Genomic DNA, 54,922 nt, shown 5'->3' on the forward strand with positions numbered 1-54,922 from the left:
CCCGGCCCGGCGGCCCCACCCCCACCCCCCCCCCCCCCCCCCCCCCCCCCCCCCCCTCCCCCCCACCCCCCCCCCCCCCCCCCCCCCCCCCCCCCCCCCCCCCCCCCCCCCCCCCCCCCCCCCCCCCCCCCCCCCCCCCCCCCCCCCCCCCGGTGCTTTTCCCGTCCGCGGGGCGGAAGCCGGTTGCGGCCGGGCGTGGGCGGCGCCGAGAGTGGGCGGATGCGCGACACGCTGACCGTCCGGCCCGCCGGCCCCGGGGACGCCTCCGACATCTGCGCCCTGCTCAACGCCGTCGACGTCATCGAGATCGGCAGACCCGAGACCGACCTGGGCACCGCCCTGGCCGATCTCAACCACCCACGGGTGGACCTGGCCACCGACTCCTGGCTGGCCCTGCGCGCCGGCCGGCCCGTCGCCTACGCCCTCGTCTGGAACGACTCCGGACCGGGCCGGATCGACGGCGACCACTACGTGCTGCCCGGCGAGCCCGGGGCCGCCCGCCGGCTGCTGGAGCTGATGGAGGCCCGCGCCCGCGCGATGGCCGCCGGGGCCGACCGCCCGCGCCTGCGCCTGCAGCTGGGCGCCGCCCCCACCCTGGACCCGGCCCTCCTCGCCGGGCGCGGCTACCGCACCGTGCGCCGCCACCAGGTGATGACCCGTCGGCTCACCCCGGCCGACGCCGCCCCGCCCGTGCCGCCCCCGGGGCTGGCCCTGCGCGACTGCGGGGCCGACGGGTCCGACCGCCGCCGGGCCCACGCCCTGGTGGAGGAGACCTTCGCCGCCCACTTCGGGCACGCCCCGCGCGCGTACGAACCCTGGCTGGACCACCTCGACGCCCGCACCCTCGACTGGTCCCTGGTGTGGATCGCGAGCCTGCCCGGGGCGGGCGACGCGGCCGTGCTGCTGACCCGGGACGACCGCACCAGCATGGGCTGGATCAGCCACATCGGCGTACGCGAGGGGCTGCGCGGCCGGGGCGTCGGCGGCTTCCTGCTCCGCCACGGCTTCGCCGCGTACGCCGCCCGGGGCCGCGACACGGTGGGCCTCGGTGTGGACACCGCCAACGAAACCGGCGCAGTCGGGCTGTACCAAGCGCACGGCATGCGACCGCACTACGCCGTGGACACCTGGGAGCTGGCTTTGCACTCGCAGGGGTGACAGCCGGGGGACGCGAGGGTGCAATCGGTCCAACCAGGGGTGTGCAGGGACCCACATGGGGTGACATTGGCCCCGAAGCGAGTCTTGGTACCCCTAGGAGGCACTCCATGCGCGGAGCCACCCACGCCAAGTGGGCCGCATGTGCGGTGGCCGTCGCCCTCGCGGCGACGGCCTGCGGCAAACAGAGCGACGGTGGCGGCGGCGGTGCCGAAGGGATCGTCAGTTCCTCCTGGGGTGACCCGCAGAACCCGCTGGAACCCGCCAACACCAACGAGGTGCAGGGCGGCAAGGTCCTCGACATGCTCTTCCGCGGCCTCAAGCGCTACGACCCGAAGACCGGCGAGGCCGTGAACATGCTCGCCGAGAAGATCGACACCACGGACAGTCAGAACTTCACGATCACACTGAAGGACGGCTGGAAGTTCAGCAACGACGAGCCGGTCACCGCCCAGTCCTTCGTGGACGCCTGGAACTACGGCGCCGACGTGCGCAACAAGCAGAACAACTCGCCGTTCTTCTCCGACATCGTCGGCTACGCGGACGTGCACCCCACGACCGGCGAGCCCAAGGCGAAGACCATGTCCGGGCTGGTCGTCAAGGACCCCAAGACCTTCACCGTCGCCCTGAAGCACAAGTTCTCCACCTGGCCCCAGACCCTCGGCTACCAGGCCTTCTCGCCACTGCCCAAGGCCTTCTTCACCGACCACGCCGGCTGGCTGGACAAGCCGATCGGCAACGGCCCGTACACGGTGGACTCGTACACCAAGGGCACCGGGATGAAGCTGCGCAAGTGGGACGGCTACACGGGTGCGGACAAGGCGCTGAACGGCGGTGTGGACCTCAAGGTCTACACCGACAACAACACCGCCTACACCGACCTGATCTCCGGCAACCTCGACCTGGTCGACGACATCCCGGCCCAGCAGCTCAAGAACGTCAAGAACGACCTCGGCGACCGGTACATCAACCAGCCGGCCCTCATCATCCAGACCCTCACCTTCCCGCTCTACGACCCCCAGTGGGGCAAGGAGGGCATGGAGAAGGTCCGCCGGGGCATCTCGATGGCGATCAACCGCGACGAGATCACGCAGCAGATCTTCCGCGAGACCCGTACACCGGGCAAGGACTGGACCTCCCCCGCCCTCGGGGCCAAGGGCGGCTTCAACGCCACCCTCTGCGGCGACGCCTGCAAGTACGACCCCGCCGCGGCCAAGAAGCTCATCCAGGAGGGCGGCGGCCTGCCCGGCGGGAAGGTCACGCTGACCTCCAACGTCGACACCGGCTCGCACCGCGAGTGGATGGACGCGGTCTGCAACAGCATCAACAACGCGATCGGCGAGGGCCCGGTCTGCACGGTCAACCCGATCGGCACCTTCGCCGACTTCAGGAACCAGCAGAGCGCCTACAAGCTGACCGGCCCCTTCCGCTCCGGCTGGCAGGCCGACTACCCGCTGATCCAGAACTTCCTCCAGCCGCTCTACTACACCGGGGCCTCCTCCAACTACGGCAAGTTCAGCAACCCGGACTTCGACAAGCTCGTCGACGAGGCCAACCAGGAGAGCGACGCCCCCAAGGCGATCGCCAAGTTCCAGGACGCGGAGAAGATCCTCGCGGAGCAGATGCCGTCCATCCCCCTCTGGTACCAGAACGGCAGCGCCGGGCACTCCGAGCGGATCTCCGACGTCGCCCTGAACCAGTTCAGCGTCCCGGTCTACAACCAGATCACGGTCAGCTGACCCACCCCTCGGATCGATCCTGGAGCAGTCCATGGGACGTTACGTGATCCGGCGACTGCTCCAGATGATCCCGGTGTTCATCGGCAGCACGTTCCTGATCTTCTTCATGGTGTACGCGCTCGGCGACCCGGTGGCGGCCCTCTTCGGCGACAAGGCCCCCGACCCCGCCACCGCCGCGCGGATCCGCAAGGACCTCTACCTCGACCAGCCCCTGTGGAAGCAGTACCTGCACTACATGGGCCAGATCTTCCAGGGGGACTTCGGCACCGCCTTCAACGGGCAGAGCGTCACCGACCTGATGGCCTCGGCCTTCCCGGTCACCCTGCGCCTGACCATCGTCGCGATCTTCTTCGAGATCGTCATCGGCATCACCCTCGGCGTGATCACCGGGCTGCGCCGGGGCAAGTCCATCGACACCTCGGTCCTGGTGCTCACCCTCGTCGTCATCTCGGTGCCCACCTTCGTCACCGGCTACCTGCTCCAGTACGTCTTCGGCGTCAAATGGGGCTGGGTACGGCCCACCGTCTCCCCTGACGCCCCCTTCAACGAGCTGATCCTGCCGGGCATCGTCCTCGCCCTCGTCTCGCTCGCCTACGTCACCCGGCTCTCGCGCACCTCCATCGCCGAGAACGCCAAGGCCGACTACGTCCGCACCGCCACCGCGAAGGGCCTGCCGCGCCACCGCGTCGTCACCCGCCACCTGCTGCGCAACTCCCTGATCCCCGTCATCACCTTCATCGGCACCGACATCGGCGCCCTGATGGGCGGCGCCATCGTCACCGAGCGGATCTTCAACATCCACGGCGTCGGCTACCAGCTCTACCAGGGCATCCTGCGCAACAACTCGCCGACCGTGGTCGGCTTCGTCACCATCCTCGTGATCGTCTTCCTGCTGGCGAACCTGCTCGTCGACCTGCTCTACGCGGTCCTGGACCCGAGGATCCGGTATGCCTGACCCCGAGCGCCCGGAAGGCCCCGCCATGTACGACCCCGTGGGCCCACGTCCGCGCGAGGCGGTCTCGCCCACCGGTCAGGGCGGGCCCATGGACCTCGCCGTGGAGGGGGGCGAGAGCCTGGAGCGGCCCCCCGGACCCGACACCGGCCCGCGGGAGAAGGCCCGCTCCCTCTGGTCCGACGCCTGGCACCAGCTGCGCCGCAACCCCGTCTTCGTCATCTCCTCCCTGATGATCCTCTTCCTGGTGGTCATCGCGATCTGGCCCCAGCTCATCGCGAGCGGCGACCCCCTGTACTGCCGGCTGTCCAAGTCCCAGCAGGGCCCCGAGCCCGGACACCCCTTCGGGTACGACACCCAGGGCTGCGACGTCTACACCCGCACCGTCTACGGCGCCCGCGCCTCCATCACCGTCGGCGTCTGCGCCACCCTCGGCGCCGCCCTGCTGGGCTCCGCGCTCGGCGGGCTCGCCGGCTTCTTCGGCAGCTGGGGCGACGCCGTGCTCTCCCGCGTCGCCGACATCTTCTTCGGGATCCCCGTCGTCCTCGGCGGCCTGGTGTTCCTCTCCGTGGTCACCAGCACCACCGTCTGGCCCGTCGTCGGCTTCATCGTGCTGCTGGGCTGGCCGCAGATCGCCCGCATCGCCCGCGGCTCGGTCATCACCGCCAAACAGAACGACTACGTCCAGGCCGCCCGCGCCCTCGGCGCCGGCAACGGCCGGATGCTGCTGCGGCACGTGGCCCCCAACGCCGTCGCCCCCGTCATCGTCGTCGCCACCATCGCGCTGGGCACCTACATCGCCCTCGAAGCCACCCTGTCGTTCCTCGGCGTCGGGCTGCGCCCGCCCACCGTCTCCTGGGGCATCGACATCTCCAACGCCGCCTCCCAGATCCGCAACGCCCCGCACATGCTGCTCTGGCCGGCGGGCGCCCTGAGCCTGACCGTGCTCGCCTTCATCATGCTCGGCGACGCGGTGCGCGACGCCCTCGACCCCAAGCTGCGCTGAGGAGTGAGTCGCCAGATGCTGCTCGAAGTCCGCGACCTGCACGTGGAGTTCAAGACCCGCGACGGCGTCGCGAAGGCGGTCAACGGAGTGAACTACTCGGTCGACGAGGGCGAGACGCTCGCCGTGCTCGGCGAGTCCGGCTCCGGCAAATCCGTCACCGCGCAGGCCGTGATGGGGATCCTCGACGTGCCGCCGGGCCGCATCGCCGGCGGCGAGATCCTCTTCAAGGGCAAGAACCTCCTCACGATGAAGGAGGAGGAGCGGCGCAGGGTGCGCGGCGCCGGAATGGCGATGATCTTCCAGGACGCCCTCTCCTCCCTCAACCCCGTGCTCAGCGTGGGCGCCCAGCTCGGCGAGATGTACGAGGTCCACCGCGGGATGTCCCGCAAGGACGCCAGGACCAAGGCCGTGGAGCTGATGGACCGGGTCAGGATCCCGGCGGCGAGGCAGCGGGTGGGGGACTACCCGCACCAGTTCTCCGGGGGCATGCGCCAGCGCATCATGATCGCCATGGCGCTGGCCCTGGACCCCTCCCTGATCATCGCCGACGAGCCGACCACGGCCCTCGACGTGACGGTCCAGGCCCAGGTCATGGACCTGCTCGCGGAGCTCCAGCGCGAGATGAACATGGGCCTGATCCTGATCACCCACGACCTCGGCGTCGTCGCCGACGTCGCGGACAGGATCGCCGTCATGTACGCGGGCCGGATCGTCGAGAACGCCCCCGTCCACGACCTCTACGCGGCCCCCGCCCACCCCTACACCCGCGGCCTGCTCGACTCGATCCCGCGCCTGGACCAGAAGGGCCAGGACCTCTACGCCATCAAGGGCCTGCCGCCCAACCTGCTCGCCATCCCGGCCGGCTGTGCCTTCAACCCCCGCTGCCCGATGGCCCGCGCCGCCTGCCGGGCGGAGGTCCCGCCGCTGGCCGACGTCGCCCCGGGCAGGGCCAGCGCCTGCTTCTTCTGGAAGGAGTGCCTCGGTGGCTGAGCCCATCCTGGAGGTCCGCGGCCTCGTCAAGCACTACCCGCTCACCCAGGGCATCCTCTTCAGGAAGCAGATCGGCGCGGTCAAGGCCGTCGACGGGGTCTCCTTCGGGCTGGCAGCAGGGGAGACCCTCGGCATCGTCGGCGAGTCCGGCTGCGGGAAGTCCACCGTCGCCAAGATGCTGGTCAACCTGGAACGCCCGACCGCGGGCGCGATCTCGTACAAGGGCCAGGACATCACCAAGCTGTCCGGCCGCGCCCTGAAGGCCGTCCGCCGCAACATCCAGATGGTCTTCCAGGATCCGTACACCTCGCTGAACCCGCGGATGACGGTCGGCGACATCATCGGCGAGCCCTTCGAGATCCACCCCGAGGTGGCACCCAGGGGCGACCGGCGCCGCAAGGTCCAGGAACTCCTGGACGTCGTGGGCCTCAACCCCGAGTACATCAACCGCTACCCGCACCAGTTCTCCGGCGGCCAGCGCCAGCGCATCGGCATCGCCCGCGGCCTGGCCCTCCGGCCCGAGGTCATCGTCGCGGACGAGCCCGTCTCCGCGCTCGACGTCTCCGTCCAGGCCCAGGTCGTCAACCTGCTGGAGCGCCTCCAGGGCGAGTTCGGGCTCTCCTACGTGTTCATCGCCCACGACCTCTCGATCGTCCGGCACATCTCCGACCGGGTCGCCGTCATGTACCTCGGCCGGATCGTCGAGACCGGCACCGACACCCAGATCTACGACCACCCCACCCACCCGTACACCCAGGCCCTGCTGTCCGCCGTGCCCGTCCCCGACCCCGGGGCCCGCGAGCGGCGCGAGCGCATCATCCTCACCGGTGACGTCCCCTCGCCGGCCAACCCGCCCTCGGGCTGCACCTTCCGCACCCGCTGCTGGAAGGCCGAGGCGCGCTGCGCCGTGGAGGTCCCGCTGCTGGCGGTCCCGCAGGCCCTCCCGTCCGGGCCGGCCGCCCACCCGTCGGCCTGTCACTTCGCGGCCGAGAAGCAGGTGGTGCCGCCCCCGTCGGCGCCCCCGCGGGACGCCGATGCGTAGCGTCCCGCGGGCCCGTCCGCCGGCCCCCGGCCGTTCGAGCGATTATTTTTCGCCACCGTGCGCACGGCGTCGCGGTCGGGTTCCGGCCATGGCAACACGCTCTGTGCGTGGGCGACTTGACCCTGTCTGCCCCGAGTTCCGGACCGTGCGGGCGGACGGGATGTGGCCGTTCGGGCTCCGGGGGGCGCCCGGGGCGACGCGACGTCCTCCCGCCCGGCCTCCGCGTGCCCCCGGGCGTGCGCGGCATGCGCCCCTCGTGCTGCCGGAATTCGATCGATGCGCTGGTACGGATAGTTATGATCCGTAGCGCACGGTGGGTATGACTTCGCCGAGCACGAGTACGCGTACCGATGTCCGCTCGACGTGGAGGTGAAACGCCGTGGCACTCTCGATCTCGGCCGTGGTGCTGCTGGCGATCGTCGTCTTCCTTCTGGTCCGGAAGTCGGGACTGAAGGCGGGGCACGCCTTCGTGTGCGTGCTGCTCGGGTTCTACCTGGCGAGCTCGACGATCGCTCCGACGCTCAGCCAGCTCACGTCCAACGTGGCGAGCATGATCAGCGGCCTCAAGCTGTAGGGACGCGGCCGCGCGGTCCTGCTCGTAGGCTGGCCCCATGAACGGTCTTCCCGCCCGTCGTCTGCTCCTCGTGCACGCGCACCCGGACGACGAGTCGATCAACAACGGCGTCACCATGGCCAAGTACGCGGCCGAGGGTGCCCACGTCGCCCTGGTGACCTGCACGCTCGGCGAGGAGGGCGAGGTCATCCCGGCCGAGCTCGCCCACCTCGCGCCGGACCGCGACGACACCCTCGGCCCCTTCCGGGTCGGGGAGCTCGCCGCCGCCATGAAGGAACTCGGGGTCACCGACCACCGCTTCCTCGGCGGCGCCGGCCGCTACCGGGACTCCGGGATGATGGGCGCCCCGCAGAACACCCGCCCCGGCGCCTTCTGGTCCGCGGACCTGGACGAGGCGGCCGGGTACCTCGTGGAGGTGATCCGGGAACTGCGGCCGCAGGTCCTCGTCACCTACGACCCCGACGGCGGCTACGGCCACCCCGACCACATCCAGGCCCACCGCGTCGCCACGCGCGGCGCGGAGCTGGCCGCCGACCCCGCCCACCGGCCGGAGCTCGGCCCCGCGCACGCGGTGGCGAAGCTCTACTGGAACCGGGTCCCGCGCTCGGTCGTCGACGAGGGCTTCGCCCGGCTGCGCGCCACCGGGACGCCCTTCCCCGGCGTCGCGGGCCCGCAGGACGTCCCCGGGGTCGTCGACGACGAGCGGATCACCGCCGAGATCGGCGGCGGCGGCGGTGACGGCGGCGGCGGGCGGGGATGGGCGGCGGCCAAGGCGGCCGCGATGCGCGCGCACGTCACCCAGATCGCCGTGGACGGCCCCTTCTTCGCCCTCTCCAACGACCTGGCCCAGCCCCTGTTCGTCCGCGAGTACTACGAACTCGCCGCGGGCGAGCCGGGAGCCCCGGCCGGCACGCGCGAGCGGGACCTCTTCGCGGGGGTGCGCGCATGACCACGCCCTGGACCCCCGGGCGGATCGCCGCCCTGCTGGGCCTGCTCGTCGCGGGCGCGCTCACCGGCGCGGCCGGCTGGCTCGTACTGGACCTGTGGTTCCCGGCCGGGCTGCTGCTGGCCCTGCTGGCCCTGCTCGGCCTGTTCCTCGGCTCGCGGATCGCGATCGGCGCGGCGGCCGGAGTGGGCGCGGCGGCGGCCGGCTGGTTCCTGTCGTACGTCCTGCTCACCCTCCCCCGACCCGAAGGGGACTTCCTGTTGGGTTCCTCCGGAATCGGTATGTACGCATACCTTTTGGGGGGAAGTGTGATCGCTGTGATCTGCGCCACGATGCGCGGCCCGGTGGAGGGGTCCGTTTCGGCCTCCCGGCCGCGCGGCTGACGGGCCGCTGAACTCCGCCGCTCGCCGATCGGGGACGGGTTGAGGGGGTTTGACGGGCCCTCGGGAGAGGGCGTGTGGAGAGCGAAGAGGAACCTGGGATTCCCGGGGGACAGTTGCGTGCGGGCGGCGGCCAGTATGGTGGACGGGCCGCCGAGCTGCCCGCGCACGGTAAAGACGGGCGGCGGAGCCAACCGGGAGAACCTGCCTTGAGTCGTGAAACTGACAGTTCGTCCCCCGGGCCCCAGGGGCACGGTGGAGCCGCCTACCCCTCGGGTACGCCGCCGTACGGAACCGGCCAGCACCCGTCCACGACTGTGCCATTCGGGCCCGGCGCGACGAGCGCCCCGGAGGAGAACCCTGTGACGTCGAACCCGTCCACGCCCGACACCGACGGGCCGAAGACCGAGACCACCCTGACGACCCGGATCCGGATCAACATCCCGGGTTCGCGGCCGATCCCGCCGGTGGTCGTACGCAAGCCGGTGAAGGGGGCCGCCGCGGGCGGCTCCGCTGCGGAACGGACCGGGGCCGATCCGGCCCAGGCCCAGGCGCCGGCCCAGGCCCCGCCGCGCGGTGCGCCGCCGGCGCCCGCCTCCGGACAGGCGTCGGCCGCCCGCGCCCTGCCGCCCGGTTCCGCGGGCCGGTCCGCGCCCGGCCAGGCCGCGCCGGGCCAGTCCGCCCCCGCTCCCGCCGCACCGCCCGCGCCCGCCGCGGAGGAGTCCAGCAACTGGTTCGCGCCGCGCAAGGGCGCCACGGCCCCGCCGTCCGCCCCGGCGCCCGCGCCGACGGGCGCCAGCTACGGCTCCACCGCGCCCCCGGCCGCCCCGTCCGCCGGTGCGGGCTTCGCGCCCCCGCCGCTCCCCACCCGCGGCCAGGGACCGGGCCCGGTCCAGCCCCCGGCCCCGCACGGCAGCGGCGCCGGGTTCGCCCCCGCCCCGGCCGTCGGCGGTCCCGGCGTCGGCGCCCCCGCGCCGGCGTACCCGGAGTTCGACACGGGTCCCAGCACGGAGGCGTTCCCGGCCTTCGACGCGCCCGACGGGCCGACCGGCGGGCCCGCGCTGGGCACCGTACCCGTGGGGGCCGAGGAGTCCCCGCGCTGGCCCGGTCCCGAGGCCGCGGACTTCGCGGCCCCGGTCCAGAAGCCCGGCCCCATCACCCCGCCGCCCGGTCCGCAGCCGCCGCGGCAGACCGTCCCGGTGCCCCCGCCGCCCGGCCCGGCCGGCAAGAAGCCCGCGAAGCCCGGCAAGACGGGCAAGGCGGGCAAGTCCGCCGCCCCGGCCGCGCCCGCCAAGAAGGGCCGCTCCAAGGTGGCCCTCCTCGGCGGTGCCGTCGTCGTCCTCGCCGGCGCGGTCTACGGCGCCGGACTGCTGCTGAACCACTCCGACGTCCCCAAGGGCACCACCGTCCTCGGCGTCGACATCAGCGGCAGCCGCGACGACGCCGTCACCAAGCTCCAGACCGCCTTCGGCACCCGCGCCGCGGCCCCGCTGCAGCTCAGCGTGGGCGGCAAGCAGGTCGAGCTGAAGCCCGAGAAGGCCGGTCTGACCCTCGACAGCCAGACCACGGTCCGCAACGCGGCGGGCAGCGACTACAACCCCGTCACGGTCGTCGGCTCGCTCTTCGGCGTCGAGCGCACCGCCGAGGCGGTCATGCCCGTCGACGAGGAGAAGCTGCGGGTCGCCCTGCAGGAGCTCGCCGGCACCGCCGGCTCGGCCACCGAGGGCACCATCAAGTTCGACACCGGCAAGGCCGTCGCGGTCCCCGGCAAGGCGGGCACCAGCCTCGACGTCGACGGCTCCGTGGACAAGGTCACCAAGGCCTTCCGCGAGCTGGTCGGCACCGGCAAGGCCGGCGCGGTCGAACTCCCCACCGCCACCAAGGAACCCACCGTCACCGAGGCCGAACTGAACCGGGCGATGAAGGAGTTCGCGGAGCCGGCGATGTCGGCTCCCGCCACCGTCAAGGCGGGCGGCAAGAGCCTGCCCTTCGGCGCCAGGTCCCTGCCCAAGATCCTCAGCATGACCGCCGTGGACGGCCACCTCGTCGAGAAGTACGACCTGGAGGCCCTGAAGGCGACCTACGGGAACACCTTCGACGGGGTCATGATCATGCGGGGGACCGGCGCGAAGACCGCGGTCACCCCGCAGGACGTCGCCGGCGCCCTCGGCAAGGCACTCGTGGGCAAGACCCCCGCCGAGCGGATCGTCACCATCGAGACCAACGCCGGCTGACGGTCCCGCACGCACGGCACGCACTGCACGCACGGCCCCTTCCCGGCCCCCGGGAAGGGGCCGCGCCGCGTCCGCACGACGGCCGCACCGCGTCCGCACCCGTCCGCGTCATGCCGACCGCATGACATCCGTCATGCCGCAGTCACGACCGCCGACACTGCCGCACGCACCCCCGTACGGGCGATCCTCGGTCCATGACGACGACGACCCCGGCGCACTCCGCGGGACCGGCCACCACGGCCGGCCCGGTGGTGAGCTTCCAGAACGTGACCAAGAGCTACGGCCAGGTCCGCGCGGTCGACGGCCTCTCCCTGGAACTCCACCCGGGTGAGACCGTCGCACTCCTCGGCCCCAACGGGGCCGGCAAGTCCTCCACCCTCGACCTCCTCCTCGGGCTGCGCCCGGCGGACTCCGGCGAGGTCCGGCTCTTCGGCGGCACCGCCCGCGAGGCCGTCGCGGCCGGCCGGGTCGGCGCGATGCTCCAGAGCGGCGGCCTCATGGAGGAGGTGTCCGTCCGCGAACTCGTCGCCCTCGGCTGCTCCCTGCACCCCCGCCCGCACCCCGTGGACGAGGTCCTGCACCGCGCGGGCATCACCGAGATCGCCTCCCGCATGGTCAACAAGCTCTCCGGCGGCCAGGAGCAGCGCGTCCGCTTCGCCCTCGCCACCGCGGGCCACAACGACCTGATCGTCCTCGACGAGCCCACCACCGGCATGGACGTCACCGCCCGCCAGGCCTTCTGGGCCACCATGCGGGAACAGGCCGCCCAGGGCCGCACGGTCCTGTTCGCCACCCACTACCTGGAAGAGGCGGACGCCATCGCCGACCGGGTGCTGGTCCTCAACAAGGGCCGGCTCCTCGCCGACGGCAGCGCCGCCGAGATCAAGGCGAAGGCCGGCGCCCGCCGGGTCGCCTTCGACCTCGACGGCACCGTCGACGAGCAGGTGCTGCGCGCCCTGCCCGCCCTGACGGGCTTCGAGCTGCACGGCACCACCGTCAAGCTCCAGTCGAGCGACGCCGACGCGACCGTGCACGCCGTGTACGCGCTCGGCCTCTACCCCAGGAACCTGGAGGTCGCGGGCCTCGGCCTGGAGCAGGCCTTCATCGCCCTCACCGAGGCCGAGGAGGCCAACCGATGAACGCCGGAACGTACCAGCTGATCAAGCTGGAGGTCATCCGCGCCCTGCGCAACAAGAAGTACCTGTTCTTCACCGTGATGTACCCGGCCGCCCTCTTCCTGATGCTCGGCGGCACCCTGAGCGGCACGACCAAGGTCATGGGCACCGAACTGACGATGCCCGCCTTCTACATGGTCGCCATGGCCTCCTTCGGCGCGCTGACCGCCGTCCTGGTGGGCAACAGTGAACGCATCGCCAAGGAGCGGGAGAAGGGCTGGGTCCGCCAGCTGCGCCTGACCGCCCTGCCCGGCCGCGGCTACGTCCTCGCCAAGACCGCCAGCGCGGGCGTGCTCTCCCTGCCCGCCATCCTGGTCGTCTTCGCGGTGGCCGCCTTCGCCAAGGACGTCCGGTTCGAGGTCTGGCAGTGGCTCGCCCTCACCGTCGCGATCTGGGCCGGCAGCCTGGTCTTCGCCGCGCTGGGCGTGGCCATCGGCTACTGCGCCAGCGGGGACAACGTCCGCCCCATCACGATGCTGCTCTACTTCGGCCTCTCGATCCTCGGCGGCCTGTGGATGCCCACCGCCGCCTTCCCGCAGTGGCTCCAGACCATCTGCGAGTGGCTGCCCACCCACGCCTACGCGGGCCTCGGCCAGGCGATCGAGCTGGGCGGCGCACCGCACGTCAAGGACGTGGCGATCCTCGCCGGGTACTTCGTACTCTTCACCGGTGCGGCCGCCTGGCTGTACCGCAAGGACTCGCTGAAGGCGTGACGCAGAGATGGCAGTGACGGTCGACGACTACGACGACGCCGACACGACGCGGGCGACGGGCGGGATCCGGATCGGGATCCCGCCCGGGAGCCGCCGCCAGCACCTCGTGAAGCTGTTCTGGACGGGGCTGTGGCTCTTCTACCTCAGCGCCCCCGTCATCGACCTGGTCCGCGGCGGACACGGCGCCGCGGCCCGCACGCTCGGTGTCCTCGGCCTCGCCGCGTTCGTGGTCGCCTACCTGATCCTCGTCCTGCGGGCCGGGCCCGTGGTCTTCCCGGGCCGGGTCATGATCACGCTCGGCGTCCTCGCCGCCCTGGCCACGGTCCTGTCGCTGGCCCTGGGCCGCGAATGGCTCGTCCTCTTCGTCTACGTGGCCATCTGCTCGGGCGCCGCCCTGCCCGGGGAGTACGCCCGCTGGACCGTTCCCGCCGCCACCGCCCTGCTCAGCGCGACGGCCCTCCTGGTGCCCGACGGCGACCACTACCTGGTGGGTCTGCTGCTCCCGGCCCTGATGGGCGGATTCGCGATGGTCGGCGTCCGGGCGATGCTGCGCACCACCATGGAACTGCGCGAGGCCCGCGCCACCGTGGCCCAGCTCGCGGCCAACGAGGAACGCCTGCGGATGGCCCGCGACCTGCACGACCTGCTGGGCCACTCCCTCTCGCTGATCACGCTGAAGAGCGAACTCGCGGGCCGGATGCTGCCGGACCACCCCGACCGGGCCGCCCGGCAGGTCGCGGACATCGAGCAGGTCTGCCGGCAGGCGCTGGTCGACGTACGGGAGGCCGTCAGCGGCTACCGGCGCCCCACGCTCCCCGGTGAACTCGCCGGGGCCCGCACGGCCCTGACGGCCGCCGGGGTGACCGCCGACCTGCCGACCGAGGCTCCGGGGAAACTCCAGGAGGAGACGGAGTCGGCCCTGGCCTGGTCGCTGCGCGAGGCCGTCACCAACGTCGTCCGGCACAGCGGGGCCAAACGGTGCACCGTCACCCTGGAGGCCTGCCAGACGCTCGCGGGCCCGGTCATGGAACTGACCGTCCGCGACGACGGCGCCGGGGGCCCCAGCGCCCACGGCAACGGCCTGACCGGTCTGACGGAACGGCTGGAGGCCGTCGGCGGCACCCTGGCGGCGGGCCCCGCGGGCAAGACCGGCTTCCGGCTGCGCGCCCGGGTCCCCCTAGGATCCTCCTCATGACCCCAGCCGCACCCATCCGCATCCTGCTGGCCGAGGACCAGTCGATGGTCCGCGAGGCCCTCGCCGCCCTGCTGGGGCTGGAGCCGGACATCGAGGTGCTGGCCCAGGTCGCGCGGGGCGACGAGGTGGTCGCCGCGGCCGGGAACCACGACGTGAACGTCGCGCTCCTGGACATCGAGATGCCCGGCATGACCGGCATCGAGGCCGCGGCGGAACTCCGCCGGTCCCACCCCTCCCTCAAGATCGTCGTCCTGACCACCTTCGGCCGGCCCGGCTACCTCCGCGGCGCGATGGAGGCGGGTGCCTCCGCCTTCCTGGTCAAGGACGCCCCGGCCGCGCAGCTCGCCGAGGCGGTGCGCAAGGTCCTGGCGGGGGAGCGCGTCATCGACCCCACCCTCGCCGCGGCGGCCCTGGCGGAGGGCGCGAACCCGCTGACGGACCGCGAGCGGGAGGTCCTGCGGGAGGCGGAGTTCGGCGCGACCAACGCGGAACTGGCGGCCCGCCTGAACCTGTCGCAGGGCACGGTCCGCAACTACCTCTCGACGGCCATCCAGAAGCTCGCGGCCCGCAACCGGGCCGAAGCGGTGCGGGTGGCCCGCGAAAAGGGCTGGCTCTAGCCAAGCCCCTCCGCGGGCTCCGCCCCCGGACCCCCGCGCCCCGAAGGCCGCCGGGAAGGGTCAGTTCAGGAGGGCGCGGGCCGAGACGGCCTCCGCCCTGATCCGGACCGCAGCGTCGACGTCCACCGCGTCCATCACCAGCGCGTACGCTTCCAACTCACCCGCCCCCTCCCGGAACGCCCCCCGTTCCACCAGCAGCCGCGCCCGCTCGTACCGCAACCTCGCCGGATGCGACGGCAGCAGCAGCGCCAGGTCCAGCGCCCACAGCGCGACCCCCGACTGCTCGGGCCGCGCGGAGGCCCACGCCCGGATGTTGTTCAGGATCCGCAGCACGATGTCCAGGGTCCGGGCCGGCGTCCGCGGCCCCTCGGCCAGCTCCGCCGGGCCCGCGCCCAGCGAGGCCCCGCCGGAGAACGGGTCCACGACGACCCCCTCCTCCGGATCCCCGAAGCCGATCACGAAGTGGCCCGGCAGCCCCAGCCCGTACACCGGCGCCCCGGCCCGCCGGGCGACCTCCAGCCACACCACCGACAGCAGGATCGGCAGTCCCCGCCGACGCCGCAGCACCTCGTGCAGCAGCGAGGACGACAGCCGGTCGTAGTCGGCCGGGGTGCCGTGGAAGCCCATCCGGCCCCCGAGCAGCTCCGTCACCGCCGAGGCCCACGCCCGCGCCCCCCGCAGCCCGTACGGAAGCATCCCCGCGAGCCGGTCCAGCTCGATCTGCGCCCAGTCCATGGCCCGTTCGTCGAGCTCCGGGTCGGCCTCCGCCGCCAGCAGCAGGCACAGCTGCGCCAGGTCCGGCCGCTCGGCGCGGGCCTCCGCCGCGAACAGCTCCCGCGTCGCCGCGCTCACCGGCCGCCCTCCCGGAAGTGGTGGTAGGCGTGGTGGGTGGCGAAGCCCATCCCGTCGTAGAGGGCGCGGGCCCCCGGGTTGTCGGTCTCCACCTGGAGCCACGCGGCCGACGCGCCCTCCTCCAGCGCCCGCCGTGCCAGGACCGCCATCACGGCCGTCGCGAGCCCCCGGCGCCGGTGTTCGGGGTCGACCGCCACGGCGCCGAAGCCCGCCCAGCGCCCGTCCACCACCATGCGCCCGACGGCCCGGCCGCCGCCGAGCGAGGCGAACCACACCGACGGCCCCTCGACCAGCATCCGCCGGACCAGCCCCGGGTCCCGGGTCTTGCCGTAGCGGTCCAGCCAGTCCTCGTCCGGAGTCCGCGTCAGCGTCACCGCGGCCGAGGCCGACTCGTCCGCGTCCGCCTCGCCGACCGGCGCGAGCGCCCCGATCCGGACCTCCGCGGAGACCTCGTTGACCCAGCCCCGCCGCTCCAGCTCCGCGCAGAGCAGCTCCTGCGTGCCGACCGCGCCCGTCGCCGCCTGCACGTACGCCGGAAGCCCGCGCTCCGCGTACCACGCCGTCACCCGCGCGAGTGCTTCGTCCAGGGGTATCCCGGGATCGCCGAGCGGGAGGACCGAGTTGGCCCGCCGGGTGAACCCCTCGGCGGCCCGCAGGGTCCACTCGCCCAGCCGCTCGCTCTCCAGCGGCAGCCAGGCCCGCGCCGTGACCCTCGCGAGCTCCTCGAAGGAGGCGGCCGGACCGCGTCGGCGGGCCGGCGCGGGGGGCACGACCTTGCCCGCTACCAGCGAGGATTCCGGGATACGGACGGACACGCCGTCCTTGCGTGTGATCGTCAGCACACTCTCGTTCCAGGATGTGAGAACGCCGACGGCGTCCGAGAAGACAGGGGGTACCCCAGCCTCGCCCTCCACCCGTCGTACAGAGACTCGTTTACCCACGTCAGCCGGGGTGATACGGATCTCCAGCAGCCCACCGGCAGTGATTTCCACAGCTCTGTCCGCCCCTCCTGTTCGGATCGTGCCCGGGAACGGAGATACTAGGTGCGGGCATCGACGACGCCGCGCTCCCGCGCGAATGGAAAGCCCTACCGAGGAGGAACGAGAGCGTGACCTACGTCATCGCGGAGCCTTGTGTCGACGTCAAGGACAAGGCATGCATCGAAGAATGCCCCGTCGACTGCATCTACGAGGGCCAGCGGTCCTTGTACATCCACCCGGACGAGTGCGTCGACTGCGGCGCGTGTGAGCCGGTCTGTCCGGTCGAGGCCATCTTCTACGAAGATGACACCCCGGAGGAGTGGAAGGACTACTACAAGGCGAACGTCGAGTTCTTCGACGAGCTCGGTTCGCCCGGTGGTGCCTCCAAGCTCGGTCTGATCGAGCGGGACCACCCCTTCGTCGCCGCACTGCCTGCCGACATCAACGGCGAGCACTGACCGTTCACGGCAGACGCGCCTCTCGGTCCCGTACGGCACTCCTGCCGCACGGGACCGAGCCGTTTTCCCGCTACCCACAGAGAGCAGAGACCACCGTGGCCGCAGTATCCGACCGTCTTCCCGCCTTCCCCTGGGACAAGCTGGAGCCGTACAAGGCCACGGCGGCGGCCCATGCGGACGGCATCGTCGACCTCTCCGTCGGCACGCCCGTGGACCCGGTCCCGGAGCTGATCCAGCGCGCCCTGATCGGCGCCGCGGACTCCCCGGGCTACCCGACGGTATGGGGGACGCCCGCCCTGCGCGACGCCATCACCGGCTGGCTCCGCGGCCGGCTCGGCGCGAGCGCCGCCGGGCACCGCAACGTCCTGCCCGTGGTGGGTTCCAAGGAACTGGTCGCCTGGCTGCCGACCCAGCTGGGCCTCGGCGCCGGCGACAAGGTGGCCTACCCGCGCCTGGCCTACCCGACGTACGAGGTCGGCGCGCGGCTGTGCGGCGCCGAGGCCGTGGTCTACGACGACCCGACCGAGCTCGACCCGGCCGGCGTGAAGCTCCTGTGGCTCAACTCCCCGTCCAACCCGACCGGAAGGGTCCTCTCCAAGGAGGAGCTGATCCGGATCGTCGCCTGGGCGCGCGAGCACGGCATCCTGCTCTTCAGCGACGAGTGCTACCTGGAACTCGGCTGGGAGGCCGAGCCCGTCTCCGTCCTGCACGACGAGGTCTGCGGCGGTTCCTACGAGGGCGTCGTGGCCGTCCACTCGCTCTCCAAGCGCTCCAACCTGGCCGGGTACCGGGCCGCGTTCATCGCCGGTGACGCCGCCGTACTCGGCGAACTGCTGGAGATCCGCAAGCACGGCGGCATGATGACCGCCGCCCCCGTCCAGGCCGCCGTCATCGCGGCGCTCGGCGACGACGCCCACGTCGAGGAGCAGCGCGGCCGCTACGCCGCCCGCCGCGAGGCGCTGCGCACGGCCCTGGAGGCGCACGGCTTCCGGGTCGAGCACAGCGAGGCCAGCCTCTACCTGTGGGTGACCCGCGACGAGCCCTGCTGGGACACCGTCGCCCACCTCGCCGGCCTCGGCATCCTGGTCGCGCCCGGCGACTTCTACGGCGAGGCGGGCGCGAACTTCGTCCGCGTGGCCTTCACCGCCACCGACGAGCGGGTCGAGGCCGCGGTCAAGCGCCTGGGCTGAGGCGCCGCCGCCCCGTGACGGCCCGAAGGGGCCGGGAGTGCTCACTCCCGGCCCCTTCGGCGTTCCGTACGGGTCAGCCCCCGAGCGGCAGCTGACCGACGGGCAGGGTGCTCACCGGCAGCTGGCCGACCGGCAGGTCCTTCACCGGCAGGTCCTTCACGGGAAGGTCCTTGACCGGCAGCTGCCCGGCCACCGGCAGCCCGCCCAGCATCCCGCCGGCACCGTCCGCCACGGCGGCGGCGGGGGCGGCGGCCGGGACGGCCTCGGTGGCGGCGGCGGGGACGGCCCCGGTCACGGCGCCCGCCGCGTCGGTGGCGGCGGAGGCGTCCGGCGCGGTGAGGGCGCCCAGCTGCGGCACGGACTCCAGGCCCGCGGCACTGGCCGCGCCGGCCGCACCGACCACGGGAGCGGTTCCGGCTGCGAGGAGAAGCGCGGCGCGGGCGATCCGACGGGTCAGGGGGAGGGACATGATGCTCCTAAGCGGTAGCGGCTGAGTACGCCGTGTACAACCGCTGCCGGGGTGGGTGGAGTTGCGGACCCGGCGGGTAAAGGATCAGTAACGCATCGTTTAATCGGCTTCCGCGACAAACGCATTGGATGCGCGCCCACCAGGCCTTCCGTCCGCTTCCGGGCCACCCGGCCCGGCCGGCCGGCCACCCCCGCACGGGTGAGGTCCCGTACGTACGGGCGGTCCCCGGGTCAGCCCCGGCGGGCCACGAAGATCCGCACCTCGTCCGGCGCCGGGTCGTACGGGTCCGTCCCGCCCGCGCTCCGCGGGCGCCAGGCGCCCCCTTCGTCGCCCGCCGTCCAACGGGAGGTGCCGTACGAGACCCGGGCGATCCCCAGCTCGTTCGAACGGGCCACCGCCCAGTGGGCCATCGCCCGGCCCCGGCGCGCCTCGCCCGGCCCGCCGTCCTTCCGCAGCCGCAGGGAGACCTCGGCCTCCGGGACCGTGCCCGGCCTCGTGCGGCCCGCCGTGGCGCCGCCGTGGGCGCCGCCCAGGGCCTCCTTGCCGAAGGCCCGGGTCAGCTCCGCGCGGACCCTCTCGGGGTCGCCCGGCTGCGGGGCCGGGCCCGAGCAGGTCAATGTGGCCGGCGTGCCGCTCTCGCCGAAGGCGGCCGTCAGGACCGTGGCGTCCGGCTCGTGCTTCGCGTAGGCCTGCGGGAAGCCGCTGAGCTGCACCTTCTGCGCGGCCACCGTCAGCGGCAGCCGCGTGTACCCCTTGATCTCGGCGAGCCGGTCGTAGAAGATCCCCGCCGAGTACACCGGGTCCATGATCTGCTGCGGGGTGCCCCAGCCCTGCGAGGGCCGCTGCTGGAACAGGCCCAGCGAGTCCCGGTCGCCGTGGTCGAGGTTGCGCAGCGCCGACTCCTGCATCGCGGTCGCCAGCGCGATGGTCACCGCCCGGTCCGGCAGTCCCTTGGAGATCCCGACGGCGGCTATGGTCGCCGCGTTGGCGGCCTGTTCGGGAGTCATCTCGTACGTCTGCACGGTGCCCGGGGAGGCTGCGCCCGCCCCGGTCGCCGTGACCGTGCAGTACGGAGCGCCACCACCGGTGGAGGACCGCTGCGCGGCGAAGTACCCGGCCACCGCGAGCAGGACGGCCAGACCCAGGGCCACGCGGAGCGGCCTGCGGCGGCGGGGACGGGAGCGATCGGTCTCGGACACGCGGCCCACCGTACTTGAGGCGTTCGACGCGTCCAGTGACCGGACGGACCCCGTTCCGGCGCATCCCGGGGCGTTAGGGTCGGGTCCATGTCCGAATCCGAGCTGGACCTCACCCTGGACGCTGCCGAGCTGACCGCCCGGCTCGTCGACATCCCATCCGTGAGCGGCGACGAGAAGGCACTCGCCGACCTCGTGGAGAACGCGCTGCGCGGCCTCGCGCACCTGACCGTCGACCGCCACGGCAACAACGTCGTCGCCCGTACGCACCTCGGCCGCGGCGAGCGCGTCGTACTCGCCGGCCACCTCGACACCGTGCCGATCGCCGACAACGTGCCGTCCCGCCTGGACGAGAACGACGTCCTGTGGGGCTGCGGCACCACGGACATGAAGTCCGGCGTCGCCGTGCAGCTGAGGATCGCGGCGACCGTCCCCGAGCCCAACCGCGACCTCACCTTCGTCTTCTACGACCAGGAAGAGGTCGCCGCCGACCTCAACGGCCTCGGCAAGGTCGCCGCGGCCCACCCCGACTGGCTGACCGGCGACTTCGCCGTCCTGCTGGAGCCCTCCAACGCCGAGGTCGAGGGCGGCTGCCAGGGCACCCTGCGCGTCCTGCTCCGCACCAAGGGCGAGCGCGCGCACTCCGCCCGCAGCTGGATGGGCGCCAACGCCATCCACGCAGCGGGCCCGATCCTGGCGAAGCTGGCCGCGTACGAGCCCCGCAGGCCGGTCATCGACGGCCTGGAGTTCCACGAGGGCCTCAACGCGGTCCGGATCGAGGGCGGCGTCGCCAACAACGTCATCCCCGACGGCTGCACGGTGACGGTGAACTTCCGCTACGCCCCCGACCGCAGCGAGGCCGACGCGCTGGCCCACGTACGGGAGGTCTTCGCAGACTGCGGGATCGACGAGTTCGTCGTCGACGACTCGTCCCCCGGCGCCCTCCCCGGCCTCTCCCACCCGGCCGCCGCGGCCTTCATGGAGGCCGTCGGAGGCCACGCCATGCCCAAGTTCGGCTGGACGGACGTGTCGCGCTTCAGCGCGCTCGGCGTCCCGGCGGTGAACTACGGTCCGGGCGACGCCCTGCTGGCCCACAAGGTCGACGAACGCGTCGAGACGAAGGCGATCCTGCACTGCGAGGAACGACTCCGCGCCTGGCTGACCTCCTGAATTCCACCTCCCTTCACCTTCGTGCGCCTAACCTGATCCAACGATCAGCAGGAGGGAGCACATCATGGGCAACCCTGAAGGTTCGTCCCGTCGCAAGCCGGAGGAGCAGCAGCTCGGGCCGGTGCTGCGCAGGCGGGGACAGGTCCAGGCGGGCAGTACGACGGACCAGCGGCTGCTGGACTCGGCCGGACCCTCCGAGTGGGTGCACACCGATCCCTGGCGGGTCCTGCGCATCCAGTCGGAGTTCATCGAGGGCTTCGGCACGCTCGCCGAGCTGCCGCCCGCGATCAGCGTGTTCGGGTCGGCCCGTACTCCGGTGGGCTCGCCGGAGTACGAGGCGGGCGTACGGATCGGGCGCGCGCTCGTGGACGCCGGCTTCGCCGTCATCACCGGCGGCGGCCCCGGTGCGATGGAGGCGGCCAACAAGGGCGCCCGCGAGGCGAACGGCATCTCCGTCGGCCTGGGCATCGAGCTCCCCTTCGAGCAGGGGCTCAACCAGCACGTCGATCTCGGTCTGAACTTCCGGTACTTCTTCGTCCGCAAGACGATGTTCGTGAAGTACAGCCAGGGGTTCGTGGTGCTGCCGGGCGGTCTCGGCACGCTGGACGAGATGTTCGAGGCCCTGACCCTGGTGCAGACCCAGAAGATCACCCGGTTCCCGATCGTGCTGTTCGGCACGGAGTACTGGAGCGGTCTGATCGACTGGCTGCGCAACACGGTCATCGCGCAGGGCAAGGCCTCGGAGAAGGACCTCTACCTCTTCCACGTCACGGACGACGTGGACGAGGCGATCGCGCTGGTGACGAAGGAAGTCGGGAAGTAGCTCCCGAACCGTCCCCGGGCGGGAGACCGCACGGGGACGGCCCGGCCGCGGCGGCCCCCGGGCCGGGCCTTCCTCAGGCCAGGCCGCGGCGGGCGACGGCCGGCGGGCGGTGGCCCTGGATCGAGGCCACCATGTCGAGGACCTGCTTGGTCTCCGCGACCTCGTGGACGCGGTAGACCCGGGCGCCGAGCCAGGCCGACACGGCCGTGGTGGCCAGCGTTCCCAGCAGGCGTTCCTTGACCGGCTTGTCGAGGGTCTCGCCGACGAAGTCCTTGTTCGACAGGGAGACCAGCACCGGCCAGCCGGTGTCGGTCATCTCCGACAGCCGGCGGGTCGCCTCCAGCGAGTGCCGGGTGTTCTTCCCGAAGTCGTGACCCGGGTCGATCATGATCGACTCCCGGGGGACGCCCAGCGCCGCCGCCCGCTCCGCGAGCCCGACCGTGACGCGCAGGATGTCCTCCATGACGTCCTCGTACGAGGTCCGGTGCGGCCGGGTCCGCGGCTCGACCCCGCCCGCGTGGGTGCAGACGATGCCCGCCCCGTGACGTGCGGCGACCTCCGCCAGCCTGGGGTCCACCCCGCCCCACGCGTCGTTCAGCACGTCCGCCCCGGCCTCGCACACGGCCTCGCCGACCTCGTGGCGCCAGGTGTCCACGCTGATCACCACGTCCGGGTGGCGGCGGCGCACCTCCGCGACGAAGCCGACCGTGCGCCGGGCCTCCTCGGCGGCGTCCACGTGTTCGCCGGGACCGGCCTTGACCCCGCCGATGTCGATGATCGCGGCGCCCTCGGCCACGGCCCGCTCGACGCGGTCCAGCGCGGGCTCGTCGCGGAAGGTCGCGCCCTGGTCGTAGAAGGAGTCCGGGGTCCGGTTCACGATGGCCATGATCACCGGCTCGTGGGGGTCGAACTCGCGCCTGCCCAGTCGCAGCATCCTGCTCTTTCCTCCTTCGGCGACCCTCGCGCCTCGTCTGCGACCTTAACCTGGTGGCCGGAGTCTCTCAGGGGAGTTGATCGTGTTCTGGTTCTTGCTGATCGCGCTGGTCGTGGTCGTGGCCGCGGTCACCCTCGCGGTGGTCGGCGGAGGCGCGGAAGCCGTACTGCCCGACGCCGAACCGGACCGGGTGGCCGACGGGCTCCCGGAGAGCCGGCCGGTGGTGCGGGCCGACATCGAAGCCCTGCGGCTGCCGGTCGGACCGCGCGGCTACCGGATGGCCGAGGTGGACGACGTACTGGACCGGCTCGGGGCCGAGCTGGCCGAGCGGGACGCCAGGATCGCCGAGCTGACGGCCGCCGCCGCGCCGCACGGGCCGGCCGGCGCCCCGGAGCCCGCCGGCCGGATCGACCTCACCAAGGACGACCGGTGAGCGGCGGCGGCCCGGTCGCCGGGCCCGACGGCGGACTGCGCTGCCCGTGGGGGCTGTCCACGGAGGACTACGTGGCCTACCACGACACCGAGTGGGGCAAGCCGGTGCACGGGGACGACGCCCTCTACGAGCGGCTGTGCCTGGAGGCCTTCCAGTCCGGGCTGTCCTGGCTGACGATCCTGCGCCGGCGCGAGGGGTTCCGTAAGGCCTTCGCGGACTTCGAGATCGCGGCGGTCGCCCGCTTCGGGCCCCGGGACGCCGAACGGCTCCTCGCCGACGAGGGCATCATCCGCAACCGGGCCAAGATCGAGGCCACCCTCGCCAACGCCAAGGTCCTGGCCGGGTGGCGGCCGGGGGAGCTGGACGCGCTGATCTGGTCCCACGCCCCGGAGAAGCCGGGCCCGGCCCCGGAGAGCACCGCCGACGTGCCGGCGGTGACCCCCGAGTCCACGGCCCTGGCCAAGGCGCTCAAGAAGGCGGGCATCCGGTTCGTCGGACCGACCACCGCCTACGCGCTGATGCAGGCGTGCGGCCTGGTCGACGACCACCTCGCGGGCTGCGTCTCCCGCGGGGCGTAGCCGGCCGCCGCCGTGGGGCCGGCGGTCAGCGGCCCAGGTACCGCGGCGGCTGCTTGGCGAGGAAGGCCTGGACGGCGATGGAGTGGTCCTCGGAGGCACCCGCGCGGGTCTGGAGCGCGTCCTCGCGCTCCAGGGCCTCGGGGAGCGAGACGGCGGCCCCGTACGCCAGGGACTCCTTCAGGGCCGCGTAGGCCACCGTGGGGCCCGCGGCGAGGGCACGGGCGACGGCCTCCGCCTCCGCGTGGAGGGACTCCGCCGGGACGAGCCGGTTCGCGATGCCCAGCTCGAGCGCCTCCTGCGCCTTCACCGAGCGGGGGAACAGGAGCAGATCGGAGGCGCGGGAGGCGCCGATCAGGCGGGGGAGGGTCCAGGAGACCCCGGAGTCGGCGGTCAGGGCCACCCCGGCGAAGGAGGTGTTGAAGGAGGCCGTGTCCGCGACGACGCGGAAGTCCGCCGCCAGCGCGAAGCCGAAGCCGGCCCCGGCCGCGACCCCGTTCACGCCCGCCACCACCGGCTTGGGCATCTCGGTGATGGCCCGCACGATCGGGTTGTAGTGCTCGGCGACGGTGCTCATCGTCAGGGAGGAGCCGTGCTCGCGGTCCGCCGCGAGGTTGCCGATGTGCTCCTTGAGGTCCTGGCCCACGCAGAAGGCCCGGGTCCCGGCGGCGGTCAGCAGGACCGCCCGTACCGCGGTGTCGGAGCCGGCCGCCCGGAGCGCGTCGCGCAGGGCGACCTTCGTCTCCGTGTTCATGGCGTTCATCGCGTCGGGCCGGTTGATCGTGACGGTCGCTAGTCCGTCGGTCACTTCGTAGAGCACGCTGTCGGCCATGGCGGGGGTCCCCCTTCGTCGCGGGCTTGGCTACCGGCCGGTACCGGCCGGTCCAAGGGTCAGCATGGCGGACGCGGCCGGGGGCGGGCATGTGATGTGCGTCAAACAAAGCGGAGCCCGTCCGCCGGGAGCAGCGGCGAAGTATCGCAGGCGGATCCCCGAAATGAGTGGTTTTGGTCGAGCGCGTTGCGCAAGCGTTCCCGACCGATGTTGGTCATCGGGTCCTGACATGCGGGATAATGGCTGGGAAGCAATGTGTTCGATGCCGGGTACTAGGCGCCTGAACGGGGCCGTCGGCTGACGATGAGCTGGTTTCAGGAAGGGGAACGAGCATGGCGGCCATGAAGCCGCGGACGGGCGACGGCCCGCTCGAGGTCACCAAGGAGGGGCGGGGCATCGTCATGCGCGTACCGCTTGAGGGCGGCGGTCGGCTCGTCGTCGAGCTGACTCCCGACGAAGCGGACGCCCTGGGTGACGCCCTGAAGAAGGTCGTCGGCTGAAGCGTCGGCACCATCTGATCTCTGCACCGCCCCGGCCGCTCCGCGCGACCGGGGCGGTGTTGCGTCCGGCCTTCTCCGACGGGCCCCTCGACGCGTCCCTCGACGAGCCCTTCGACGCGCCGGACCCCGCCGGCCCGCGGTGCGGGCGGGGCGTCCCGGAGCGGGCCCGCCGGTGGTGCCGGGGCGAAGGTCAGCGGCGGACCGCGCAGAGGAGGCCGTCGCCGACCGGAAGGAGCGCCGCCTCCAGGGCCGGGCTCTCCCGGACGCTGCGCAGCAGCTCGCGCACCCGGATGACCTCCACCGGCTGGGCGGCGGAGTCGACCGTACGGCCGTCGGAGAAGACGCCCTCGAAGCAGACCAGGCCGCCGGGGCGGAGCAGACGCAACGATTCCGCGAGGTAGTCGAGGGACTCGGAGGGGTCCCCGTCGCAGAAGACCAGGTCGTAGCCGCCGTCGGCGAGCCTGGGCAGCACGTCGAGCGCGCGGCCCGGGATGAACCGGGCGCGGTTGCCCGCGAAGCCGGCGGCGCGGAAGGCCTGGCGGGCGAAGGCCTGCCGGTCCGGCTCGGGATCCACCGTGGTCAGGACCCCGTCGGGGCGCATCCCGTGGAGCAGGTGGATGCCGGAGACACCGGTGCCGGTGCCGATCTCGGCGACCGCCTTGGCGTCCGCGGTGGCGGCCAGCAGGCGCAGCGCGGCCCCGGTCCCGGGGGAGACGGACCGCAGGCCCGCTTCCCTGGACCGGTCGCGGGCCCATCGCAGAGCGTCGTCCTCGGCGACAAACGCGTCGGCGAACGCCCAGCTCGTCTGCCGGTTGCCGCTAATGACCCTCTCCTGTCCCCATAGTTGGCGCAACGGTGACTGTATCCGCTGGCGTCGGGAACCCGCAGATGGGACCGGGCGTTGGGAGTAGCAGAGGCGGGATAGAGGGGACGGCAGCGGGCAGATCGGCGGCCCGGGACCCAGGACCCGTGCAAAGTTACTGCAAAAATGCTTATCCAGAGCTGACGGGAGGGGTGGCTATGGTAGGGGCTCCACTGGACACCACCAGAGCCGATAGGGGAGGTGCGGCTGCGCCTGTGGATCGTGGAGGCGTACTGAGACGTCTCTTCTGGTCGGCGGGTGAGCCGAAATCCGTGACCGACATTGCTGACCGCTTCCACACCGCCACCACCGCAACCTTTGCCGCCGATGCGGGCTCCCAGGCGTGGACCCCTCCCACGTGGGAGGAGATCGTCAGCACGCACAGCGCGCGGGTCTACCGCCTCGCCTACCGCCTCACCGGCAACCAGCACGACGCGGAGGACCTGACGCAGGAGGTCTTCGTCCGCGTCTTCCGCTCGCTGTCCACGTACACGCCCGGCACCTTCGAGGGCTGGCTGCACCGCATCACCACGAACCTCTTCCTGGACATGGTGCGCCGCAAGCAGCGGATCCGCTTCGACGCCCTCGGCGACGACGCCGCCGAGCGGCTCCCGAGCAGGGAGCCGTCCCCGCAGCAGGTGCTCCACGACACCCACTTCGACGCGGACGTGCAGCAGGCGCTGGACACCCTCGCCCCGGAGTTCCGGGCGGCCGTGGTCCTGTGTGACATCGAGGGCCTGTCGTACGAGGAGATCGCCGCCACCCTCGGCGTGAAGCTCGGTACCGTCCGCAGCCGCATCCACCGCGGCCGTTCGCACCTGCGCAAGGCGCTCAAGCACCGGTCTCCCGAGGCCCGTGCCGAGCAGCGGGCCCTGGCGGGCGTCGCGGTGGGCGCCCCGGGCGCCGGGGGAGAGGGCGGAGCCGAGTGAGCGGAGTCAGTCCGTCCCCCGCCGAGCAGCACCTGGGCGACCGGCTCGCCGCCCTGGTGGACGGGGAGTTGAAGCACGATGCGCGCGAGCGGGTGCTGGCGCACCTGGCGACCTGCGCCAAGTGCAAGGCCGAGGCCGACGCGCAGCGCCGGCTGAAGACCCTGTTCGTGGAGAGCGCCCCGCCGCCCCTGTCCGCCGGACTGCTGGCGCGCCTGCAGGGCCTGCCGGGCGGAGATCCCGACGGGGCCGCCGGGCCGCCGGGCGGTGGCCCGGGTGGTCCGCTGGGCGCCGGTTCGCCGGGTGCCGATCCCTTCGCCTCGTTCGGGTACGCCGCCCCGGCCGCCCCGCGCGAGGGTTTCCGCATCCACGAGGTCGGCCGTCCCCGGCGCCGCTTCGCCTTCGTCGCGGCGGGAGCCGTGTCGCTGGCCGCGATCGCGCTCGGGGGGTCGCTGCCGCTGGACTCGGTCGAGCCGAACGTGCGGGGCGACGCCCCCGCCACCCGCCCCGGCCCGTCGGTCCCGCTGACCGACGCCTTCGTGCGCGACCGGCTGCCCAGCCCCGGCGGCGTCCCCCGCCCGGGCCCGGCCGGACAGTTCCCCACGCCGACTCCCAGCGCCCCGGCGACCGCGGTCCCGGCGACCGCCGTCCCGGCCTCGCTCGCCCGCTGAGCGGTCGCGGCGGAGCCCCGGCGGGAGCCGGGGCTCCGCCGGCGCGCGGCACCTGGTTGAATCTCCGGCAGATGCGCCGCCGTGCGGTGCGCCAGGCCCGCGGGGAGCGTTCATGTCCGACAGTCGCGACAGTCAGCGGAGCGGTCCGGTTCCGTCCTGGTGGAGCCGGCCCGCCGACCCGGCGCCGTCCGCTCCGGTGGACGGCCCCGCCCCGCAGGCACCGTCATCCGAGGCGGACTTCGCGACGCTCCCCGGGCCCGGGGAGCCGGACGCCGACCCCGCACCGCGCTACGACCCCTGGGCCGACCGGCCCCTCCAGGTGGTGGACCACGGGCAGGCGCGCCGTGCCCCCGGGATCCTGCGGCTGGTGGTCTTCGGCGCGGTGATCGCCCTCCTCGCCGGGGGCGTCGGCGGCTACCTCGGCATCCTCGCCGAGCGGCGCACCGGCACCCGCCTGGAGCTCCCGCAGTCCGCCGTCGACCACAAGGACCGGGCCCCGGAGAGCGTGGCGGGCATCGCGGCCACGGCCCTGCCCGGCGTGGTCACCCTGCACGTCAGCGGCAGCGGCGGGGGCGGCACCGGGACCGGTTTCGTCCTGGACGAGCAGGGCCACATCCTGACGAACAACCACGTCGTCGCCGACGCCAAGAACATAACGGTCACCTTCAGCACCGGCGAGAGCGTCGCCGCCGAGCTGGTCGGCCGAGACGGCGGCTACGACCTGGCGGTCGTCAAGGTGACCGGCGTGCGCGGCCTGCGCCCGCTGGCCCTGGGCAACTCGGAGAACGTCCGGGTCGGGGACCCGGTCGTGGCCATCGGGGCCCCCTTCGACCTCTCCAACACCGTCACGGCGGGCATCATCAGCGCCACCGGACGCCCCATCACCGCGGGCGGCGACAAGGGCGACGGCAGCGACATCAGCTACGTCGACGCCCTCCAGACCGACGCCCCCATCAACCCCGGCAACTCCGGCGGCCCGCTCCTGGACTCCCGCGCCCGCGTCATCGGCATCAACAGCGCGATCCGCGGCGCCGACAAGGGCGAAGACGGCGACAGCACCCGCCAGAGCGGCAGCATCGGCCTCGGCTTCGCCATCCCCGTCAACCAGGGGAAGCGGGTCGCCGAGGAGCTCATCCGCACCGGCCGCGCCACCCACCCCGTCATCGGCGTCACCCTGGACATGCACTACAGGGGGGACGGAGCGCGTGTGGACTCCAAGGGCGAGGCCGGGAAGCCGTCGGTGGTCGCCGACGGCCCGGGAGCCCGCGCCGGGATCAAGGCCGCAGACGTGATCACCAAGGTCGACGGGGTCCGCGTGCACGGCGGGGACGAGCTGATCATCAAGATCAGGGCCCACCGCCCCGGGGACCGCCTCACCCTGACCGTGCTGCGCGACGGCACGGAGCGCACGCTGGAAGTGCAGCTCGGCTCGGCGAGCGGTTCCTGACACGAATACCGCATGACGCCCGGGTGAATCCGGGAAGAGGGCCGCACCGACGTAGGGACCCGCAAGGAAGGCCGGGTACCGTTGTCCGGGCCCGATGTGGAGAGAGCCGAGGAGCGGCAAGGTGTTCAACGACATAGGCGCACTCGAACTGGTCACGATCGTGGTGCTCGCCATCCTCATCTTCGGCCCGGACAAGCTGCCGAAGGTGATCCAGGACGTCTCCGGCATGATCCGCAAGCTCCGCTCGTTCTCCGACAGCGCCAAGCAGGACATCCGCTCGGAGCTGGGGCCGGAGTTCAAGGACTTCGAGTTCGAGGACCTGAACCCGAAGACCTTCATCCGCAAGCAGCTGACCGAGAACGAGGACCTCAAGGAGATCCGCAGCAGTTTCGACCTGCGCAAGGAGCTCAACGACGTCACCGACGCGGTCAACAGCAAGGAGGCGGCCGCCGCCCCGGCCGCCCCCGCCACGCCCGCCGTCGGCACCGGTCCCGACCTGCTGAAGAAGCCTTCCGCCCCGGCCCCCGAGGCACGCACCCCCTTCGACGCCGACGCCACCTGAGCCCCGGCCTGCCCGTCGATCCGGGGCCGGATGGCTATCCTCCATCTGTCCGGACCGAAGACGCCCGAGGGAGGGGGTCCCCCCAGCGCAGCGAGGGGGAGGGCCGTTCCGGACCCCACGGAACGAGAGGCCGCCCAGATGGAGACGACGCGCAGCAGCAGCCGGGTGGGCGTGCAGCCCGCAGAAGCCCCCGCCGCGCCCCCGCAGACCGAAGAAGCGACCCCGGGGCAGCCACCGGAGCCCGGCGTGCCGGTCCCGGCGGCCCGCCGGGCGGCCGCCGGCTACCTGAAGGCCGACTTCCCCTGGTACGGGCTGGACGACGCCTTCACCGGCCCCCGCTGGCTCATGCAGGTCGGCACCGGTGCGGACGGCACCGTGGAGCACGGATCGACCGGCCACGGCGACGAGCCGTCCGCCCGGGGTGAGATCGCCACCGGCGAGAAGGAGCGGTTCGCGGTGGTGGTCACCGTGGCCAGCAACCCGCTGCGCCGCAGCGGCGACGGCACCGGCGTCCTGGAGGCCACCTCGGTCTCCTCCGCGGCCTGGCTGGCCGGCTCCGGCCTGCTGGCCTACAGCTGGCCGCAGCAGATGGACCACACCCTGCGCGACGACTGGCTCGACCAGCAGACCGAGGCGGCGTGGATCCTCGCCGACGACCTCGCGGGGCCGGACTGGTCGACGCTCTCGCTGCCCGTGGACGGGCAGCCGACGCCCTTCCACTACCGCGAGTCGGAGTTCGGCTGGGTGCTGGCCGGCTCCACCGGGAGCGGGGTCCACCTGGGCGCGTACGGACGCGGGATGAGCGCGTACGGGCTCGGTTTCTCGGCGATCGGCGACCTGGCCGCGTACGAGTAGACGGCGCGGCGGACGCACCGCACGACGAAGGGCACGACGAAGGGCACCGCCGTCCGGCGGTGCCCTTCGTCGTGCGCGGCCCCTTGGCGGGCCGTCTGCGGGGTCAGAACTTGTTGCGCGGGGTGATCCCCAGCGACATGCCCGACAGGCCGCGGGCGCGGCCGCCCAGCTTGCCCGCGATCGCGCGCAGCGCGGCGCCCGCCGGGGAGTCCGGGTCGGACAGGACCACGGGCTTGCCGTCGTCGCCGCCCTCGCGCAGCCGTACGTCGATCGGGATGGTGCCGAGGACCGGCACGGACGCGCCGACCGTCTTGGTGAGCCCGTCGGCGACCTTCTGGCCGCCGCCGGAGCCGAAGACGTCGACCATCTCGTCGCAGTGCGGGCAGGGCAGGCCCGACATGTTCTCGACGACACCGACGATCTTCTGGTGGGTCTGCACGGCGATCGAGCCGGCCCGCTCCGCGACCTCGGCCGCCGCCTGCTGCGGGGTGGTCACGACGAGGATCTCGGCGTTCGGCACCAGCTGGGCGACGGAGATCGCGATGTCGCCGGTGCCCGGCGGCAGGTCGAGCAGCAGGACGTCCAGGTCGCCCCAGAAGACGTCGGCGAGGAACTGCTGGAGCGCGCGGTGCAGCATCGGCCCGCGCCACACGACCGGGGCGTTGCCCGGGGTGAACATGCCGATCGAGATGACCTTCACGCCGTTCGCGGACGGCGGCATGATCATGTTCTCGACCTGGGTGGGACGGCCCTCGACGCCGAGCATGCGCGGCACGCTGTGGCCGTAGATGTCCGCGTCGACCACGCCGACCTTCAGGCCGTCGGCGGCCATCGCCGCGGCGAGGTTGACGGTGACGGAGGACTTGCCGACACCGCCCTTGCCGGACGCGACCGCGTAGACGCGGGTCAGGGAGCCGGGCTTGGCGAAGGGGACCTCGCGCTCGGCGGTGCCGCCGCGCAGCGTGGCCGCCAGGTCCTTGCGCTGCTCGTCGCTCATCACGTCGAGGGTGACGGCGACGGAGCTGACGCCCGCGACCTTCTCGACGGCCTCGGTGACGTTCTTGGTGATCGTCTCGCGCATGGGGCAGCCCGACACCGTCAGGTAGACCGTGACGGCGACGGCGCCGCCCTCGCCGATCTCCACCGATTTCACCATGCCGAGCTCGGTGATCGGACGGTGGATCTCGGGGTCGTTCACCGTCGACAGCGCGTCCAGGATCGCGTCCTGCTCGGGCGCGGCGGCGTCGGCGGCGGAGCTTGTGTCGGTAGCCATGCCCCGATGGTACGGCTCGGTAGCACGGCTCAGGAAAGGCCGTCAGCGGTCGCCTTCGTCACTTTCGCCGGTGAACAGCCGCCGCTCGTCCATCTCCTTGATCAGGTCCTGGAACTCGGACCTGATCCAGTCGCGCGTGGCGACCTCGCCCAGGCCCATGCGCAGCGCCGCGATCTCGCGGGTCAGGTACTCGGTGTCCGCGATGGACCGCTCGTTCTGCTTGCGGTCCTGCTCCAGGTTGACCCGGTCCCGGTCGTCCTGCCGGTTCTGCGCGAGCAGGATCAGCGGGGCGGCGTAGGAGGCCTGGAGGGACAGCATCAGCGTCAGGAAGATGAACGGGTACTCGTCGAACCGCAGGTGCGCGGGCGCGAAGATGTTCCACAGCACCCACACGATGATGACCAGCGTCATATAGACGATGAACCGGCCCGTGCCGAGGAACCTCGCCACCCGCTCCGACAGCCGCCCGAAGGCCTCCGGGTCGTACTCGGGCAGCAGCCTGCGGCGCGCCGGGCGCGGCTGGTCCAGCCGTACGCGCGGACGCGCCAGAGCGCTCGCGCCCAGGGCGACGCTGGCCTTCGCCCGCTCGGAGGAACGTTCCGGCCGCTCGTTGCGCAGCCGCTCCGCCGCCTCCTCCAGCCGGTCCGAGAGCCCGTCCCGGGCATGCTCGCGCCGCTCCCGGCGCCGTTCGCGCGCCGCGTCCCCGCGGCCCCGCTCAGTGGCCACGCACGGCCTCCTCGGAGTGGAAGTCCGTCTCCCGCCAGTCGTCCGGCAGCAGGTGGTCCAGCACGTCGTCGACCGTGACGGCGCCCAGCAGCGAGCCGCTCTCGTCCACGACGGGCGCCGCGACCATGTTGTACGCGGCCAGGTAGCTCGTCACGGCGGGCAGCGAGGCGTCCGGCCGCAGCGGCGGCAGGTCGGTGTCCACGATCGAGCTGACCAGGGTGAACGGAGGGTCCCGCAGCAGCCGCTGGAAGTGCACCGTCCCCAGGTACTTGCCCGTGGGCGTCTCGTCCGGCGGACGGCAGACGTACACCTGCGCCGCCAGCGCCGGCGACAGGTCCGACTGGCGCACGCGGGCCAGCGCGTCGGCGACCGTGGCGTCCGGCCGCAGCACGATCGGCTCGGTCGTCATCAGACCGCCCGCGGTGTTCTCCTCGTACGACAGCAGGCGCCGCACGTCGGCCGCGTCGTCGGGCTGCATCAGGGTCAGCAGCCGCTCCTTCTCCTCCTCCGGCAGCTCGGAGAGCAGGTCGGCGGCGTCGTCCGGGTCCATGGCCTCCAGGACGTCGGCGGCGCGCTCCTCCTTCAGCTTGCCGAGGATCTCCACCTGGTCGTCCTCGGGGAGCTCCTCCAGGACGTCGGCGAGGCGGTCGTCGTCGAGGGCGTTGGCCACCTCGGCGCGCCGCTTCGGCGTCAGGTGGTGCAGGACGTTCGCCAGGTCGGCGGGGCGCATCTGCTCGAAGGTGGCGACCAGGCTCTCGGCGCCCTGCCCGTGCTCCTCCAGCGAGAAGCCGGTCACCGCCGACCACTCGACGGTGAGGGCCTCACCGCGGCGGCGCAGCGCGCCCCCCTTGCCCTTGCGCACGAAGATCCGGTCGATCTCCCAGTCGCGGCGGGCCGGGAGCTGCTGGATGGCCACGTCCAGGACGGTGGCCTCCTCGCCGGTGGCCACGAGCGTCACCCGGCGGTCCAGCAGTTCGCCGAGGACCAGCCGCTCGGTCGGGCGCTGTTCGAAGCGCCGCATGTTGATCACGCCGGTGGTGATGACCTGTCCGGACTCCACGCCGGTCACCCGGGTCATGGGCAGGAAGATCCGGCGGCGGCTGACGACCTCGACCACCAGTCCCAGCAGCCGGGGCGGCCTGCCGCCCACGCGCAGCATCGCGACGAGGTCGCGGACGCGGCCCACCTGGTCGCCGTTGGGATCGAAGACGGGCACACCCGAGAGATGCGAGACGAAGATCCGCGGGGCGCCTGCAGCCATCCGAGCGCCTCCTAGAGCGTCCATCACCGGTCCTGCCGTGCCTCAGGCTAGCCCGTGCCGCAGGAAGGCGTCCTGGTGGGGCCGTCCGCCCGGGGGTCCCGTGGGGGTGCGCCCGGCGGCGGGTACGCTGCCTGCTGCCCGCAGACCCCCGAGGAGAGGCACCTGCCAGTGACCCCCTACACCCCCGCCGCACGACTGCGCCGGGCCGCCTTCGCCGGTGCCCTGTGCGCGGGTCTCGCCGTCACCGCGACGGGCTGCGGCGGCAAGGCGGAGGACCCCGACAAGGGCACGAACGGGATCGGCAAGCTCGGCGCGGACAAGATCGAGGGCCAGTCGAAGGCGGCCGCCACCGCCGCGGCCTCGGTGCACCTCTCCGGGAGCCTGGTCACCGGGGGCAAGACCTTCACCGTGGACATGCGGCTGAAGGCCGACGGCGGCTCCGGCGAGGTGAAGTCCAAGAACGACACCTTCCAGCTGCTGCGGGTCGGCGAGCAGCTCTACCTGAAGGCCGGCGCGGCCTTCTGGGGGAAGTCGGACTCGGCGGGCAAGCTCGGCGACAAGTACGTCAAGGTGCCCGAGAACGACCCCTCGTACAAGCAGTTCCGCGGGTTCACCGACATGCACGTGCTGCTGGACGGTCTGCTCGGTCTGCAGGGCAAGCTCACCAAGGGCGCCTACACCACGGTCGGGCAGACCCGCGCGGTGCCGATCTCGGCGGACGCGGGCAAGAGCGGCAAGCTGACGGTGTCCCTGGAGGGGACCCCGTACCCGCTGCTGATGGAACGCGCGGGCGGCGCGGGCCGGGTGGAGCTCTCCGAATGGGGCAAGCCCTTCCCGCTGGAGGCGCCCACGCAGGACCAGACCGTGGACTACGGCTCGCAGCTGCCGACCACCAAGGACGGCAAGGACACGGGAACCGGTACGGGCAAGGGCACCGGCTCGGGGACCGGCTCGGGCTCGGGAACCGCGAGCGGCACCGGCGGCGCCCCGTCCCCTACGAAGAGCCAGGGCTCGGGCCAGGGCTCCGACCCGGGCTCCGGCTGAGCCCGCTCTCGGTACCGGGCCCGCCCTCAGTACCGGGCCCGCTTCAGCGCTTGGCCTTCTTCCGCTTCAGCAGCAGCTTCGGCAGCCCCGCCGGGACGGGCCTGCGCGTGACCGCCGGGGAGGGCAGCGGAGCCGCGGCCAGCGACCCGTCGGGCAGCCCGTCGGCGACGGCCACGGGCTCCAGGCGCAGCAGCCGGCACTCGCGGGCCCAGCGCTCGGTCATCCGCTCCGAGTCGGGCGCGTTCAGCCGCTTGCCCTTCAGCTCGGCGACGGCGGCCTCCCACGACGTGCTGCCGGGTACGAGCTCCCGTACGGCCGCCGTCCAGGCGACGAGCCGGCCGCCCTTGTCCTTGCTGCGCACCGTCACCTCGGCGGCGGCGCCGTCGGTGAGACCCGGGAAGGGCTGCTCGCCGGGGCCGTCACCGAGCACGTGCGCCGCGCCGTCCACCCAGGCGTGCCACAGGGCCCGGTCGGCGCCCGCGCCGCGGACCCAGATCAGGCCGGACTTCTTGGAGGCCTCCTCGACGAGGGCCAGGTCGAGTGCGCTGAGAGTCATGCGCACAGGTTAGGGGGTCCGCCCCGGGGTGCCTACAGCCAGCCGTTGCGGCGGAGTGTCCGGTGGATGGCGAAGCAGCTGCCGACGATCGCGACCATCACCATCGGGTATCCGTAGCGCCAGTGCAGCTCCGGCATGTGCTCGAAGTTCATCCCGTACACCCCGCAGATCATCGTCGGCACGGCGATGATCGCCGCCCACGAGGTGATCTTGCGCATGTCCTCGTTCTGGGCGACGGAGGCCTGCGCCAGGTTCGCCTGGAGGATCGAGTTCAGCAGCTCGTCGAACCCGATGACCTGCTCGTGGACCCGCGCGAGGTGGTCCGCCACGTCGCGGAAGTACTTCTGGATGTCCGGGTCCACCAGCCGCATCGGCCTCTCGCTCAGCAGCTCCATCGGCCGCAGCAGCGGGGAGACCGCCCGCTTGAACTCCAGCACCTCGCGCTTGAGCTGGTAGATCCGGCCCGCGTCGCCGCCCCGGCTGACGCCCTTGGCGGGGGCGGCGAAGACCGCGCTCTCCACCTCGTCGATGTCGTCCTGGACCGCCGCCGCCACCGCGATGTAGCCGTCGACCACGTGGTCGGCGATCGAGTGGAGCACGGCCGACGGGCCCCGCGAGAGCAGCTCCGGGTCGTCCTGGAGACGGTGGCGCAGGCTCCGCAGGGACCCCTGGCCGCCGTGCCGGACGGTGATGACGAAGTCGGGTCCGGTGAAGCACATGACCTCGCCGGTCTCCACCACCTCGCTCGTGGCGGTGAGTTCGGCGTGCTCCACGTAGTGGATCGTCTTGAAGACGGTGAAGAGCGTGTCGTCGTAGCGCTCCAGCTTCGGCCGCTGGTGCGCGTGCACCGCGTCCTCCACGGCCAGGGGGTGCAGGCCGAAGGTGGCGGCGATCCCCGCGAACTCCGCCTCGGTGGGCTCGTGCAGTCCGATCCAGGCGAAACCGCCGCCCTCGCGGACCCGGCGCATCGCCTCACGCGGCGTCAGACAGCCGCGGCCCGGCTCCAGGGGGTCGCGCCGGCCGTCTCGGTACACGGCGCAGTCGACCACCGCACTGCTGGCGGAGGGGTCGCGGGTGGCGTCGTAGCCGGGCTGGACGGGCGTGGACCGGCGCAGGGCCGGACGGACGGCGGCACGGAGGTAGGGCAGCATCGACATGGCAGGCTCCTTCGCGCGCACGGCTGCGGACCGTACGGGTGGGAGGCCCTCCGGGCGCGGGCGGGCAGACCCGGGCGGACGGAGGGAAACAGGACGGAGGACAGAAGTTCTGCCGTCGCTCTTCTGCTGATCAGAAGATCAAAAGGGGCGGGACGCGCCCTGCACAGAAGCGGAAGAGCGATCGGTACTGCACGATCGACTTCGATCCATCGCAGCCCCACCTCCTCCGGCCGGTCCCCCGTGAGGGACGTCCTGTCGCCGGAGCACCGAAACAACGCTTCTGCGTGCGGCCCCGACCAGCTGTCAACACTATCAGCCGACGGATGGTCAAGACCCGCCCTTTACCCGGGGGATAGGAGTTCTATGCTCGCTCCATGGCAGAAATTCTGGCCCTCGTCGAGGCCCGGCTGCGCAACGCGTTCGGCGAACCCGACGCCCGCGCCGCCGTCACCTTCCTGGGCACCGATCGCATCGAGGTACTCCGCTTCGCCGAGGGCGACCTCGTCCGGTACGCGACCCTCGGGATGTCCGCACACCCGATGACCGACCCGACCGCCGTGGTCGCCGACCCGGTGCGCGGCCCGCGCGCCGAGCTGGTGCTCACCGTACGGGCGGGCCTGGCCCCGACCGACAAACTCCTGCGCCCGCTCGCGGTCCTGGCGGCCTCCCCGATGGTGGAGGGGCTGATCGTGGCCCCCGGCGCCTCCCTGGACGTGGGCGAACCGCTGTGGGAGGGGGCCGCGTTCAGCTCGGTCCTCGTCGCGGAGCCGGGCGGACTCGTCGAGGACCTCGAACTGGACGAGCCCATGGACCCCGTCCGCTTCCTCCCCCTCCTCCCCATGACGGCGAACGAGGCCGCCTGGAAGCGGGTGCACGGCGCGGCGGCCCTCCAGGAGCGCTGGCTCGCGCGCGGCACCGATCTGCGGGACCCTCTGCGTACGGCCGTCGCACTGGACTGACCGGCGCGCCCGCGGGTACGGATGACATCCGGACGGGTGATCGTGTCTTGACGGCGCGCCGGGCGGGGAGGAGCGTGCTTCTTATGAGGGGCGAACCGAGTTGCCCGAAGTGCGGTGGCCGGGTCCGAGCGCCCGGTCTTTTCGCCGACTCCTGGCAGTGCGCGGTGCACGGCGCCGTCCATCCGCTGCAGCCTGTCATCCCACCGAGCGTCGAGGGTCTCGGCGTGGTGGTGAACCGGGCCCAGGTGCCCGTCTGGATGCCGTGGCCACTGCCCGTGGGGTGGCTCTTCACCGGGGTCGCGACCGCCGGTGACGACCGCAGCGGGGGCCGGGCCACCGCCGTGGCCTGCTCCGGGCCGGGGCCGCTGGGCGGCATCGGCGAGCTGCTGCTGATCGCGGAGGAACTGGGCGTGGGGCTGGGCTCCCGCTTCGCGGGCATCGACGCCCCCGACCCGGGCCCGTACATGAAGGTCTCCGCCCCGCCGCACACCAAGGTTGTCGCCGCGGGGCGGCCGACGCCGCTGTGGCACGTCAGCGGGGCGCCGGACGACCGGGCGGTGTTCGCGGGCGAGGCGCGGGGGCTGTGGCTGTGGGCCATCGTCTGGCCGGAGCAGTCGGGACTCCTCATGTACGACGAACTCGTCCTCACCGACCTCCGCGACGCGGGCTCCGAGGTCGAACTCCTGCCGTGCGGAGCCCTGACGCCCCGCATTCTTTCCTGAACGCGCCGCTCGCGCGTCTCGGCCCTGGGGGGCCTCTCCGGCCCCGTGCCGCTGCCCTGGCCGGGCGGGGCCGCGGCCCGTGGCCGGTGCCGGGCTGTCGTCCGCGGCCCGGTGGCCGCTGCGCGGGGCCTGTCCCCTACCCACCCTTCCACCGTTCCCGCCTCAGACGCCGGCGCGGCTGAAGGACCCGGGCGCGGTTCCCGACACGGCGCTCCGCGCCCGCGCCTCAAACGCCGGCGGGGCTGGATGCCCGCAGGGCATATCCAGCCCCGCCGGCGTTTGAGGCGCGGGGGTCCGGGGGCGGAGCCCCCGAAGGGTCCGGGCGGAGCCCGGGGAACGGTGGAAGGGCGGGTAGGGGACAGCCCCGCGCAGCGGCCACCCACCCGCACCCGGCACGGGACCGGCACCCGGTACGGGACCGGCCAGAGCCACCGGACACCGCCCGGCCAGGGCACGGGTACCCTGGAGTGTCCCCGTCCGTCAAAACCCTGGAGCTCGGCTGTGCGCATCGACCTGCACACCCACTCCACGGCCTCCGACGGCACCGACACCCCCGCCGAGCTGGTCGCCAACGCCGCCGCGGCCGGGCTGGACGTCGTCGCGCTGACCGATCACGACACCGTCGGGGGATACGCCGAGGCCCTCGCGGCCCTGCCGCCCGGTCTCACCCTCGTGACCGGCGCCGAGTTGTCCTGCCGTCTCGACGGGGTCGGGATGCACATGCTCGCGTACCTCTTCGACCCGCAGGAGCCCGAACTCTCCCGTGAGCGCGAGCTCGTGCGCGACGACCGCACCCCCCGCGCGCAGGCCATGGTCGGCAAGCTCCGGGCGCTCGGCGTGGACGTCACCTGGGAGCAGGTGGCCCGGATCGCCGGTGCCGGCTCCGTGGGGCGCCCGCACATAGCCACCGCCATGGTCGAGCTCGGCGTGGTGCCCACCGTCTCCGACGCGTTCACCGCGGACTGGCTCGCCGACGGCGGCCGCGCCTACGCCGAGAAGCGCGAGCTCGACCCCTTCGACGCCATCCGCCTGGTCAAGGCGGCCGGCGGGGTCACCGTCTTCGCGCACCCCGCCGCCGTCAAGCGCGGCGAGTGCGTGCCCGAGTCGGCGATCGCCGCCCTCGCGGCCGCCGGTCTGGACGGCATCGAGGTGGACCACATGGACCACGACGACGCCACCCGCGACCGGCTGCGCGGCCTCGCGGCCGACCTCGGCCTGCTGACCACCGGGTCCAGCGACTACCACGGCAGCCGCAAGACCTGCCGCCTCGGGGAGTACACGACCGACCCCGAGATCTACGGCGAGATCACGCGCCGCGCCACCGGGGCCTTCCCCGTTCCGGGCGCCGGCGGATCCGCCGCCCGCGCCTGAGCGGCGCGCGGCCCCCTCCCCACACCCTCTTCTCGTAACACCCCTCACCTGCAAGGCATCACTGTGTTTGATTTCGCCGTCTTCGGATCCCTTTTTCTCACGCTTTTTGTGATTATGGACCCCCCGGGGATCACGCCGATCTTCCTCGCCCTGACCTCGGGGCGCGCCGCCAAGGTCCAGCGCCGCATGGCCTGGCAGGCCGTCTGCGTGGCCTTCGGGGTCATCGCCGTCTTCGGCGTCTGCGGCCAGCAGATCCTGGACTACCTGCACGTCTCCGTCCCGGCGCTGATGATCGCGGGCGGTCTGCTGCTCCTGCTCATCGCGCTCGACCTGCTCACGGGCAAGACGGACGAGCCCAAGCAGACCAAGGACGTCAACGTCGCCCTCGTCCCGCTGGGCATGCCGCTGCTGGCCGGTCCCGGTGCGATCGTGTCCGTGATCCTGGCCGTGCAGAAGGCCGACGGGTTCACCGGCCAGGTCTCCGTGTGGTGCGCGATCATCGCCATGCACGTGGTGCTGTGGCTGACCATGCGCTACTCGCTCGTGATCATCCGGATCATCAAGGACGGCGGCGTCGTCCTGGTCACCCGCCTCGCGGGCATGATGCTGTCGGCCATCGCCGTCCAGCAGATCATCAACGGCGTGCTCCAGGTCGTCCACGGAGCCTGAGACCGCATGCGAACGCCCCCGCACCGTCCTCGGTGCGGGGGCGTCTTCGGAAGCATCAGGAGGACGCCGTCTCGGCCGGTCGGATGAGGATGCGCTGGCCCACCGCGGCGGCCTGCTGCACGATCCGGTTGACGGAGGCCGCGTCCACGACGGTGCTGTCCACGGCGGACCCGTCGACGTCGTTCAGGCGCAGAATCTCGAAGCGCATGGCTTCTCCCTTCGTCGGTGTTCTCCTTGCGAAGGGTTCAACGGGCGGCGCACCAGAAACATTCCCTACGCTAAGGAAATTTTTTCCTTAGCTAACTACCGAGCACTCAAGGATCGCCAAAAGATCACTAGAGAATCGGCTGTGACCTGCGGGTTCTCGGCGTTCGGCGAGTGCTCGGCGGCCTCCACCAGGACCCGGGAAGCGCCCAGCCGGACGGCCATCTCGTCCATCAGCGGCACCGGCCAGGCGTAGTCGACCGTCCCCGACAGCACCAGCTTCGGCAGCGGCACCGCCGCCAGCTCCGCCACCCGGTCCGGCTCCGAGACCAGCACCCGCCCCGTGCCGATCAGCTGCTCCGGCACGGTGCCCAGCCAGCGCTCGCGCAGGAACTCCGCCAGCTCAGGGGCATCGGGGACCGCGTCCTCGGGATCGTGGGCCCGCATCGCCTCCCACACCCCCGGCATGTCCTCCCGCATCGCCTCCAGAGCCGCGACCAGCAGCTTCGTGCGCGCCCGCTGCTCCTCGGCGATCGCCCCCGGCCCGCTGCTCATCAGCGTGAGGGAGGCGAAGGGGGAGGCGTCGCGCAGCACCGCCGCGCGGGCGACGAGCCCGCCCAGGGAGTGGCCGACCAGGTGCAGCGGCCCACCGCCGAGCGCCGCGGCCTGCGCCAGCACGTCCCGGCCCAGCTCCTCCAGCCCGTACGCGGACTCCTCGCGCGGCCCGGGGCTCTGGTACTGGCCGCGCCCGTCGACGGCGACGACCCGGTAGCCGGCCACGGCCAGGGGCTCCAGCAGGGCGATGAAGTCCTCCTTGCTGCCGGTGAACCCGGGGAGCAGGAGGACGGTGCCGCGCAGGGGCTCACCGGCCTCGTGCACGGCGAACTCGCCGCGGGCGGTCGTCAGGCGGTACGCGCGGGCGGCGGGCGGCAGGGTGAGGCGCGGCGGCTTGCTCATGGCCCCGAGGTTACCGGCCCGTACGTCCGGGTACGAGGACGGCCCCGGCCCCCTGGGAAGGGGGCCGGGGCCGTCGTACGGGTGTGAGCCCTACGCCTCCGGGGCGGTCTCCGCGACCTTGCGGGTCCGGGTGCGCTTCGGCTTCGCGGGAGCCTCGGCGGCGGCCTCGGCGACCGGAGCGGCCTCGGCGGCCTTGCGGGTCCGGGTGCGCTTCGGCTTGGCGGGGGCCTCCTCGGTCACCGCGGCGGCGGGCGCCTCGGCGGCCTTGCGGGGGGCCCGGGTGCGGCGGGCCTTGACGGGCTCCACCGGCGGGGCCATCTGGAAGTCCGGCTCGTCCACGGCGGGAGCGGCGGCCTTGCGGGGACGACGCACCTTCACCGGCGCCTCCTCCACCACGAGGGTGGCGGTGGCGAGCGGCGCGACCGGGGTCTGGGTGGGCTTGCGGGTCCGGGTGCGCTTCGGCTTGACCGGCGTCTCCTCGGACACGGCCGGGGCCGGGACCTCGACGACGGCCGGAACCACGGGGGCCTCGACCACGGGGGCCTGGACCACGACGGCCTGGGCCACGGGGGCCTCGACCACGGCGGCCTCGGCCGCCACGGCGGCCCGGGTGCGGCGGCGGCGCGGGCGGCGCGGCTCGTCGGCGGCGGGTGCGGCAGGAGCGGAGGGCGCCTCGGCGGCCGGAGCCACCGCGGACACGGCCACGGCCGCCTCGTCCAGCTCCGCGCCGCCACGGGTGCGGCGGCGCTGCCGCGGCGTACGGGTACGCGCGGGACGCTCCTCGGTGACCACCGCGGCGGCGGCGGGGCCGCGGCCGCCACGGCCACCGCGTCCGCCGGTCTCGCCGAGGTCTTCGAGCTGCTCGGCCTTCAGGCCGGCCCGCACGCGCTCGGCGCGCGGCAGGATGCCCTTGGTGCCGGCCGGGATGTTCAGCTGCTCGTACAGGTGCGGCGACGTGGAGTACGTCTCCTCGGGCTCGTGGAATTCGAGCTCCAGCGCCTTGTTGATGAGCTGCCAGCGCGGGATGTCGTCCCAGTCGACCAGGGTGACGGCGGTGCCCTTGTTGCCCGCGCGGCCGGTGCGGCCCACGCGGTGCAGGAAGGTCTTCTCGTCCTCGGGCGTCTGGTAGTTGATGACGTGGGTCACGCCCTCGACGTCGATGCCGCGCGCGGCGACGTCGGTGCACACCAGTACGTCGACCTTGCCGTTGCGGAACGCGCGCAGGGCCTGCTCGCGCGCGCCCTGGCCCAGGTCGCCGTGGACGGCGCCGGAGGCGAAGCCGCGCTTCTCCAGCTGCTCGGCGATGTCGGCCGCCGTGCGCTTGGTGCGGCAGAAGATCATGGCCAGGCCGCGGCCCTCGGCCTGCAGGATGCGGGAGACGAGCTCCGGCTTGTCCATGTTGTGCGCACGGAAGACGTGCTGCTTGATGTTGGCGACGGTCGCGCCCTCGCCGTCCTCGGAGACGGCGCGGATGTGCGTCGGCTGGGTCATGTACCGGCGGGCCAGTCCGATGACGGCGCCCGGCATGGTGGCCGAGAACAGCATCGTCTGACGCTTCGCGGGCAGGTAGCCCATGATCTTCTCGACGTCGGGCAGGAAGCCCAGGTCGAGCATCTCGTCGGCCTCGTCGAGGACGAGGGCCTTGACGCGGGAGAGGTCGAGCTTCTTCTGCCCGGCCAGGTCCAGGAGGCGGCCCGGGGTGCCGACGATCACGTCGACGCCCTTCTTGAGCGCCTCGACCTGGGGCTCGTACGCGCGGCCGCCGTATATGGCGAGGACGCGGACGTTGCGGACCTTGCCCGCGGTCAGGAGGTCGTTGGTGACCTGGGTGCACAGCTCGCGGGTGGGAACCACCACGAGGGCCTGCGGAGCGTCGGTCAGCTGCTCGGGCGTGGCCCGGCCGGCCTCGACGTCCGCGGGGACGACGACCCGCTCCAGCAGGGGGAGGCCGAAGCCCAGCGTCTTGCCGGTGCCGGTCTTGGCCTGGCCGATGACGTCCGTGCCGGAGAGGGCGACGGGGAGGGTCATCTCCTGGATCGGGAAGGGGGACACGATGCCGACGGCCTCAAGGGCCTCGGCCGTCTCGGGAAAGATCCCGAGGTCTCGGAACGTAGTCAGGGTGCTGCCTCTTCTGTGAGACGCGGCGCGAGGCGGCGAGGGGGGTCGTACCGTGCCGGGCTTGCAGTACTGCGCCCACCCAGGTTCGGGCGGGTCGTACGAAGCTGCGCGGGACCACTAGCCTTCGCTCAAGCGCTCGTGCCGCTGAGGGGGCCCCTCGTGCGGAGGTGGTACGCATGGACGTACACACCGCACAGAGGGCGGTCGGGTTGGAGCCGATCGGGCCACCGACCGGGCATCCTCATTCGGATGGCCCGCCGAGTATTCCGGCAGGCGCATTACCACTGTACCCCGGAATCGCGCAGGTGTGTCGGGTGAATTCACCGGGTAGGCGCGTTTACGTGGACTGAGCAGGTGGTTCGTGCCGCCTTTCGGCGGGCTATTGTGCGGAGCATGTCGACCGTAGAAAACGCATCTCCCGCCGACGACGGCGCGTCCGACGGCGCGCAGGGCATCGCCGCCCAGGACTGGGCGACCGCCTCGGCTTCGCCCCAGTACCGCGCCGCCGTGGTGGACCTGCTCGGCGCGCTGGCGTACGGGGAACTCGCGGCCTTCGAGCGTCTCGCCGAGGACGCGAAGCTCGCGCCCACCCTGGGCGACAAGGCCGAGCTCGCGAAGATGGCCTCCGCCGAATTCCACCACTTCGAGCGGCTGCGCGACCGGCTCTCGGCGATCGACGCCGAGCCGACCGCGGCGATGGAGCCCTTCGCCAAGGGCGTGGACGACTTCCACCGCCAGACCGCGCCCTCCGACTGGCTGGAGGGTCTGGTCAAGGCCTACGTCGGCGACTCCATCGCCAGCGACTTCTACCGCGAGGTCGCCAGCCACCTCGACACCGACACCCGCGCCCTGGTCGTCGGCGTCCTCGACGACACCGGCCACGGCGGCTTCGCCGTCGAGAAGGTCCGCGCCGCGATCGAGGCCGACCCGCGCTGCGGCGGCCGGCTCGCGCTGTGGGCCCGCCGCCTGATGGGCGAGGCCCTCTCGCAGGCCCAGCGCGTGGTCGCCGAGCGCGACGCGCTCTCCACCATGCTGGTCGGCGGCGTCGACGGGATGGCGGCCGGCTTCGACCTGGCGGCCGTCGGCGAGATGTTCACCCGCATCACCAAGGCGCACACCAAGCGGATGGCGGCCCTCGGCCTCGCGGCCTGACCCCCGCCCCGCCCGTCCGTACACGGCACCGGCCCCGGCCGCGGAACCCCCCGCGGCCGGGGCCGGCGCGCGTGCGGGGCCCCGGTCAGGCTCCAGCGCCGCTCAACCCCGCGACGGGAGCGAAAACGGAGGCCTGCGGGACCTTCTTCCGGAGCCCGCCGCCGGCCGCAGGAGCAGTGAGAGCACGACGGCCGACACACCGAGCCCGCCGAGGAAGGTCGCGAGCAGGGTGTTGTGCCACGGACCCAGCGCCGTGTGCGTGAGGTACGCCCCGAACAGGGCCCCCGCCACGCCGCTGACCAGCACTGTTCTGGTGGACGGAAGCCGCTTCGCGAGTACGCGCACGGCGGCGCCCGCCAGGGCGAGGCCCAGCAGGCCGGAGCCGATCGCCTCCAACAGCAGCATCAGGTCACTCCCATACGTCAGGGCAAACCGGGTCACTGCGGTCCTACCCGAAGCGGAAGAAACGGAAACGGCCCGGCGGTATCAACCGCCGGGCCGTTCCCCTCAGTTCCCGGTGCCTCAGAGAGCTCCGAAACCGACCTTGCGCACGCTCGGCTCGCCCAGGTCGACGTACGACAGGCGGTCGGACGGCACGAGGACCTTGCGGCCCTTGACGTCGGTCAGGCTCAGCAGCGGCGCCGTGCCGGACAGCGCGGCGGCGACGATGCTCTCCAGCTCCTCGGCGCTCAGGTCGCTCTCCAGCACGATCTCCCGGGGTGCGTGCTGCACGCCGATCTTGACCTCCACGGCTATGTCCCTCCGACGGTCCGTTTCGCGCGATCAGCCGCGCCGTACCCGGTCCACATTAGCCCGGTGAGGGGACACGATCGGCTCGCGGCGGACACGCTCGCAGCGAACAGCGGCCGGTCAGGGCCCGCCGCCGGCGCCCGCCGGACCCGCCCGCTCAGCCCTCGGTGCCGTGCAGCGGGAAGCCGGCGATGCCGCGCCAGGCGAGCGAGGTCAGCAGCCCCACCGCGGTGTCACGGGGGACCGGGCTCTCGCTGGACAGCCAGTACCGGGCCACCACCTGCGAAACGCCGCCCAGGCCCACGGCCAGCAGCATCGACTCGTCCTTCGACAGGCCCGTGTCCTCGGCGATGACGTCCGAGATGGCCTCCGCGCACTGGAGCGAGACCCGGTCGACGCGCTCGCGCACCGCGGGCTCGTTCGTCAGGTCGGACTCGAACACCAGCCGGAACGCGCCACCCTCGTCCTCGACGTACGCGAAGTACGCGTCCATCGTCGCGGCGACGCGCAGCTTGTTGTCGCTGGTGGACCCCAGTGCCGTGCGCACCGCCACCAGCAGCGCCTCGCAGTGCTGGTCCAGCAGCGCCAGGTACAGGTCGAGCTTGCCGGGGAAGTGCTGGTACAGCACCGGCTTGCTGACGCCGGCGCGCTCGGCGATGTCGTCCATCGCGGCGGCGTGGTAGCCCTGCGCGACGAACACCTCCTGGGCCGCGCCCAGCAGCTGGTTGCGCCGGGCACGGCGCGGCAGTCGCGTGCCCCGCGGACGCGCTGCCTCGGTCTGCTCGATGGCTGTCACGCCGCCTCCCACTTTCTTCAAGAACACAGTGCGCTCTGCGCCGCGCCGCCATCGTACTTTTCGGTAACCGAATCTGGTGGGTTCAAGCCGAGTTTTCTCGCGGTACGGACCACCCGGACACACCCCTGACACGCTGGTCAGCGCCCGTCAGCGGTAGTCGTCCTCGTCCAGCGGGACCACCCGTGCCTGCTCCGCGGCATCCGCCTCCGGGGCCTCCAGGGGCTCCAGGTCGGTGAGCGAATCGTCCTCCTGCGGCTCGATCTCGATGTACTGCTCCGCGGTGTCCGCCTCCGGAGCCTCGGTGTTGAGTGCTTCCCGGAGTTCCTTGCGGAAGGTCTCCGGCTCCGCGGGATCGACTGTCATCGCGCTCCCCTCGCCTTCCCTCGTCCTCCTCCCTACGAGCCTAGGAGGATCGCCGGTCCGCCGCCAGACGATCCTGTGACCGCCAACACAAGCGATGACACGGGGGTGGGCGTGATCGTCTCGTAACATTGGCCCATGTCTTCGACCGAGCTGCCGGGTGTGCGGTCCACCGTCGAGCCGACCTCCCAGGTGGGGGCCGCGCGGGTGGCCGAGGGGGAGCAGCTGCGCACCGTCGCGCTGCCGGGCCTGGAGATGAACGTACGTTTCCGGCCACCGGTGCGGGAAGGCCTGCCGCCCGCGCTCTTCGTGCACGGACTCGGCGGTTCCTCACAGAACTGGTCGGAGCTCATGGAGCGGCTGGCCGGCAGCGTCGACGGCGAGGCCGTGGACCTGCCCGGCTTCGGCTGGTCGCCGCCGCCCGCCGACCGGGACTACTCCGTCACCGGGCTCGCCCGCGCGGTCATCCGCCACCTCGACGCCGCCGGGCGCGGCCCCGTCCACCTCTTCGGCAACTCCCTCGGCGGCGCCGTCTCCACCCGCGTCGCCGCGGTCCGGCCCGACCTCGTGCGCACCCTGACCCTGGTCTCGCCCGCGCTGCCGGAGCTGCGCGTGCAGTGGTCGGCGGTGCCCACCGCCCTGCTCGCCGTACCGGGCGCGGCACCCCTCCTCGTCCGGCTCACCCGGGGCCTGAGCGCCGAACAGCGCACCCTGGGGGTGACGGCCCTCTGTTACGGAGACCCCTCACGGGTGACAGAGGAAGGCTTCCGGGGCGCCGTCGAGGAGATGCGGCGCCGGATGGAGCTGCCGTACTTCTGGGAGGCGATGACGCGCTCCTCGCGCGGGATCGTCGACGCCTACACCCTCGGTGGCCAGCACGGACTGTGGCGCCAGGCCGGGCGCGTGCTCGCGCCGACGCTGCTGGTCTACGGCGGCCGGGACCAGTTGGTCTCGTACCGGATGGCGCGCAGGGCCGCCGCGGCCTTCCGCGGATCGAGGCTGCTGAGTCTGCCCGAGGCCGGCCACGTGGCGATGATGGAGTACCCCGAGGTGGTGGCCGCCGCCTTCCGGGAGCTGCTGCACGACACCGACCGGAACACCGAAGACAGCAAGGGCTGAGGACCGTGGGACGACATAGTCGCAAGGACTCCGCCCCCGCCCGTCCGCGGCCGGAGGCGGCGCCCCGGGAGCCGGAGCCGGAGCCGGAGCCGGAGCCCTTCACACCCGGGCCGGCGTTCCGGGGCGCGCCCGGAGCGCGCCGCGACACCCGGGCCACCGTCAGCCACCGGGGCTACGCCGACCCGACCCGCCCCGCCCCGCCCGGCGCCCGCCCCGGCGGGCACCCCGAGCAGCGCGAGCCCGGCGGGGCCTGGGGGGCGCACCCCGCCCCCGAAGCCGCCGGCGTCTACGGCGACTGGCGCGGCGCCCCCCGGGCCACCGTGCACACCCCGCCCGCGCATGCCGGCGACACGCCCGTGCGCGACACTGACACCCCGGCCTTCGGCACCCCCGCCGTCGGGTTCCCCCGGGTCACGGTGGCGCCCCCGCCGCCCGCGCCCGACCCCTTCACCTCCACCGGCTCCCACCGCCGCGTGCCCGGTCCGCGCCGGCCCGAAGCGCCCGCGACCCCGGTGGGCTCCGGGGCCGCCGAGCCGCCCGTCGCGGGCCGGGGCACGCGGATCCGTACGTACACCGGGATGGCCGCGGCGGCCGTCACCACCGTGCTGGCCGTCGTGGTCGCCGGCCAGGTGGTCGCCGATGGCGACTCCGCCCCCGGCAACGCGCACGCCGCCGGGGACGACGCCCCCGAACGCTCCCTGAGCGGCCAGTCCGCCGCCTCCCGCTCCGACGGCCGCGCCACCCCGGCCAACCCGCCCGCCGCCGCCCAGCCGCAGACCTACGAACAGCAGATGGCGCTGCAGCTGCCCATCGACGCGAAGCTCGCCGGTCCGGGCACCTTCGACACCGTCCCCGGGTTCGCCAAGGCGCCGGGCAAGGGGAAGGTGGTGCGCTACCGCGTCGACGTCGAGCAGGGGCTGGGCCTGGACCCGCAGCTGTTCGCCGAGGCCGTGCAGCGCACCCTCAACGACCCGCGCAGCTGGGGCCACGGCGGGGCGATGACCTTCGAGCGGGTACCGGCCGGCGAGGCCGACTTCGTGATCACCCTGGCCAGCCCCGGGACCACCGGCACCTGGTGCGCGAAGTCCGGCCTCGACACCACCGTGGACAACGTCTCCTGCGACTCCGCCGCCACCGAACGCGTGATGATCAACGCCTTCCGGTGGGCGCAGGGCTCACCGACCTACGGCCCGGACCAGATGCTCGCGTACCGGCAGATGCTCATCAACCACGAGGTCGGCCACCGGCTCGGCCACGGGCACGTGAGCTGCCAGACCCCGGGCTCGCTCGCGCCGATCATGCAGCAGCAGACCAAGTCCCTCGACATCGACAACATCCACTGCCTGCCCAACCCCTGGGTCTTTCCCGGGAGTTGACCGAAGAGCGACGGCCGGACGGCCGGATCGGCGTTGACAGCCCGTCCGGTGATCGGTAATTGTTCTCCGCATGTCGCACCGCCACACCACCGCCGCGAGCGCCGCCATAGAGCTGGCGCTCCTCGGTGTGGCCGCGCACAGCGTGGCCGACATCTCCTGTCGCTGACGCCCGCCTGAGCGCGCGACCCGTTTTCGAACCGTCTCGCCGCGCCCGGGCATTCCTGCCCGCGGGCGCGGCGTCCTCCTCCTCGGTGCGCATTCCACCGGTGATCCCGAACGCCGCCTCCCGCCGGGCCGCTTCCGCATCCCGTACACGCATCCCGCAGCCGCGGCAGTCACCGTGCAGCTGCCCGCCGAGAGGTCCCTTTTCCCATGCGCCAGTCCCAGATATCGCGCCGTGTGGCCGCGGTCGCCGTCAGCCTCGCACTGGCCGGAGGCGCCGCCGCCTGCGGGCCCGAGGACGCCGCGGACAAGGCCTCCGCCGGCGGCGGGCCGGGCGCCTCCGGGTCCGCCCCGCAGAAGGGCGGCACCCTGACCGTCCTCAACAACGAGCCGCAGAGCGACTTCGACCCGGCCCGCCTCTACACCTCGGGCGGCGGCAACGTTCCCTCGCTGGTGTTCCGCACGCTCACCACCCGCAACCGCGAGGACGGTCCGGCCGGCGCCAAGGTCGTCCCCGACCTGGCCACCGACCTCGGCAAACCCAACGCCGACGCCACCGAGTGGACGTACACCCTCAAGGACGGGCTGAAGTACGAGGACGGCAGCCCGATCACCACCGCCGACATCAAGTACGGCATCGAGCGCTCCTTCGCCGCCGAACTGTCGGGCGGTGCCCCCTACCTGCGGGACTGGCTGGTCGGCGGGGAGACCTACGAGGGCCCGTACAAGGACGGCGGAAAGGGCCTCGACTCCATCGCGGTGCCCGACGCCAAGACCATCGTCTTCAAACTCCGCAAGCCCGAGGGCGAGTTCCCCTTCCTCGCCACCCAGACGCAGTTCGCCCCCGTGCCCAGGGCCAAGGACACCGGCGTCAAGTACGAGGAGCACCCGGTCTCCTCCGGCCCGTACAAGGTCGTCAAGAACACCGGCGACGGCGAGACCCTGCTGCTGGAGCGCAACGAGAACTGGGACCCGAAGACCGACGAGGAGCGCAAGGCCTACCCGGACCGGATCGACGTCCGCTCCGGCCTCGACGCGGCCGTCGTCAACCAGCGGCTGTCCACCGGCTCCGGAGCCGACGCCGCCGCCGTCACCACCGACACCAACCTCGGCCCCGCCGAACTCGCGCAGATCGGCGACGACAAGCAGCTCGCCTCCCGCGTCGGCACCGGCCACTTCGGCTACGTCAACTACCTGGCCTTCAACCCGAAGGTGGCCCCCTTCGACAACCCGAAGGTCCGCCAGGCCATCTCCTACGCGGTCAACCGCACCAGCGTCGTCAACGCGGCCGGCGGCTCCGCGCTGGCCGAACCGGCCACCACCTTCCTGCCCGAGCGCGAGGCCTTCGGGTACAGCGCCTACGACCACTTCCCGGCGGGCAGGACCGGCAACCCGGCCAAGGCCAGGGAACTGCTCAAGGAGGCGGGCTTCCCCGACGGGCTCACCGTCACCCTCACCCACTCCAACGCCCAGAACCGCCAGACCAGCCCGGAGATCGCCACGGCCGTCCAGCAGGCCCTCGCGGCCGCGGGCATCACCGTCAGGCTCGAAGGCCTGGAGACCAACGCCTTCAACGAGCGGCGCTGGGACGCCAGGAACACCCCCGGCTTCTTCCTCTCCCGCTGGGGCGCCGACTGGCCCTCCGGCGGCCCCTTCCTCGCGCCGATCTTCGACGGCCGGCAGATCGTCACCAACGGTTCCAACTACAACCACGCCCAGCTGAACGACCCCGCCGTGAACACCGAGATCGACGAGATCGCCAAGCTCACCGACCTCGCGGCGGCCGGCAAGCGCTGGGGCGCCCTCGACAAGAAGATCGGCGAGCAGGCCCTGGACGTCCCGCTCTTCCACCCCGTCTACAAGCGGCTCGTCGGCAAGGACGTCAAGAACGTCGTGATCAGCGACTGGACCGGCGTCCTCGACATCTCCCAGGTCGCCGTCAAGTGAGCACCCTGACCAACGGGCCGGTGCCCGCGGCCGGGGTCGCCACCCCGGCCGCGGGCACCGGCCGCCAGGTCCGGCGGCGGCTGCGCGGACGCCCGTCCGCCGTCACCGCCGCCGCGGTCCTGGCCCTCCTCGTCCTCCTCGCCCTCGCCGCCCCGCTGTTCGCCCAGCTCACCGGCCAGGATCCGAACGCCTACCACGACGACCTCGTCGACTCCGCCCGCGGCGGCGTACCCCTCGGCCCCTTCGGCGGGATCTCCGCCGACCACTGGCTCGGCGTCGAACCCGGCAGCGGCCGCGACCTGTTCACCCGGCTGCTCTACGGGGCCCGGATCTCCCTGCTCGTCGCCGTCGGCGCCACCACCGTGCAGGTCCTCGTCGGCGTCGCCGCCGGACTCGCCGCCGGACTCGGCCACCGCGTCGCCGGAGCGCTCGTCGCCCGGCTCACCGACGTGATGATCGCCCTGCCCCTGCTGGTGCTCGCCGTCGCCCTCACCGCCGTCGTCCCGCCGGGCTTCCCGCGCCCGCTGCTGCTCGTCCTGGCCATCGGCCTGCTCGGCTGGGGCACCACCGCCCGCATGGTGCGGGCGCAGACGCTCACCCTGCGCGGCCTGGACTTCGTCGAAGCCGCCCGGCTCTCCGGCAACGGCACCCTGCGGATCGCCCGCCGGGAACTGCTGCCCTCACTGGCCGCACCCGTCATCACCTACGCCGCGATCCTCGTCCCGGGCAACATCGTCGTCGAGGCCTCGCTCTCCTTCCTCGGCATCGGCGTGAAGCCCCCCACCCCCTCCTGGGGCCAGATGCTCTCCAGTGCCCAGACCTGGTTCCGCGCCGACCCCGCCTACGTCCTGCTCCCCGCCGGGCTGCTCTTCGTCACCGTGCTGGCCTTCACCGTCCTCGGCGACGCCCTGCGCACGGCCCTCGACCCGCGCGAGGCCTCCCGCCTGCGGGTCGGCACCGGAAAGGAACGCACGACGTGACCCGCTTCGTGCTCAACCGGCTCGGCGGGGCGGTCCTGGTACTGCTCGCCCTGTCCGTCGCCGTCTACGCCCTCTTCTACGTCGCCCCCGGCGACCCCGCCCGCCTCGCCTGCGGGGAGCGGTGCAACCCGGCGCAGATCGCCCAGGTGCGCGCGCAGCTCGGGCTCGACGACTCCGTCGTCGTCCAGTACCTGCGCTTCCTCCGGGGGCTGGTGGCCGGCCGCGACTACCCGGGCGGTGCCGGACTCCTCCTGCACTGCGACGCGCCCTGCCTCGGGTTCTCGTACCAGAACGACCGGCAGGTCACCGAGCTGCTCCTGGAACGCCTGCCCGCCACCTTCTCCCTGGCGCTGGGCGCACTGGTGATCTGGCTCGTCCTCGGCGTCGGCACCGGACTGCTGTCCGCGCTGCGCCGCGGAGGGTTCACCGAACGCGCGCTGACCGTGATCACCCTCGCCGCCACCGGCACCCCCGTCTTCATCCTCGGCCTGCTCCTGCTCATGGCCGTCTGCGCCCACCTGCGGTGGCTGCCCTTCCCGACCTACGTGCCCTTCGGCGAGGACCCGGAGCAGTGGGCCTGGAACCTGCTGCTGCCCTGGATCACGCTCGGCTTCTTCGAGAGCGCCAAGTACGCCCGCGTCACCCGCAGTTCCACCCTGGAGACGCTCGCCGACGACCACATCCGCACCTTCCGCGCCTACGGGGTGGGGGAGCGTGCGCTGGTCACCCGGCACGCGGTGCGCGGGGCCGTCGCGCCCGTGATCGCCCTCAGCGCGGTGGACTTCGGCACGATGATCGGCGGCGCGGTGCTGACCGAGTCCCTGTTCGGCATCCCCGGCCTCGGCAAGACCCTCATCGACGGGGTGCGGGTCGTGGACCTGCCGGTGGTCGTCGGCGTCGTCCTCGCCATCGGCGCGGCCGTCGTGATCGCCGGCGCCGTCGCCGACCTGCTGTACGCCGTAGCGGACCGAAGGGTGGCCCTGACATGACCGAACCCCTCGTGGACGTCCGCGACCTGGTGGTGGACTTCCCCGTCGGCGCGCCGGGGGAGTACCTGCGCGCCGTGGACGGGCTGTCCTTCACCCTGGAACCCGGCCGCGCCCTGGCCCTCGTGGGCGAGTCCGGCAGCGGCAAGTCCACCGTGGCGGCCGCCCTGCTCGGACTCCACCGCGGTACGGGCGCCCGGCTCGGCGGCACCGTACGGGTCGGCGGCACCGACGTGGGCACCGCCCCGACACGGCAACTGCGCGCCCTGCGCGGGGGCACCGCGGCGATGGTGTTCCAGGACCCGCTCGGCTCCCTCGACCCGTACCACTGCGTCGGCGACCAGATCGCCGAGGTGTACCGGATCCACACCACCGCCTCCCGGCGCGCAGCCCGCGCCCGCGCCGTCGAGGTCCTCGACCGGGTCGGCATCCCCGACGCGGCCCGCCGCGCCCGCTCCCGCCCGCACGAGTTCAGCGGAGGCATGCGCCAACGGGCCCTGATCGCCATGGCGTTGGCGTGCGAACCCCGGCTGCTGATCGCCGACGAACCCACCACCGCCCTCGACGTCACCGTCCAGGCCCGGATCCTCGACCTGCTCCACGGCCTGCGCGAGGAACGGGGCCTGGGGCTGTTGCTGGTCACGCACGACGTGGGCGTGGCGGCCGGGAGCGTCGACGAGCTGCTGGTGATGCGCGGCGGCTCCGCCGTGGAGCGGGGCCCCGTGGGCCGGGTGCTGTCCGCCCCCGGGGCCCCGTACACCCGCGAGCTGCTGGCGGCCGTCCCGCGGCTCGACGGTCCGCGCGCCCCCCGGCTGCGCCCGGTCCCCGACGCGCACGGGCCCGTCGTCGAAGCCTTCGGCCTGCGCCGGGAGTTCGGCCGCGGGAAGCGGCGCGTCGTCGCCGTCGGCGGACCGGACCGGGCCGACGGGGTCTCGCTCGCGGTGCGCCGCGGGGAGACGCTCGGCATCGTGGGGGAGTCCGGCAGCGGCAAGAGCACCCTCGGGCGGATGCTCGTCGGGCTGCTGGCACCCGGCTCCGGCCGGATCCACCACGAGGGCCGGGAGACCCGGGGCATCGCGCCCGGCGCCCAGATGGTGTTCCAGGACCCGGTGTCCTCCCTCAACCCCCGCCGCTCCGTCGGCGAGTCCATCGCCGACCCGCTGCGCGCGGCGGGCCGGCGCGACGGGGCCGCGATCCGGGCCCGGGTGGAGGAACTCCTGACCCGCGTCGGCCTGGAGGCCGGGCACTACGACCGCTACCCGCACGAGTTCAGCGGCGGCCAGCGCCAGCGCGTCGGCATCGCCCGCGCCCTGGCCCCGCAACCCACGCTGATCGTCTGCGACGAACCGGTGTCCGCCCTCGACGTCACCACCCAGGCACAGGTCACCGCCCTGCTGGCGGAACTCCAGCGGGAGCTGGGGATCGCGCTCGTCTTCATCGCGCACGACCTCGCGGTGGTCCGGCAGGTCAGCGACCGGGTCGCGGTCATGCACGGCGGCCTGATCGTCGAGGAGGGCCCGGTCGACGAGGTCTACGAACGCCCCGCCCACCCCTATACCCGGCAGCTGCTGGACGCCGTACCGGCCCTCGACCCGGGCCTGGCGGCACGGCGGCGGTCCGCGCGGCAGAAGGTGTCCGCGCGGCAGGAGATGTTCGCGTAGGCCCGCACGGGAGCGGGCCCCTTTCTAGCGTGCTCGAACGCGAACCGTACGGGAAAGTTACGACTCTTCACCCCTTCCGGTGGGGGGGGGGGGGAGAGGGGGGGGGGGGGGGGGGAGACCCCATTTTGTTTTTCTTTTTTCTATTTGGGGGGGACCAGGGAAA

Annotated in this window: 58 protein-coding genes; 39 read left to right on the forward strand and 19 right to left on the reverse strand. The window is 72.9% G+C overall.

What is annotated here, in order from left to right; genetic code table 11:
- The first annotated feature begins 219 nt into the window (after positions 1-219).
- The 14 genes from ACZ5D2_RS35825 (at position 220) to ACZ5D2_RS35890 (ending at position 14,718) form a co-directional block, all read left to right on the forward strand.
- A complete protein-coding gene (locus tag ACZ5D2_RS35825) occupies positions 220-1,158 on the forward strand; it encodes a GNAT family N-acetyltransferase (RefSeq protein ID WP_468935330.1) in 939 nt (312 codons plus the stop codon).
- A gap of 107 nt (positions 1,159-1,265) precedes the next feature.
- Positions 1,266-2,894 carry a peptide ABC transporter substrate-binding protein gene (locus tag ACZ5D2_RS35830; RefSeq protein WP_371676815.1) on the forward strand — a complete coding sequence of 543 codons (1,629 nt, stop codon included), beginning with the start codon at positions 1,266-1,268 and terminating at the stop codon, positions 2,892-2,894.
- Between the two features lie 31 nt (positions 2,895-2,925).
- Complete coding sequence (locus tag ACZ5D2_RS35835) at positions 2,926-3,849, forward strand: ABC transporter permease (RefSeq protein WP_468935333.1); 924 nt, start codon at positions 2,926-2,928, stop codon at positions 3,847-3,849.
- Complete coding sequence (locus tag ACZ5D2_RS35840) at positions 3,842-4,852, forward strand: ABC transporter permease (protein ID WP_371676814.1); 1,011 nt, start codon at positions 3,842-3,844, stop codon at positions 4,850-4,852. The genes ACZ5D2_RS35835 and ACZ5D2_RS35840 overlap by 8 nt, the downstream gene beginning before the upstream one ends.
- Positions 4,853-4,867: 15 nt before the next feature.
- Positions 4,868-5,842 carry an ABC transporter ATP-binding protein gene (locus tag ACZ5D2_RS35845; protein ID WP_359920605.1) on the forward strand — a complete coding sequence of 325 codons (975 nt, stop codon included), beginning with the start codon at positions 4,868-4,870 and terminating at the stop codon, positions 5,840-5,842.
- Positions 5,835-6,884 (forward strand): ABC transporter ATP-binding protein, encoded by a 1,050-nt coding sequence (locus ACZ5D2_RS35850; RefSeq protein WP_468935337.1) that lies wholly within the window; start codon positions 5,835-5,837, stop codon positions 6,882-6,884. Before ACZ5D2_RS35845 ends, ACZ5D2_RS35850 begins: the two co-directional genes overlap by 8 nt.
- 379 nt (positions 6,885-7,263) lie before the next feature.
- Positions 7,264-7,458 (forward strand): hypothetical protein, encoded by a 195-nt coding sequence (locus ACZ5D2_RS35855; RefSeq protein WP_136213899.1) that lies wholly within the window; start codon positions 7,264-7,266, stop codon positions 7,456-7,458.
- Between the two features lie 37 nt (positions 7,459-7,495).
- Positions 7,496-8,407 carry an N-acetyl-1-D-myo-inositol-2-amino-2-deoxy-alpha-D-glucopyranoside deacetylase gene (gene mshB, locus ACZ5D2_RS35860; RefSeq protein ID WP_468935340.1) on the forward strand — a complete coding sequence of 304 codons (912 nt, stop codon included), beginning with the start codon at positions 7,496-7,498 and terminating at the stop codon, positions 8,405-8,407.
- Positions 8,404-8,787 carry a DUF6113 family protein gene (locus ACZ5D2_RS35865; protein WP_371676811.1) on the forward strand — a complete coding sequence of 128 codons (384 nt, stop codon included), beginning with the start codon at positions 8,404-8,406 and terminating at the stop codon, positions 8,785-8,787. The genes mshB and ACZ5D2_RS35865 overlap by 4 nt, the downstream gene beginning before the upstream one ends.
- A gap of 206 nt (positions 8,788-8,993) precedes the next feature.
- Complete coding sequence (locus ACZ5D2_RS35870; protein WP_468935343.1) at positions 8,994-11,018, forward strand: peptidoglycan binding domain-containing protein; 2,025 nt, start codon at positions 8,994-8,996, stop codon at positions 11,016-11,018.
- 194 nt (positions 11,019-11,212) lie between these two features.
- A complete protein-coding gene (locus ACZ5D2_RS35875; protein ID WP_371676809.1) occupies positions 11,213-12,157 on the forward strand; it encodes an ABC transporter ATP-binding protein in 945 nt (314 codons plus the stop codon).
- A complete protein-coding gene (locus ACZ5D2_RS35880) occupies positions 12,154-12,906 on the forward strand; it encodes an ABC transporter permease (protein WP_371676808.1) in 753 nt (250 codons plus the stop codon). The genes ACZ5D2_RS35875 and ACZ5D2_RS35880 overlap by 4 nt, the downstream gene beginning before the upstream one ends.
- Before the next feature lie 7 nt (positions 12,907-12,913).
- Entirely contained in the window at positions 12,914-14,101 is a 1,188-nt protein-coding gene (locus ACZ5D2_RS35885) for a sensor histidine kinase (RefSeq protein ID WP_468935348.1), read from the forward strand.
- Complete coding sequence (locus ACZ5D2_RS35890; RefSeq protein WP_468935350.1) at positions 14,098-14,718, forward strand: response regulator; 621 nt, start codon at positions 14,098-14,100, stop codon at positions 14,716-14,718. Before ACZ5D2_RS35885 ends, ACZ5D2_RS35890 begins: the two co-directional genes overlap by 4 nt.
- 60 nt (positions 14,719-14,778) lie before the next feature.
- Here ACZ5D2_RS35890 and ACZ5D2_RS35895 read toward each other — a convergent pair whose 3' ends face one another.
- On the reverse strand, positions 14,779-15,570 hold the full coding sequence (locus ACZ5D2_RS35895; protein ID WP_371676805.1) for a transglutaminase-like domain-containing protein: 792 nt from the start codon (positions 15,568-15,570) through the stop codon (positions 14,779-14,781).
- On the reverse strand, positions 15,567-16,562 hold the full coding sequence (locus ACZ5D2_RS35900) for a GNAT family N-acetyltransferase (RefSeq protein WP_371676804.1): 996 nt from the start codon (positions 16,560-16,562) through the stop codon (positions 15,567-15,569). The genes ACZ5D2_RS35895 and ACZ5D2_RS35900 overlap by 4 nt, the downstream gene beginning before the upstream one ends.
- 116 nt (positions 16,563-16,678) lie before the next feature.
- On the opposite strand from ACZ5D2_RS35900, the gene fdxA reads away from it, so the two are divergent.
- Both fdxA and dapC read left to right on the forward strand, forming a co-directional pair.
- Positions 16,679-17,008 carry a ferredoxin gene (gene fdxA, locus ACZ5D2_RS35905; RefSeq protein ID WP_030226044.1) on the forward strand — a complete coding sequence of 110 codons (330 nt, stop codon included), beginning with the start codon at positions 16,679-16,681 and terminating at the stop codon, positions 17,006-17,008.
- Positions 17,009-17,103: 95 nt separating this feature from the next.
- Positions 17,104-18,198, forward strand: coding sequence for a succinyldiaminopimelate transaminase (gene dapC / locus ACZ5D2_RS35910; RefSeq protein ID WP_371676803.1), 1,095 nt, complete (start codon positions 17,104-17,106; stop codon positions 18,196-18,198).
- A 73-nt stretch (positions 18,199-18,271) separates the two neighbouring features.
- Here dapC and ACZ5D2_RS35915 read toward each other — a convergent pair whose 3' ends face one another.
- Both ACZ5D2_RS35915 and ACZ5D2_RS35920 read right to left on the reverse strand, forming a co-directional pair.
- Positions 18,272-18,667, reverse strand: a complete 396-nt coding sequence (locus ACZ5D2_RS35915) for an ATP-binding protein (RefSeq protein ID WP_371676802.1) — start codon at positions 18,665-18,667, stop codon at positions 18,272-18,274.
- Between the two features lie 230 nt (positions 18,668-18,897).
- Positions 18,898-19,866 carry a hypothetical protein gene (locus ACZ5D2_RS35920; protein ID WP_468935356.1) on the reverse strand — a complete coding sequence of 323 codons (969 nt, stop codon included), beginning with the start codon at positions 19,864-19,866 and terminating at the stop codon, positions 18,898-18,900.
- An 87-nt stretch (positions 19,867-19,953) separates the two neighbouring features.
- On the opposite strand from ACZ5D2_RS35920, the gene dapE reads away from it, so the two are divergent.
- Together dapE and ACZ5D2_RS35930 are read left to right on the forward strand one after the other, a co-directional pair.
- Positions 19,954-21,033 (forward strand): succinyl-diaminopimelate desuccinylase, encoded by a 1,080-nt coding sequence (gene dapE, locus ACZ5D2_RS35925; protein WP_266842067.1) that lies wholly within the window; start codon positions 19,954-19,956, stop codon positions 21,031-21,033.
- A 64-nt stretch (positions 21,034-21,097) separates the two neighbouring features.
- Positions 21,098-21,856 carry an LOG family protein gene (locus tag ACZ5D2_RS35930; RefSeq protein WP_371676800.1) on the forward strand — a complete coding sequence of 253 codons (759 nt, stop codon included), beginning with the start codon at positions 21,098-21,100 and terminating at the stop codon, positions 21,854-21,856.
- Between the two features lie 73 nt (positions 21,857-21,929).
- On the opposite strand, the gene folP is transcribed toward ACZ5D2_RS35930, so the two are convergent.
- On the reverse strand, positions 21,930-22,790 hold the full coding sequence (gene folP, locus ACZ5D2_RS35935) for a dihydropteroate synthase (RefSeq protein ID WP_371676799.1): 861 nt from the start codon (positions 22,788-22,790) through the stop codon (positions 21,930-21,932).
- An 82-nt stretch (positions 22,791-22,872) separates the two neighbouring features.
- Here folP and ACZ5D2_RS35940 point away from each other — a divergent pair, with 82 nt between their 5' ends.
- Together ACZ5D2_RS35940 and ACZ5D2_RS35945 are read left to right on the forward strand one after the other, a co-directional pair.
- Entirely contained in the window at positions 22,873-23,223 is a 351-nt protein-coding gene (locus tag ACZ5D2_RS35940) for a DivIVA domain-containing protein (RefSeq protein WP_371676798.1), read from the forward strand.
- Positions 23,220-23,801: a DNA-3-methyladenine glycosylase I gene (locus ACZ5D2_RS35945; RefSeq protein ID WP_371676797.1), complete on the forward strand. Its 582-nt coding sequence runs from the start codon at positions 23,220-23,222 to the stop codon at positions 23,799-23,801. The genes ACZ5D2_RS35940 and ACZ5D2_RS35945 overlap by 4 nt, the downstream gene beginning before the upstream one ends.
- Positions 23,802-23,826: 25 nt before the next feature.
- Here the strand turns inward: ACZ5D2_RS35945 and chcB are convergent, their stop codons facing one another.
- Positions 23,827-24,630 (reverse strand): 2-cyclohexenylcarbonyl CoA isomerase, encoded by an 804-nt coding sequence (gene chcB, locus ACZ5D2_RS35950; RefSeq protein WP_468935362.1) that lies wholly within the window; start codon positions 24,628-24,630, stop codon positions 23,827-23,829.
- A 332-nt stretch (positions 24,631-24,962) separates the two neighbouring features.
- On the opposite strand from chcB, the gene ACZ5D2_RS35955 reads away from it, so the two are divergent.
- Positions 24,963-25,130: a DUF3117 domain-containing protein gene (locus ACZ5D2_RS35955; RefSeq protein WP_003966491.1), complete on the forward strand. Its 168-nt coding sequence runs from the start codon at positions 24,963-24,965 to the stop codon at positions 25,128-25,130.
- Positions 25,131-25,320: 190 nt separating this feature from the next.
- On the opposite strand, the gene ACZ5D2_RS35960 is transcribed toward ACZ5D2_RS35955, so the two are convergent.
- Positions 25,321-25,983 (reverse strand): O-methyltransferase, encoded by a 663-nt coding sequence (locus ACZ5D2_RS35960; RefSeq protein ID WP_030226024.1) that lies wholly within the window; start codon positions 25,981-25,983, stop codon positions 25,321-25,323.
- A gap of 167 nt (positions 25,984-26,150) precedes the next feature.
- Here ACZ5D2_RS35960 and sigE point away from each other — a divergent pair, with 167 nt between their 5' ends.
- The 5 genes from sigE to ACZ5D2_RS35985 all read left to right on the forward strand — a co-directional run bounded on the left by sigE (position 26,151) and on the right by ACZ5D2_RS35985 (position 30,453).
- Positions 26,151-26,921, forward strand: coding sequence for an RNA polymerase sigma factor SigE (gene sigE / locus ACZ5D2_RS35965; protein ID WP_371676795.1), 771 nt, complete (start codon positions 26,151-26,153; stop codon positions 26,919-26,921).
- Positions 26,918-27,589 (forward strand): zf-HC2 domain-containing protein, encoded by a 672-nt coding sequence (locus ACZ5D2_RS35970; RefSeq protein ID WP_468935367.1) that lies wholly within the window; start codon positions 26,918-26,920, stop codon positions 27,587-27,589. Before sigE ends, ACZ5D2_RS35970 begins: the two co-directional genes overlap by 4 nt.
- A gap of 112 nt (positions 27,590-27,701) precedes the next feature.
- Positions 27,702-29,036 (forward strand): S1C family serine protease, encoded by a 1,335-nt coding sequence (locus ACZ5D2_RS35975; protein ID WP_468935370.1) that lies wholly within the window; start codon positions 27,702-27,704, stop codon positions 29,034-29,036.
- A 121-nt stretch (positions 29,037-29,157) separates the two neighbouring features.
- Positions 29,158-29,598, forward strand: coding sequence for a sec-independent translocase (locus ACZ5D2_RS35980; protein WP_371676792.1), 441 nt, complete (start codon positions 29,158-29,160; stop codon positions 29,596-29,598).
- 138 nt (positions 29,599-29,736) lie between these two features.
- Positions 29,737-30,453, forward strand: a complete 717-nt coding sequence (locus tag ACZ5D2_RS35985) for a hypothetical protein (protein ID WP_468935374.1) — start codon at positions 29,737-29,739, stop codon at positions 30,451-30,453.
- 103 nt (positions 30,454-30,556) lie between these two features.
- Here the strand turns inward: ACZ5D2_RS35985 and ACZ5D2_RS35990 are convergent, their stop codons facing one another.
- From ACZ5D2_RS35990 to ACZ5D2_RS36000, 3 genes are all read right to left on the reverse strand, one after another.
- The gene (locus ACZ5D2_RS35990; protein WP_371676790.1) at positions 30,557-31,726 is read right to left on the reverse strand and encodes an Mrp/NBP35 family ATP-binding protein; all 1,170 of its coding nucleotides are present in this window, start codon (positions 31,724-31,726) and stop codon (positions 30,557-30,559) included.
- Positions 31,727-31,768: 42 nt separating this feature from the next.
- Positions 31,769-32,344, reverse strand: a complete 576-nt coding sequence (locus ACZ5D2_RS35995) for a DUF1003 domain-containing protein (RefSeq protein ID WP_285526056.1) — start codon at positions 32,342-32,344, stop codon at positions 31,769-31,771.
- Positions 32,345-32,441: 97 nt separating this feature from the next.
- Positions 32,442-33,713, reverse strand: a complete 1,272-nt coding sequence (locus ACZ5D2_RS36000; RefSeq protein ID WP_371676789.1) for a magnesium transporter MgtE N-terminal domain-containing protein — start codon at positions 33,711-33,713, stop codon at positions 32,442-32,444.
- A 168-nt stretch (positions 33,714-33,881) separates the two neighbouring features.
- Here ACZ5D2_RS36000 and ACZ5D2_RS36005 point away from each other — a divergent pair, with 168 nt between their 5' ends.
- On the forward strand, positions 33,882-34,757 hold the full coding sequence (locus ACZ5D2_RS36005) for a hypothetical protein (protein ID WP_371676788.1): 876 nt from the start codon (positions 33,882-33,884) through the stop codon (positions 34,755-34,757).
- A gap of 43 nt (positions 34,758-34,800) precedes the next feature.
- On the opposite strand, the gene ACZ5D2_RS36010 is transcribed toward ACZ5D2_RS36005, so the two are convergent.
- Complete coding sequence (locus tag ACZ5D2_RS36010; RefSeq protein ID WP_371676787.1) at positions 34,801-35,313, reverse strand: hypothetical protein; 513 nt, start codon at positions 35,311-35,313, stop codon at positions 34,801-34,803.
- Positions 35,314-35,345: 32 nt separating this feature from the next.
- A complete protein-coding gene (locus ACZ5D2_RS36015; protein WP_371676786.1) occupies positions 35,346-36,470 on the reverse strand; it encodes a magnesium and cobalt transport protein CorA in 1,125 nt (374 codons plus the stop codon).
- A 374-nt stretch (positions 36,471-36,844) separates the two neighbouring features.
- On the opposite strand from ACZ5D2_RS36015, the gene ACZ5D2_RS36020 reads away from it, so the two are divergent.
- From ACZ5D2_RS36020 to ACZ5D2_RS36035, 4 genes are all read left to right on the forward strand, one after another.
- Positions 36,845-37,429, forward strand: coding sequence for a suppressor of fused domain protein (locus ACZ5D2_RS36020; protein ID WP_266842093.1), 585 nt, complete (start codon positions 36,845-36,847; stop codon positions 37,427-37,429).
- Between the two features lie 83 nt (positions 37,430-37,512).
- Positions 37,513-38,151 (forward strand): DUF6758 family protein, encoded by a 639-nt coding sequence (locus tag ACZ5D2_RS36025; protein WP_371676785.1) that lies wholly within the window; start codon positions 37,513-37,515, stop codon positions 38,149-38,151.
- 501 nt (positions 38,152-38,652) lie between these two features.
- Complete coding sequence (locus ACZ5D2_RS36030; RefSeq protein WP_468935382.1) at positions 38,653-39,522, forward strand: PHP domain-containing protein; 870 nt, start codon at positions 38,653-38,655, stop codon at positions 39,520-39,522.
- Between the two features lie 63 nt (positions 39,523-39,585).
- Positions 39,586-40,191 carry a MarC family protein gene (locus tag ACZ5D2_RS36035; RefSeq protein ID WP_371676783.1) on the forward strand — a complete coding sequence of 202 codons (606 nt, stop codon included), beginning with the start codon at positions 39,586-39,588 and terminating at the stop codon, positions 40,189-40,191.
- A gap of 55 nt (positions 40,192-40,246) precedes the next feature.
- Here ACZ5D2_RS36035 and ACZ5D2_RS36040 read toward each other — a convergent pair whose 3' ends face one another.
- The 3 genes from ACZ5D2_RS36040 to ACZ5D2_RS36050 all read right to left on the reverse strand — a co-directional run bounded on the left by ACZ5D2_RS36040 (position 40,247) and on the right by ACZ5D2_RS36050 (position 43,404).
- Positions 40,247-40,399, reverse strand: a complete 153-nt coding sequence (locus tag ACZ5D2_RS36040) for a hypothetical protein (RefSeq protein ID WP_167456791.1) — start codon at positions 40,397-40,399, stop codon at positions 40,247-40,249.
- A gap of 95 nt (positions 40,400-40,494) precedes the next feature.
- On the reverse strand, positions 40,495-41,352 hold the full coding sequence (locus ACZ5D2_RS36045) for an alpha/beta fold hydrolase (RefSeq protein ID WP_371676782.1): 858 nt from the start codon (positions 41,350-41,352) through the stop codon (positions 40,495-40,497).
- Positions 41,353-41,442: 90 nt separating this feature from the next.
- On the reverse strand, positions 41,443-43,404 hold the full coding sequence (locus ACZ5D2_RS36050; protein WP_371676781.1) for a DEAD/DEAH box helicase: 1,962 nt from the start codon (positions 43,402-43,404) through the stop codon (positions 41,443-41,445).
- 459 nt (positions 43,405-43,863) lie between these two features.
- Here ACZ5D2_RS36050 and ACZ5D2_RS36055 point away from each other — a divergent pair, with 459 nt between their 5' ends.
- Positions 43,864-44,622: a ferritin-like fold-containing protein gene (locus tag ACZ5D2_RS36055; RefSeq protein ID WP_266842104.1), complete on the forward strand. Its 759-nt coding sequence runs from the start codon at positions 43,864-43,866 to the stop codon at positions 44,620-44,622.
- 102 nt (positions 44,623-44,724) lie between these two features.
- Here the strand turns inward: ACZ5D2_RS36055 and ACZ5D2_RS36060 are convergent, their stop codons facing one another.
- The 4 genes from ACZ5D2_RS36060 to ACZ5D2_RS36075 form a co-directional block, all read right to left on the reverse strand.
- On the reverse strand, positions 44,725-45,027 hold the full coding sequence (locus ACZ5D2_RS36060; RefSeq protein WP_266842106.1) for a hypothetical protein: 303 nt from the start codon (positions 45,025-45,027) through the stop codon (positions 44,725-44,727).
- Between the two features lie 117 nt (positions 45,028-45,144).
- Positions 45,145-45,372: a DUF3107 domain-containing protein gene (locus ACZ5D2_RS36065; RefSeq protein ID WP_280916425.1), complete on the reverse strand. Its 228-nt coding sequence runs from the start codon at positions 45,370-45,372 to the stop codon at positions 45,145-45,147.
- Between the two features lie 157 nt (positions 45,373-45,529).
- A complete protein-coding gene (locus tag ACZ5D2_RS36070) occupies positions 45,530-46,168 on the reverse strand; it encodes a TetR/AcrR family transcriptional regulator (RefSeq protein ID WP_371676780.1) in 639 nt (212 codons plus the stop codon).
- Between the two features lie 147 nt (positions 46,169-46,315).
- Complete coding sequence (locus tag ACZ5D2_RS36075; RefSeq protein WP_371676779.1) at positions 46,316-46,531, reverse strand: hypothetical protein; 216 nt, start codon at positions 46,529-46,531, stop codon at positions 46,316-46,318.
- Positions 46,532-46,666: 135 nt separating this feature from the next.
- On the opposite strand from ACZ5D2_RS36075, the gene ACZ5D2_RS36080 reads away from it, so the two are divergent.
- The 7 genes from ACZ5D2_RS36080 to ACZ5D2_RS36110 all read left to right on the forward strand — a co-directional run bounded on the left by ACZ5D2_RS36080 (position 46,667) and on the right by ACZ5D2_RS36110 (position 54,759).
- On the forward strand, positions 46,667-47,647 hold the full coding sequence (locus ACZ5D2_RS36080; RefSeq protein ID WP_371676778.1) for an alpha/beta fold hydrolase: 981 nt from the start codon (positions 46,667-46,669) through the stop codon (positions 47,645-47,647).
- A gap of 5 nt (positions 47,648-47,652) precedes the next feature.
- Complete coding sequence (locus ACZ5D2_RS36085) at positions 47,653-49,023, forward strand: DUF3152 domain-containing protein (RefSeq protein ID WP_468935391.1); 1,371 nt, start codon at positions 47,653-47,655, stop codon at positions 49,021-49,023.
- Between the two features lie 70 nt (positions 49,024-49,093).
- A complete protein-coding gene (locus tag ACZ5D2_RS36090) occupies positions 49,094-49,189 on the forward strand; it encodes an Ms4533A family Cys-rich leader peptide (RefSeq protein ID WP_356211301.1) in 96 nt (31 codons plus the stop codon).
- A gap of 206 nt (positions 49,190-49,395) precedes the next feature.
- Positions 49,396-51,132, forward strand: a complete 1,737-nt coding sequence (locus ACZ5D2_RS36095) for an ABC transporter substrate-binding protein (protein ID WP_468935394.1) — start codon at positions 49,396-49,398, stop codon at positions 51,130-51,132.
- Positions 51,133-51,152: 20 nt separating this feature from the next.
- Positions 51,153-52,112: an ABC transporter permease gene (locus tag ACZ5D2_RS36100; protein ID WP_371681168.1), complete on the forward strand. Its 960-nt coding sequence runs from the start codon at positions 51,153-51,155 to the stop codon at positions 52,110-52,112.
- Entirely contained in the window at positions 52,109-53,101 is a 993-nt protein-coding gene (locus tag ACZ5D2_RS36105) for an ABC transporter permease (RefSeq protein WP_371676775.1), read from the forward strand. Before ACZ5D2_RS36100 ends, ACZ5D2_RS36105 begins: the two co-directional genes overlap by 4 nt.
- Positions 53,098-54,759 carry a dipeptide ABC transporter ATP-binding protein gene (locus tag ACZ5D2_RS36110; RefSeq protein ID WP_371676774.1) on the forward strand — a complete coding sequence of 554 codons (1,662 nt, stop codon included), beginning with the start codon at positions 53,098-53,100 and terminating at the stop codon, positions 54,757-54,759. The genes ACZ5D2_RS36105 and ACZ5D2_RS36110 overlap by 4 nt, the downstream gene beginning before the upstream one ends.
- The last annotated feature ends 163 nt before the right edge of the window (positions 54,760-54,922 follow it).

It is taken from the genome of Streptomyces sp. NPDC031479, assembly GCF_055581065.1.

What these genes read in the sequence shown, in the direction of transcription:
- ACZ5D2_RS35825 (WP_468935330.1), top strand. Translation starts at nt 220, where the DNA reads ATGCGCGACACGCTGACCGTCCGGCCCGCCGGCCCCGGGGACGCCTCC.
- ACZ5D2_RS35830 (WP_371676815.1), top strand. Translation starts at nt 1,266, where the DNA reads ATGCGCGGAGCCACCCACGCCAAGTGGGCCGCATGTGCGGTGGCCGTC.
- ACZ5D2_RS35835 (WP_468935333.1), top strand. Translation starts at nt 2,926, where the DNA reads ATGGGACGTTACGTGATCCGGCGACTGCTCCAGATGATCCCGGTGTTC.
- ACZ5D2_RS35840 (WP_371676814.1), top strand. Translation starts at nt 3,842, where the DNA reads ATGCCTGACCCCGAGCGCCCGGAAGGCCCCGCCATGTACGACCCCGTG.
- ACZ5D2_RS35845 (WP_359920605.1), top strand. Translation starts at nt 4,868, where the DNA reads ATGCTGCTCGAAGTCCGCGACCTGCACGTGGAGTTCAAGACCCGCGAC.
- mshB (WP_468935340.1), top strand. Translation starts at nt 7,496, where the DNA reads ATGAACGGTCTTCCCGCCCGTCGTCTGCTCCTCGTGCACGCGCACCCG.
- ACZ5D2_RS35865 (WP_371676811.1), top strand. Translation starts at nt 8,404, where the DNA reads ATGACCACGCCCTGGACCCCCGGGCGGATCGCCGCCCTGCTGGGCCTG.
- ACZ5D2_RS35875 (WP_371676809.1), top strand. Translation starts at nt 11,213, where the DNA reads ATGACGACGACGACCCCGGCGCACTCCGCGGGACCGGCCACCACGGCC.
- ACZ5D2_RS35880 (WP_371676808.1), top strand. Translation starts at nt 12,154, where the DNA reads ATGAACGCCGGAACGTACCAGCTGATCAAGCTGGAGGTCATCCGCGCC.
- ACZ5D2_RS35885 (WP_468935348.1), top strand. Translation starts at nt 12,914, where the DNA reads ATGGCAGTGACGGTCGACGACTACGACGACGCCGACACGACGCGGGCG.
- ACZ5D2_RS35890 (WP_468935350.1), top strand. Translation starts at nt 14,098, where the DNA reads ATGACCCCAGCCGCACCCATCCGCATCCTGCTGGCCGAGGACCAGTCG.
- ACZ5D2_RS35915 (WP_371676802.1), bottom strand. Translation starts at nt 18,667, where the DNA reads ATGTCCCTCCCCCTGACCCGTCGGATCGCCCGCGCCGCGCTTCTCCTC.
- dapE (WP_266842067.1), top strand. Translation starts at nt 19,954, where the DNA reads ATGTCCGAATCCGAGCTGGACCTCACCCTGGACGCTGCCGAGCTGACC.
- ACZ5D2_RS35930 (WP_371676800.1), top strand. Translation starts at nt 21,098, where the DNA reads ATGGGCAACCCTGAAGGTTCGTCCCGTCGCAAGCCGGAGGAGCAGCAG.
- folP (WP_371676799.1), bottom strand. Translation starts at nt 22,790, where the DNA reads ATGCTGCGACTGGGCAGGCGCGAGTTCGACCCCCACGAGCCGGTGATC.
- chcB (WP_468935362.1), bottom strand. Translation starts at nt 24,630, where the DNA reads ATGGCCGACAGCGTGCTCTACGAAGTGACCGACGGACTAGCGACCGTC.
- ACZ5D2_RS35955 (WP_003966491.1), top strand. Translation starts at nt 24,963, where the DNA reads ATGGCGGCCATGAAGCCGCGGACGGGCGACGGCCCGCTCGAGGTCACC.
- sigE (WP_371676795.1), top strand. Translation starts at nt 26,151, where the DNA reads ATGGTAGGGGCTCCACTGGACACCACCAGAGCCGATAGGGGAGGTGCG.
- ACZ5D2_RS35975 (WP_468935370.1), top strand. Translation starts at nt 27,702, where the DNA reads ATGTCCGACAGTCGCGACAGTCAGCGGAGCGGTCCGGTTCCGTCCTGG.
- ACZ5D2_RS35985 (WP_468935374.1), top strand. Translation starts at nt 29,737, where the DNA reads ATGGAGACGACGCGCAGCAGCAGCCGGGTGGGCGTGCAGCCCGCAGAA.
- ACZ5D2_RS35990 (WP_371676790.1), bottom strand. Translation starts at nt 31,726, where the DNA reads ATGGCTACCGACACAAGCTCCGCCGCCGACGCCGCCGCGCCCGAGCAG.
- ACZ5D2_RS36000 (WP_371676789.1), bottom strand. Translation starts at nt 33,713, where the DNA reads ATGGCTGCAGGCGCCCCGCGGATCTTCGTCTCGCATCTCTCGGGTGTG.
- ACZ5D2_RS36010 (WP_371676787.1), bottom strand. Translation starts at nt 35,313, where the DNA reads ATGACTCTCAGCGCACTCGACCTGGCCCTCGTCGAGGAGGCCTCCAAG.
- ACZ5D2_RS36015 (WP_371676786.1), bottom strand. Translation starts at nt 36,470, where the DNA reads ATGTCGATGCTGCCCTACCTCCGTGCCGCCGTCCGTCCGGCCCTGCGC.
- ACZ5D2_RS36020 (WP_266842093.1), top strand. Translation starts at nt 36,845, where the DNA reads ATGGCAGAAATTCTGGCCCTCGTCGAGGCCCGGCTGCGCAACGCGTTC.
- ACZ5D2_RS36025 (WP_371676785.1), top strand. Translation starts at nt 37,513, where the DNA reads ATGAGGGGCGAACCGAGTTGCCCGAAGTGCGGTGGCCGGGTCCGAGCG.
- ACZ5D2_RS36040 (WP_167456791.1), bottom strand. Translation starts at nt 40,399, where the DNA reads ATGCGCTTCGAGATTCTGCGCCTGAACGACGTCGACGGGTCCGCCGTG.
- ACZ5D2_RS36045 (WP_371676782.1), bottom strand. Translation starts at nt 41,352, where the DNA reads ATGAGCAAGCCGCCGCGCCTCACCCTGCCGCCCGCCGCCCGCGCGTAC.
- ACZ5D2_RS36055 (WP_266842104.1), top strand. Translation starts at nt 43,864, where the DNA reads ATGTCGACCGTAGAAAACGCATCTCCCGCCGACGACGGCGCGTCCGAC.
- ACZ5D2_RS36060 (WP_266842106.1), bottom strand. Translation starts at nt 45,027, where the DNA reads ATGCTGCTGTTGGAGGCGATCGGCTCCGGCCTGCTGGGCCTCGCCCTG.
- ACZ5D2_RS36075 (WP_371676779.1), bottom strand. Translation starts at nt 46,531, where the DNA reads ATGACAGTCGATCCCGCGGAGCCGGAGACCTTCCGCAAGGAACTCCGG.
- ACZ5D2_RS36080 (WP_371676778.1), top strand. Translation starts at nt 46,667, where the DNA reads ATGTCTTCGACCGAGCTGCCGGGTGTGCGGTCCACCGTCGAGCCGACC.
- ACZ5D2_RS36090 (WP_356211301.1), top strand. Translation starts at nt 49,094, where the DNA reads ATGTCGCACCGCCACACCACCGCCGCGAGCGCCGCCATAGAGCTGGCG.
- ACZ5D2_RS36095 (WP_468935394.1), top strand. Translation starts at nt 49,396, where the DNA reads ATGCGCCAGTCCCAGATATCGCGCCGTGTGGCCGCGGTCGCCGTCAGC.
- ACZ5D2_RS36110 (WP_371676774.1), top strand. Translation starts at nt 53,098, where the DNA reads ATGACCGAACCCCTCGTGGACGTCCGCGACCTGGTGGTGGACTTCCCC.